This window comes from Methylobacterium sp. D54C (assembly GCF_053345595.1).
The window spans coordinates 1-54,902 of sequence record NZ_JBKFAK010000021.1; the positions used below are offsets into that span (position 1 = coordinate 1).

Genomic DNA, 54,902 nt, shown 5'->3' on the forward strand with positions numbered 1-54,902 from the left:
TGCGCCGGGCCGCGACCGCCGTCTTCCGGCACGCGCTCAGGACGCGCAGCGACTCGACCATGCCGTCGCGGGTGCGCGGCGTGACGGTACGGGTGCCGGCGAAGGCCGCGTGCGCCGCGCTCTGTGCATCGAAGTCGTCGTTCTTGCCCCGCCGGCGACGGTCCTGGGTGTCGGGGGCGGTCACCTCCAGCACCTCGATCCCGGCCCGCTGGAGGAAGCGGAGCAAGCCGGCACCATAGCTGCCGGTCGATTCGACCCCGACGCGGCGCAGCGGGCCGAACGAACGCATCCAGGTCAGCATCTGCCGATAGCCCTGGCGGGTCGCGGCAGCTGGCGGTCGCCAGAACCCAATCCCGGTCATCGACGACCGCAGCGACATGCAGATCTTTGTGGGTGTCGACACCGCCGATGACGTGACGTTCGTGAGCTTCCTCGGCACTCATCCCATCCTCCTGTCGATCGAGCCTGATGGCTTCACCACGACCGGATGCGCGGACAGGACAGTCACGAGACCAGACGGTCAGGCCCTTCTCGGGTCACAAGCATCGGCGAGGCAAAACCTCACCGCAGGGTGTTCCCGGGCGGCCGACAGGTTTGGGGAAAGACACGGCCGGTCGATCAGAGTGCGGGTCAGGCCACACCGGGACACCCTGCGGCGCCAGCTTAACTGACGGTCCATCGCTGTGCGGATCAGGCCGCCAGGAATCTGGCAACGATCTTCTGACTGTCGGAATGATGGAGCAGATCTGGTCCGGGCTGCCGGACGACGAGGGCTCGTCGCAGCGCGGTCAGCGCGAGTTCCTTGTGAAGACGGTCGCTCGCCGCCCAGCCCACCACCCGTCGGGAGTACAGATCGAGGACCACCGCCAGGTACAGCCAACCCTCCCGCGTCCAGATGTAGGAGATGTCGCTTCCCCACTTGCGATCCGGCCCGGCCGCCGCGAAGTCCTGGTCGAGGTGGTTGGGCGCCATCGGGAAGGCGTGGCCGCTGTCCGTGGTGCGCCGGAAGCGCCGCGGCTGGCGGGCTTTGAGCCCGTTCTCCCGCATCAGCCGGGCCACGCGTCTTCGGCCTGCCGCCAAACCCTGCTCACGCAACTCGTGGGTCATGCGTGGGCTACTGTGCGTCTCGTGCGAGAGCGTGAAGGCGGATCGGACGTGGGCGAGTAGCACGAGGTCCTCGCGCTGCCGCGTCGAGGCCGGACGGCTTTTCCAGGCAAAGTAGCCGCTCGGACTGACATCGAGGACCTTGCACAGGCGCGCGACCGGGAAGTCCTTCTTCGCCGCGTCGATGAGGCGGAACCTCATCGACTTCCCTCCTTGGCGAAAAAAGCCGTGGCCCGCTTCAGGATTTCCCGCTCCTGGCGCAGCACCTCGTTCTCACGCCGCAGGCGCTTGAGCTCGGCGGCCATGTCCTCCTGCCGATCGGCCGGCGGATGGTCCATCTCCCGCTCACGCCGGCCGTCGATCCAGTTGCACAGCGTCGAGAGCCCGACGCCGAGATCGGCGGCGACCTCGCGGCGGGACCGCCCGCTCGTCTGCGCTAATCGCACCGCCTCTGCGCGAAACTCAGGGGTAAAGGTTTGCTTCCGGTCTGCCATCGGAACCCTCCTCCTTCAGGAAAAGAGCTCTCCACTTTTGCGGAGCAAGTCCAGTTTGCACCTCGATCTGGCGCAGCTTCAGCACCACCTGCTCCGCGCTCCTCTTCCGACCTCGCCGCATGGCCGACTCCTTCGATCCTGACTGATCCTCTCATTCAGCCCGGTCCAAAGCCAGCCGGTCAGGTCATGGGAGGCTCACCGCCTCCAGCTGCATCGGCTGCGCACGTTCAATCGCTCGCGCGCCCCCGCCTTCGCCGCCAAGGTCGAAGATGTCGTCGGCCTCTACATGGCCCCACCCACCCACGCGGTGGCGCTGTCCATCGACGAGAACAGCCAGATCCTCATCGCTGCCGAGGCGGAGCCATGCCAACGCACTCGCGTAGAGCTCAAATGCATAACCCCGTAAGGCATCGGCGGCTTGCCGGCTCGCGTCTCTCCGCGGTTCTGCCAGTCTCAGCCCGGTGGTGAGGTGATCAGACACGATAGATCCCCGGGGCACGACCGGCGTGCGCTTTGTTGCCGGATCGGTCGAAGACCTAGCCTGGGCATCCGGTAGCGCAGCGCTGCCGCGTGGAATCCTCAATGGAACGTGATCGATTCGCCACACTCGGGACCGCGGAAGATCGGGTCTGTCGAAAGTTTTTGTCGTCTGCCCGGGCCCTTTAAGACCCGATCTGATGGGTCTACCTGGGTCTAAAACGTGGGGACACGTTTTGTAAACCATTGCCACCGCTCACTTTTCCAGGCCGAAAAATGAGTGGTGGAGCTGAGGGGATTCGAACCCCTGACCTCCGCAGTGCGATTGCGGCGCTCTCCCATCTGAGCTACAGCCCCGTCGAGGCGCCGGCCTTGTAGGCGCGGGCGGCTCAGCCTGTCAATTCCCTGTTTCAACGTCGCCCGCCGCGCGCCGCTCCGGCGCTGGGGTGCGGGCGGCCCGAAGGATACGCGCGGACCCGCATGAACGCCCTGATCTGGCTCTTCGACACGGTCGTCCAGCTTTTCATCTACGTCCTCATCGCAAGCGCGGTTCTCAGCTGGCTCGTCGCGTTCAACGTGGTGAACGTGCGCAACCCGATCGTCGCGCAGATCGGCGAGGTGCTCTACCGGCTGACCGAGCCGGTGCTGCGGCCGATCCGCAACCTGCTGCCCAATCTCGGGGGCGTCGACATCTCGCCGATCATCCTCATCTTGCTGCTGCTGTTCATCAGCCGTCTGCTGCATGAATACGCGGTGCCCGCAGCTTACGTTTACACGCAGTAGGGTCGAACGCCCGTGAAGACGAATCCCGGCCGCTTCTTCGAGGATTTCCGCCTCGGCGAGACCATCCGCCACGCCACCCCGCGCACCGTGACGGTGGGCGACGTGGCGCTGTACACGGGCCTCTACGGGCCGCGCTTCGCCGTGCAGTCGTCGGACGCCTTCGCCCGGGCCATCGGCTACCCGAAGAGCCCGCTCGACGACCTGCTCACCTTCCACATGGTGTTCGGCAAGACCGTCCCGGACGTCTCCCTCAACGCGCTGGCCAATCTCGGCTACGCCGAGGGCGGGTTCCGGCGGCCGGTCTACCCGGGCGAGACGCTCTCCACCGTGTCGGAGGTGATCGGCCTCAAGGAGAGCTCGAACCGGCAGACCGGCGTGGTCTACGTCCGCTCGGTGGGCTCCGACGAGCGCGGCGAGACCGTGCTGAGCTATTGCCGCTGGGTGCTCGTGCGCAAGCGCGACCCCGAGGCGGCGATCGCCGAGGAGCACGTGCCGAGCCTCGCCAAGGTGGTCGACCCGCAGGACCTCGCGGGCGCGCTGCCGAAGCTCTCGGCCGCCGCCTACGACACCGACCTCGCCGGCAGCCCGCACCGCTTCGCGGATTACGCGGTGGGTGAGAAGATCGACCACGTCGACGGCATGACCGTCGAGGAGGCCGAGCACCAGATCGCCACGCGCCTGTTCCAGAACACCGCCAAGGTGCATTTCGACGGGCTGGCCGCCAAGGACACCCGCTTCGGCCGGCGCCTGATCTACGGCGGCCACGTGATCTCGCTGGCGCGGGCGCTGAGCTTCAACGGGCTCGGCAACGCCTTCGCCCTCGCGGGCATCAACGCCGGCCGCCACGTGGCGCCGCTCTTCGCCGGCGACACGGTCTATGCCTGGAGCGAGGTGCTGGCGACCGCCGATGTCGGCCGCGACGATGTCGGGCTCCTGCGCCTGCGGACGGTCGCCACCAAGAACCAGCCCTGCGGCGCCTTCCCGGACCGCGCCGGCGACGGCTATGACCCGGCGGTGATCCTCGACCTCGACTACTGGGCGTTCGTGCCGAAATAGGCGGCCACGCCCCGGACGGCACCGCTCGGCGAGGCCGGCGGGGGCCGCGCCTCAGCGGATCCCGCCGCCGACCACGCCGGCCTCGACCGCGAGCGACAGGCGGTCCGTGACCGCCCACTCGACGCCCACGCCGGCCACCGGCCGGACCGCGATGTCCTGGCGCGCGAACGGCAGCGACCCCGGGGTCGGCCCGACGCGCAGCGTCTGGTGCAGGGCCAGGGCGCCGGTCTTGGCGTAGACCAGCACGTCCGGCGCGACGAGGGTGCCGACCTTCACCTCCAGGGATCCGGCGAAGTCGTTGGAATAGGCGAGCCGCCCGTAGCCCGGCGTGAGGTTGCCGCCGAGGCCGGCGAGATAGTCGAACCCGCCGCTGATGCCGTAGAGGATCGGGCCCTCCTGCCACATCCGGCCGCCCTCGAACCCGATGGTCGGTCCCGAATAGCTGCCGAGATGCCGGGACGTGCTGACCGCGTAGCCGGTCGACAGGCGGGCGTAGGAGCCGGTCCAGCGGCCATACGCGTCCTCGGGCATCTGCGGCCACGCGAAGGAGGGCAGCGGCGCGAAGCCGATGGACGGCCAGAACAGCGCCTGGGCGGCGGCGGGACCGGCCGGGAGCCAGCAGGCCCCGAGCACGAGGCCGGCCGCGAGGCGGCGGAACGGACGGGAATCGGCGCGTCTGCTCATGCCGCCATCCTACCCGAAGGCACCGGATCGCGACAGGCTCGGCCGTGGCCGCCCGCGGGATCGTGCGCGCCCCGCCCGCCGCTGACCGGGCGACGCGGCAGGGCGGTCGACCGCCGCGGCGCCGGGCGCTCAGATTTTTCCGTCGAGGCCCATCTGGTAGTACTTGTGGGTGATCTTGTCCTGGTTCTCGAGGAGCCAGTCGATCGAGGGCTCGTTGGTCATGGCCTTGCGGATCGCCTCGGTCATGCCCCGGCGCTGGATGTCGAACAGCGCCTTGTGGTCGACGTGCTGGGCCTCGATGACGCCGGGGCTGAGCCAGACCGAGCAGATGATGCCGAGGTCGTTGGCCTTGTGCTTGGGGATGTAGCCGGCGCGCACGGCGTCCAGCACGCCGTTGGCGATGGCGAACTGGACGGTGCCCATCAGGATCGAGGTGTACTTGCTCTCGGTGACGCTGACCTTGGACACGCACAGGGTGACCGGGCGGACCATGATGTCGGTGTTGAGCAGGGCGAAGACGCGGCTGTGGCCGACGACCTGATCGCCGGTCAGCGTGGCCAGGGCGGTGCCGACCGGCCCGTCGAGCTCGCCGATGATGACCTCGGGCTCGGAGGCGGTGTTGGGCGGCCCGCCCGCGACCAGGGCCTCGCCGGCCCGCAGGATGATGCGCTCGTTCATGCTGTCCCTCGTGGCGGTCGGGCGATCCGGCTCTGCCCGACGGCGCGGCTCCTAACACCGGCCCGCCGCGCCTGTCGACGCGGGCGGGCGCACGCCACCGGCTGCGGCTCCGCGGCGCGGGAGGAGGGGGCGGCCGGAGGGGGGCGGCCGTCGCGGCCGCCCGCCCGGTCAGTCGCGCACGATGACCTTGGTGCCGACGCGGACCCGGTCGTAGAGGTCGGTCACGTCCTTGTTGGTCATGCGGATGCAGCCGGACGAGACCGCCGCGCCCATCGTCTCGGGCTCGTTCGAGCCGTGGATGCGGTAGAGCGACGAGCCGAGATAGAGGGCGCGGGCGCCCAGCGGGTTGTCCTGGCCGCCGGCCATGTACCGCGGCAGGTCGGGGCGGCGGGCCAGCATCTGCTGCGGCGGGCGCCAGTCCGGCCATTCCTTCTTCATGGTGACGGTCTTGGTGCCGGACCACGAGAAGCCCTGCCGCCCGACGCCCACGCCGTAGCGGACCGCCGCGCCGCCGCCGAGCACGTAGTAGAGCCGGCGCTGGCGGGTCGAGACCACGATGGTGCCGGGCTTCTCCTTGCCGGTCCACGCCACCGTCTCGCGCGGGATCGCCTGGCTGCGGAAGATGTTGAGGAAGTCCGCGATCGGACCCCTGTCCAGCGGGTTGGCGGCCGCCGCCGGGGCGCTCCCGAGCAGCAGGCCCGCGAGCCCGAGTAGCGCGATCCGTCTCGCCATAGTCTTCCGTCCTCCGTTCGTCGCGGCGCGGGGACTCGCGGATCTCGGCGGGTCTTCGCAGATCTCGGCGAGTCTTCGCAGATCTCGGCCAAGCCCGCGCGGAACCCCTGCGCGCATGGGGCGAGCCGGCCCGGACTTCACGGCAAGGTTGAGGCCGGGCCGCCGGTATGGCCACTTCCGGGCGCAGCTGTGTGCTGCGCGCAACACTGGGCGGGTGGCGCGACGCCGTGGGTGATTGCGCGCGGCGACAGCCGTGCTTATCTCAGACTCGTGATCCGATCCGCCGCTCTCCTGACCCGCCGCGCCGCGGGCCTGCCGGACCGCCTCGCCCGGGGCCTCGCCGCGCTGGCGCTGCTCATGCTCGCGACGGCCGCGCTGGTGGCCGCGCCCGCGCGGGCCGAGGCCGCGCACCCGGAGGGCCCGGCCTGCGCCATCGCGAGCCCGCGCCTGACGATCCTGTCCGGCACGCCGGACGCGCAGCCCGAGGCCAAGCGGTCCGAGGCGAAGCGTTCGGTCTTCGGCCGCACCGATCTCTGCGCCGCCGACAGCGAGATCCTCACCGAACTGGGGCTGCCGCGCCCGCCGGTCGACGCGCCGCGCCCCCGTCACACTGTCAACGCATCGTTCGACTACAGGTCCGACAGCGTACCGGCCTCCGCGCCGGACGGTTCGCCGCACCGGCCTCCACGCCGGGCCTGACGCGCGCGCCGGTCTCGCGGCCGGCATGATGGCGCGCCCGTCCTGATCTTCGTCCGACCGGCCTCGTGACCGGTCCCGGGATCTGACTCGACGATGCGCGGGCCCACGCTCCGCGCCAGCCTCAGCAGACGCATGCTTTCAGGAGCGTCGGTAATCGTGACCCGCACTTTGTCCGCCAGAATCCCGTCGTCGTTCCGCGCCTCGGCCCGCGCGACCGCCCTCCTGCCCGCGGCCCTGCTCCTGCTGGGTGTCGCCGCCTGCAACCCGAAGCAGGTCGCCGCGCCGACCCCGCCGGTGCCGGAGGTCGGGTTCGTCAAGGTCGAGCCCCAGGCGATCCCCTACCTGCGCGACCTGCCGGGCCGCGTCGCGCCGATGCGCATCGCCGAGGTCCGCTCCCGGGTCTCCGGGCTCGTGGTCAAGCGGCTCTTCGAGCAGGGCAGCCAGGTCAAGGAGGGCGACATCCTCTACAAGATCGACCCGGCACCCTACGAGGTCGAGCTCGCCAGCGCCGAGGCGGCCCTCGCCCGCCAGGAGGCCGCCCTGGTGCTCGCCCGCCAGCAGGCCGACCGGCTCGAGCAGCTGCTCTCCCGCGCCACCGCGAGCCAGGCGCAGTACGACGCCGCCTTCGCGGCCAAGAAGCAGGCGGAGGCCGAGGTGGCCGGCGCCAAGGCAACCCGCGACCGCGCGCAGCTCAACCTCGGCTGGACCGACGTGCGCGCGCCGATCACCGGCCGCATCGGCCGGGCGCTGCTCACCGAGGGCACGCTGATCGAGCCGGGCTCCACGGGGGCGCTCGCCACGATCCAGCAGCTCGACCCGATCTACGTCGACATCACCCAGTCGGTCGGCGAGCTGAACCGCCTGCGCCGGGACCTCGCGAGCGGCGAGCTGGCGCGGCTGGAGGACAACACCGCCAACGTCCACCTGATCATGGATGACGGCTCCCTCTACCCGCTGGCGGGCCGGCTGCTGTTCTCGGACGTCACCGCCGACCCGAGCACCGGCCAGGTGACGCTGCGGGTGCAGTTCCCGAACCCGCACGACGAGCTGTTCCCAGGCATGTACGTGCGGGCGCGGATCAAGCAGGGCATCGATTCCGACGCGATCGCGGTGCCGCAGCAGGCGATCCAGCGCACCGACGACGGCCGCGCCGAGGTCTGGATCGTGCGCGCCGACGAGACCGTGATGCGCCAGCCCGTCGAGGTCGGGCCGGTGGTCGGGCAGAACTGGCTGATCCGCTCGGGCCTCAAGGCCGGCGAGCGCGTCATCATCGACGGCTTCCAGAAGATCACCGTCGGCGCCAAGGTGAAGCCCCTCGACCAGACCCCGGTCCACGGCGAGACCGGACCGAAGCACGACACCGACGAGGCGCCCGACGTGCCGGGCGACAAGGCGGAGGTCACCCCGCGGGCCGCCGCCGTCCAGCAGCGCCACTGAGTCCGGGAGAGCCCGATCATGGCACGCTTCTTCATCGACCGCCCGGTCTTCGCCTGGGTGGTGGCGCTGTTCATCTGCCTCGGCGGCGCGCTCGCCATCCCGAACCTGCCGGTGGCGCAGTACCCGGTGATCGCCCCGCCCTCCATCGCCCTGTCGACCGCCTATCCGGGCGCCTCCGTGGAGAGCCTCTACATCGGCACGACCCGGCTCATCGAGGATGAGCTGAACGGCGCCGCCAACATCATGAGCTTCGAGTCGACCACCGACTCGTTCGGCTCGGTCAACATCACCGCCACCTTCCAGCCCGGCACCGACCCGTCGCTCGCCTCGGTCGAGGTGCAGAACCGGCTGAAGCGCGTGGAGGCGCGTCTCCCGGCCGAGGTGCGCCAGCAGGGCATCCTCGTGGAGGAGGCCTCGGCCGCGACCCTCAACATCATCACCCTGGTCTCCAAGGACGGGTCGATGGACGAGGTCGGCCTCGGCGACTTCCTGATCCGCAACGTCATCAACGAGATCCGCCGCATCCCCGGCGTCGGCCGCGCGACGCTCTACTCGACGGAGCGGTCGCTGCGCGTCTGGGTGGATCCCGACAAGCTGCGCGGCCTCTCGCTCAGCGCCTCGGACGTCACCGACGCGATCCGCAACCAGAACGTCCAGGTCGCCTCCGGCTCGGTCGGCGCGCAGCCGAGCCCGACCCGGCAGGCGCTCACCGTGCCGATCATCGTGAAGGGCCAGCTCGGCACGATCGAGGAGTTCGGCGCCATCGTGCTGCGGGCCAATCCCGACGGCTCGAACGTGCGCCTGCGCGACGTCGCCCGGATCGAGCTCGGCGGCGACGCCTACCAGTTCTCCACGCGCCTCAACGGCGGCCCCGCCGCCGGCATCTCGGTGACGCTCGCCCCGGACGGCAACGCGCTCGAGACCGCCAAGGCGATCCGCGCCAAGATGGTGGAGCTGTCCCAGTTCTTCCCGCCGGACCTGAAGTGGGACATCCCCTACGACATCACCCCGGCGGTGGAGGCCTCCATCGAGAAGGTGCTGCACACGCTGGTCGAGGCGGTGGTGCTGGTCTTCCTCGTGATGTTCCTGTTCCTGCAGAACATCCGCTACACCCTGATCCCCACCATCGTGGTGCCGATCGCTCTCATGGGCACGGTCACGGTGATGTGGATCTCGGGCTTCTCGGTGAACGTGCTCACCATGTTCGGCATGGTGCTGGCCATCGGCATCCTGGTCGACGACGCCATCGTGGTGGTGGAGAACGTCGAGCGGATCATGAACGAGGAGGGGCTGCCCCCCAAGGAGGCCACCAAGAAGGCCATGGGGCAGATCACCGGCGCGATCATCGGCATCACCCTGGTGCTGATCGCCGTGTTCATCCCGATGGCGTTCTTCCCCGGCTCGGTGGGCATCATCTACCGGCAGTTCTCGATCGCGATGGTGACCTCCATCGCGTTCTCGGCGCTGCTCGCCCTGTCGCTGACGCCGGCGCTCTGCGCGACCTTCCTGAAGCCGATCGAGAAGGGCCACGGCCACGCCAAGGGCGGCGTGTTCGGGATGTTCAACCGTTTCGTCGATCGCGAGACCGCCCGCTACGGCCGCGGCACCGCGGCGTTCATCCGGAAGTCCGGCCGGGTGATGCTGGTCTACGTCGCGCTGGTGGCGGGCACGGCCTACGCCTTCGTCAACCTGCCGGAGGGCTTCCTGCCGGTGGAGGACCAGGGCTTCTTCACGGTCGACATCCAGACGCCCCCGGGCGCCTCCTACAACCGTACCCAGGAGGCGGTGCGCAAGGTCGAGGAGCACCTGCTGGCGCAGCCCGGCGTCGCCACCGTGACGATGCTCAACGGCTTCTCGTTCTCGGGGCAGGCCCCGAGCACCAGCCAGGCCTTCGTCACCCTCAAGCCGTGGAGCCAGCGCGACGCCAAGAACTCGGCCGCCGCGCTCGTGGCCGGCACCAACGCGGCGCTCGCCACGTACCGCGACGCCACGGTGGACGCGCAGGAGCCGCCGCCGGTCGACAACCTCGGCAACGCGGCGGGCTTCTCGTTCCGCCTGCAGGACCGGGCCAACCGCGGCTACGCGGCCCTGCTGTCGGCCCAGGAACAGCTCCTGAAGCTGGCCTCGCAGAGCCCGGTTCTCCAGAAGGTGAAGATCGAGGGCCTGCCGCCGACCCCGCAGGCGGAGCTGGTGATCGACCGCGAGAAGGCGGCCGCGCTCGGCGTGAAGTTCGAGGACATCAACAACACGATCCAGCTCAACCTCGGCTCGGTCTACCCGAACGACTTCCCCAACCGGGGCAAGATGCAGCGGGTCTACGTGCAGGCCGAGCAGCTCCAGCGCATGAACGCGTCGGACATCCTCAACTACGCGGTGAAGAACGCCACCAACACGATGGTGCCGATGTCGTCCTTCGCGGAGCTGAAATGGAGCATGGGGCCGAGCCAGATCGTCGGCTTCAACGGCTACCAGTCGGTGCGCTTCACCGGCGAGCCGAACCCCGGCTACACGTCGGGCGACGCCATCGCCGAGATGGAGCGGCTGATGCTGCAGCTGCCGAAGGGCTTCGGCTACGCCTGGACGGGTCAGTCCTACCAGGAGAAGCAGGCGGGCAGCCAGGCGAGCCTGCTGCTCGCCCTGTCGGTGCTGATCGTGTTCCTGTGCCTCGCCGCGCTCTACGAGAGCTGGGCGATCCCGGTCTCGGTGATGCTGGTGATCCCGCTCGGCGTCATCGGCGCGGTGGCGGCCGTGTACCTGCGCGGCATGCCCAACGACGTGTACTTCAAGATCGGGCTGATCACGATCATCGGCCTCTCGGCCAAGAACGCGATCCTGATCGTGGAGTTCGCCAAGGACCTCTGGAAGCCCGGCACCTCCGTGGTGCGGGCCGCGGTCGAGGCGGCGACGCTCCGGTTCCGGCCGATCGTGATGACCTCGCTCGCCTTCATCTTCGGCGTGGTGCCGCTGGCCATCGCCACCGGCGCCGCCTCGAAGAGCCAGCAGGCGATCGGCACCGGCGTGATGGGCGGCATGATCACCGCGACCGTGCTGGCGGTGTTCTTCGTGCCGGTCTTCTTCGTCGTCGTCATGCGCCTGTTCCGGCGCAAGGCGGTGGCGGAGGGCGAGGCGGCGGAGGCCGAGGCGCGGCACGAGCCGGCGCGGGTGGCGGCCGAGTAGGCCGGCGCCGGCCGCGCGCTCCGTCATCGCGAGCGGAGCGACGTGACCCGGGGCAGCGCGCCGTCGCGCGGCGCCGCCCTGGATGGCTTCGCTGCGCTCGCCAAGACGGGGCGCGTCGAAGCCGCGATTCTGTAACGGGGATGAAGCGGGGAAAACGCGCTTCGGAACGCGCTTCGAAAGACACGAGATGTCGCGCCCCCGCGACAGGCTCGGCCCTCGTCTTGTATACAGATGGTCCGATGCTTGCTGACGCCGCGGTGGACACCGCCGGGGCAGCCGGCCGGTGGCGCATTCACGGTCTCGGAGATCCGCTTGTCCCGCTCAGCCCTGAAGACCCTCGCCCGCGGCGTGGCCGCGAGCACGGTCGCGACGTTCGCGCTCGCCGCGCTGCCCGCGCAGGCCGCCAACGTCTTCCGCTTCGCCTTCCAGGGTGACCTGAAATCCCTCGACCCGTACTCCCTCAAGGAGAGCTTCACGGAAGGGATGCAGCAGGCGGCCTACGAGTCCCTCGTCACCCTCGACAAGAACCTGAAATTCGCCCCCGGCCTCGCGGAATCCTGGGAGACGCCCGAGCCGACCCGCTGGCGCTTCCACCTGCGCAAGAACGTGAAGTTCCACGACGGCTCGCCGTTCACCGCCGACGACGTGATCTTCTCCGCCCAGCGCGTCCGCGCCCCGGGCTCGAACTTCACCACCAACGTGCCCGCCGACGCCGAGTTCGTGAAGGTCGACGACTTCACCGTCGACATGGTGCTGAAGAAGCCGAACCCGATCGCCATCGCCCAGTTCCCGACCTGGGTGATCATGTCGAAGGCGTGGTCCGAGAAGAACGGCGTCGTGCAGCCGACGCCGCCCAGCGCCACCAGCCCGAGCTACGCCACGCTGCACGAGAACGGGACCGGCCCGTTCGTGATCACCGAGCACCAGCCCGGCGTGAAGACCGTCTTCAAGAAATTCGACGGCTACTGGGGCAAGGTCGAGTCGAACCTCGACGAGGCGGTGCTGACCACCATCGCCAACCCGGCGACCCGCGTCGCCGCGCTCCTCTCCGGCGAGGTCGACTGGATCGACCCGGTGCCGCTGCAGGACCAGCAGCGGGTCAACGCCAGCGGCACCGCCACCGTGATGGCGGGACCTGAGCTGCGCACGATCTTCCTCGGCATGGACCAGGACCGGGACGAGCTGAAGGATTCCAGCGTCAAGGGCAAGAACCCGTTCAAGGACATCAAGGTGCGCGAGGCCTTCTACCTCGCCATCGACGAGGACACGATCGCCAAGCGCGTCATGCGCGGGCAGGCGGTGCCCTCCGCGCTGATGATCGCCCCGGCCCTCTACGACCGCGGCGCCGAGTTCAAGCGCCCGGCCACCGACCTGAAGAAGGCCAAGGAGCTGATGGCCCAGGCCGGCTACCCGGACGGGTTCTCGCTGACCATGGATTGCCCGAACGACCGCTACGTCAACGACGAGGCGATCTGCCAGGCGGTGGTCTCGATGCTGGCTCGCATCAACGTCAAGGTGAACCTGAACGCCCAGCCGAAGGCCAAGTACTTCGCCAAGGTGCTGGCGCCGGCCTACGACACCTCGTTCTACCTGCTGGGCTGGACCCCGTCCTCGCTGGACAGCCACAACATCCTCTACGAGATCGTCGGCTGCCGGAAGCCCGGCGACAAGTCGGGCCGGGGCAGCTGGAACCTCGCCGGCTACTGCGACCCGAAGATCGACGCGATCGCCGACAAGGTCGAATCCGAGACCGACAAGACCAAGCGCGACGCCCTGATCAAGGAGGGCTTCGACGTCCTCAACGCCGACTGGGGCTACATCCCGCTGCACCAGCAGGCGCTGGCCTGGGGCGTCTCCAAGAAGGTCCACCTGACGCAGCGCGCCGACAACCTGCTGCTGCTCTACTGGGTGTCGAAGGACCCGCAGTAGGGGCCGGGGCGTGCTCGCCTTCCTGCTGCGCCGGGTGATCCAGGCGGCCGCGGTCCTCGCGGTCGTCGGGCTCATCGCCTTCGCGATGTTCCGGTTCGCGGGCGACCCCGTGAACCAGATCGTCGGGCCCGACACCACCGTGGCCGAGCGGGCCCAGATCCGGACGGATCTCGGCCTCGACGACCCGGTCCTGGTCCAGTTCGTCCGCTACGCCGGCAACGTGGTGCGGGGCCAGTTCGGCATCTCGTACCAGTTCCGGCAGCCGGTCTCGCAGCTGCTCGCCGAGCGCATGCCGGCGACGCTGGAGCTCGCCTTCTGCGCCACGATCTTCGCCCTGGTGGTCGGGATCCTCATGGGCGTGTACTGCGCGCTCCGCCGCGAATCCTGGCTCGCCGGGCTGTTCCAGGCGGTCTCGCTGATCGGGATCAGCCTGCCGACCTTCCTGATCGGCATCCTGCTGATCTACCTGTTCTCGGTGACGCTCGGCTGGCTGCCCTCCTACGGGCGCGGCGACACGGTGCGGCTCGGCTGGTGGACCACCGGCTTCCTGACCGCCTCCGGGCTCAAGGCGCTGATCCTGCCCTCGGTGACGCTCGGCCTGTTCCAGATGACGCTGATCATGCGGCTGGTCCGCGCCGAGATGCTGGAGGTGCTGCGCACCGACTACGTCCGCTTCGCCCGGGCGCGGGGGCTCACCACCCGGGCCGTCCACCTGCGGCACGCGCTGAAGAACACGCTGGTGCCGGTGATCACCATCGCGGGGCTGCAGCTCGGCTCGGTCATCGCCTTCTCGATCATCACCGAGACGGTGTTCCAGTGGCCCGGCATGGGCCTGCTCTTCGTCCAGGCCGTGCAGAACGTCGATATCCCGATCATGTCCGCGTACCTGCTGCTCGTCGCGCTGATCTTCGTGACCATCAACCTCGTGGTCGACATCCTCTACACGGTGGTGGACCCGCGCCTGCGGCTGCCCGCCGGGCGGACGGCGTGAGGTCGGACATGACGGACTCCTCCGCCTGGCCACCCCGTCATCGCGAGCGCAGCGAAGCGACCCAGGGCAGCGCGCGGCCGGTCGGCGTGGCGCTGCTGGATTGCTTCGCTCCGCTCGCAAAGACGACAGGTGCCTCCCTGAGCTTCCCAATCGGACACGGCGTGAGGGGCGGCCGATGAGCGGATACGACCTCGACGCGGGCGACGCCCCGCCGGTCCCGCTGCCGGAGGCGAAGCCCTCCCGGTTCGCCCGCTGGCGCGACTCCGACCTGCTGGCGAATTTCCTGCGCTCCAAGGTGGCGGTGGTGGCGCTGATCGCCACCGTGCTGATGGTCGGCCTCGCCTTTGCGTCGCCGTGGATCGCCCCCCAAAACCCCTACGATCCGGCCCAGCTCGACCTGATCAACTCCAACCTGCCGCCGATCTGGCAGGCGGACGGGCAGGCGCCCTATTATCTCGGCACCGACGACCAGGGCCGGGACGTGCTCTCGGCGGTGCTGTACGGCCTGCGCCTGTCGCTGATCGTCGGCGTGCTCGGGGTGGTGACCTCCGGGATCCTCGGCATCGCGCTCGGCCTGATCGCCGGCTACGCGGGCGGCTTCCTCGACACGCTGATCATGCGGGTCGCCGACGTGCAACTCACCTTCCCGGCGATCCTGATCGCCCTGGTGGTGGACGGCGTCGCCAAGGCGAGCTTCGGCAGCGCGCTCGATGTCGGGCCGCTGATCGGGCTGATCGTGGTCTCGATCGGCCTGTCCTTCTGGGTGCAGTACGCCCGGACCGTGCGTTCCTCCGTGATGGTCGAGAAGGGCAAGGACTATGTCCAGGCGGCGCGGCTGATCGGCCTGTCGCCGCCGGTGATCATGGTCCGGCACGTCCTGCCGAACGTCACCGGCCCGGTCTTCGTCATAGCGACCATCAACCTCGCGCTCGCCATCATCACCGAGGCGACGCTGTCGTTCCTCGGCACCGGCCTGCCCGAAACCATGCCGTCGCTGGGCACCCTGATCCGCACCGGCAACCGGTTCCTGTTCTCCGGCGAGTGGTGGATCGTCGCCTTCCCGGGGCTGGCGCTGGCCGGGCTGGTCATCGCCATCAACCTCCTGGGGGATTGGCTGCGCGACGCGCTCAATCCGAAGCTGCAATGATCGGACATCGTCATCGCGAGCGCAGCGAAGCGACCCAGGGCCACGCGACCTGGATGAACGGGGCGCCGCTGGATTGCTTCGCTCCGCTCGCAAGGACGGGGGCGCCCGTCCGACACCCGGTTGCCACCGGAGCCGCCACGCCATGACCGAGACCATCCTCTCCGTGCGCGACCTGACGGTCGCCTTCGACACCCGCCGCGGGCCGCTCACCGCCATCGACCGGGTCTCGTTCGACATCGGCCGCGGCGAGATCCTGGGCGTGGTCGGCGAGTCCGGCGCCGGCAAGTCGGTGACCGGCTCGGCGGTGATCGGGCTGATCGACCGCCCCGGCCGGATCGCCGGCGGCGAGATCCGCCTGCGGGGCGAGCGCATCGACAACCTCTCCCCCGAGGCGATGCGGCGCGTGCGCGGCAAGCGCATCGGCATGATCTTCCAGGATCCGCTGACCTCGCTCGATCCGCTGTTCCGGGTCGGCGACCAGATCGTCGAGACCCTGCGCACCCACACCGACCTATCCGCCAAGGCGGCCCGGACCCGCGCCATCGATCTGCTGGCCGAGGTCGGCATCCCGGCGCCGGAGCGGCGCATCGACGGCTACCCGCACGAGTTCTCCGGCGGCATGCGCCAGCGGGTGGTGATCGCGCTCGCGCTCGCGGCCGAGCCGGAGCTGATCATCGCCGACGAGCCGACCACGGCGCTGGACGTCTCGGTCCAGGCCCAGATCATCACGCTGCTGAAGCGCCTGTGCCGCGAGCACGGCACCGCGGTGATGCTGGTCACCCACGACATGGGCGTGATCGCCGAGGCCGCCGACCGGGTGGCGGTGATGTATGCCGGGCGGGTGGCCGAGATCGGCCCGGTCGCCTCGGTGATCGCCAAGCCGCACCACCCCTACGCGGTCGGCCTGATGGGGGCGATCCCGACCCTGTCGCAGGAGGCCGACCGGCTCAGCCAGATCCCGGGCTCGATGCCGCGGCTCACCGCCATCCCGAAGGGCTGCGCCTTCAACCCGCGCTGCCCGAAGGTCTTCGCCCGCTGCCGGGTCGAGCGGCCCGAGCCGATCCCGGTCGACGCGAGCCGGGTCGCCTGTCACCTGTACGATGCAGCGGAGCGCGCAGCGTGAGCGCCTACGTCGAAGTCACCGACCTGCGCCGCCAGTTCGACGTCTCGAAGCCCTGGCTCAACCGGGTGATCGAGCGCGAGCCGCGGAAATTCCTCACGGCGGTCGACCGCGTCGGCTTCGAGATCCGGAAGGGCGAGACCTTCGCGATCGTCGGCGAATCCGGCTCCGGCAAGTCGACGGTGGCCCGGATGGTGGTCGGCCTGCTGCCGCCCACGGCCGGCGAGGTGCGGATCACCGGCGTCTCGATGACCGACCCGCGCCAGGCCGCGGCGCGGCAGCGCCTGCGCGCCCGGATCCAGATGATCTTCCAGGACCCCTACGCGTCCATGAACCCGCGCTGGCGGGTGGGGAAGATCATCGCCGAGCCGATCCGGGCCTTCGACCTGATCCAGGGGGAGGGGGCGATCCGCGCCCGGGTCGGCGAGCTTCTGGGCCTCGTCGGCCTCCACGCGGATGATTCCAAAAAATACCCGCACGAATTCTCAGGCGGGCAGCGCCAGCGGGTGGCAATCGCCCGGGCGCTGGCGAGTCAGGCCGAGTTCCTGGTGGGCGACGAGCCGACCTCGGCGCTCGACGTCTCGGTGCAGGCGCAGATCCTCAACCTGATGCGCGACCTGCAGGACCGGCTGGGGCTGACCTACCTGTTCATCTCCCACAACCTCGCCGTGGTCCGCCACATGGCGACCCGCGTGGGCGTGATGTATCTCGGCCGCCTCGTGGAGGTCGCGTCCGCCAGGGACCTGTTCGCGACGCCGCGCCACCCCTACACGCGGATGCTCCTCGACGCGGTACCCGACCTCGCCCATGTCGGCCGCGCCCGGGTGCCGGTCTCCGGCGAGATCCCGAACCCGATCGACCCGCCGCCCGGCTGCACCTTCAACCCGCGCTGCCCGCTCGCCAACGACCGCTGCCGGACCGAGGTGCCGGCGCTCCTCGACGGCGTCGCCTGCCACGCCGTGCAGGAAGGGCGGGCCTGACAAGCGGGCCCGGGGGGCGGCCCCGGCCGGCCGTTGCGCTCGGCCCGCGCAGACGCTATGGGCCGTCCCCGATGGGGATGGAGTTCCCCGAAACCGCCCGTCAGGGCTGATGACTCCTACCGCGAAACCGGCGGTGGGGGTGCGTCTTGCAAGCACCCGCCGCGACGGCGGGTTTCTCATGCCCGCCCGACGCACTGGAGCGCGCATGTCCTTCACCACCTGCATCCTGGTCATGATCGGCGGTGCCCTCGGCACCCTGGCCCGCTACGTCGTCTCGGTGCTGGCGCTGCCCATCAGCCGCGACCTGCCCTGGGGCACGATCCTCATCAACGTGACGGGCTCGTTCATCATCGGCCTGTTCGGCACGCTGACCCTGGCGCATGGGCGCTTCCCGGTCTCCGAGAACGTCCGCCTGTTCGTGATGATCGGGCTGTGCGGCGGCTACACGACCTTCTCGTCGTTCAGCCTCCAGACCCTCGACCTCATGCGGAACGGCGCGGTGGTCCGGGCCATGGTCAACGTGTTCGCCTCGGTGGTGCTCTGCGTCCTCGCGGTCGCGCTGGGCCACGTCGTGGCGGCCCACTGGAACGGCGGCGCCGTCCAGATCGCCCAGGTCAGCATCGAGGAGGACGGCTGACCGGGCGGCGGCCGCGCGCATCGGCGCGGCCCGGCCCTCACGCGTCGCGCCACTGGGCGAAGGTCGCGGCCTGCCCCACCGTCGCGCCGTCGCGGTCGAGCTGCCAGACCACCGCCTCGTCGATCCAGAAGCGCCGGCCGTCCTTGGCGATCCGCAGGCCGCGATAGCCGCGGCTGAAGCCGTCCCGGGTGACCGCGTCGAGGAGCCGCTGCCGCTCGGCCCGCTCGGGGGCCTCGGCCGAGAGCCGCGAGGGCAGGCCGACGAGCTCGTCCCACGCGTAGCCGAAGCAGGCCTGCGCGGTCCGGTTGGCGTAGACGAAGCGCGGATCCGCGCCCCCGTCATGGGCGAGCACCGCGAACGGGGCCGCCGCGTAGAGCCAGTCCGCGTCCGCATCCGCCGGCACCAGAGGCTCGCCGAGGCGCCGCGCGTAGCTGCCGGTGAGCAGGGCGAAGAAGTCCGGGTCGTGCGAGAGGTCCGTCATGATCCGCTACAGGACTGGGTCGGCGTCGATGCGCATGCGCAGGATCGCGTAGGGCGGCTGCTGCAGGTCCCGGCCGCGGTTGAATTCCGGCCGCCGGTTGACCTGGGCCGCCGAGATATAGAGCCACCGGTCCGGGGTGATCCAGAACGTGTCGGCCCAGACCAGCCGGTCGTCGGCGGCCAGCACCTCGACGGTGCCGTCCGGCAGGCGCCGGCCGACCGCGTTGTGCTCCTGCAGGCTGAGATAGACCCGGTCCTGGGAATCGGTGGTCAGTCCCCCGGTCATGCCCTTCTCGCCGAGATCCTCGACGGCGGCGGCCACGGCCGCGTCCGCGACGCCCGGATCGCGCAGGGCCGCGGTCTCGACCGCGTAGAGCCGCCGGCTCATCAGCGGCGCGTAGTAGAGGCGGCGGCCGTCCGGGCTGATCGCGATGCCGTTGGCGCCGCCCTTCGGGCTCTTCTCGGGCGCGTCGCCCTTCCGCTCCATCACGGGGCGGCGCTCCACGAACTTGACCAGGCCCTCCTCGGACCGCGTGCTGACGTGGTCCGCGAGGCGCCGCACCACCCGCCCGCTGTCGAGGTCGACCGCCAGGATCGCGCCCGCGCCAGACTGGCCCTGGTCGGTGACGTAGGCCAGAGCCCGCCCGTCGCGCACGTCGACCCGCAGGTCGTTCAGGGAGGAATCCGGGCCGATGCCCGCTTCGAGGGGGATCGTCCGGCGGACGCTGTTCCGGCCGATATCGATTGCCAGGATCTTCGCGCCGCCCGGCACCGGCCGCCCCTTGCCCGCGGGCAGGCCGGCATCGAGGATCCAGAGGGTGTCGTCGCGGTCGAAGACGCCGTTGGGGACGTGGAACAGCGACGCCTGCGGCGCCCCCGGATCCGGGCGGTTGGTCGCCGCGTCCGGGTAGGGCTTCACCGACCCGTCGGGCAGCACCTCGCCGAGGGTGATCGGCTCCGCGCCGGTGAAGCGCGGCATCATCACGAAGATCCGGCCGCCCCGGGCGATGGCGAGCCCCGTGGGGGTCGAGGGCGCGTCCGCCGCGATGGCGAGCTCCAGCGTCCCCACGGGCCGGCTCGTCGGGGGCGACGGCGTCGCGGCGCGCGCCGCGGGGGCGGCGAGGGCCAGGAGACCGGTTCCGAGCAGGCGGCGGCGGTCGAGGCGCATGGGAATCCTGTCGCGGAGCTTGTCGGGGCGAGGGTCTTGGCGCGCCGCTCAACCTGTGGGGATGCCGGCCCAACGCGCGGGCCCGGCGCGCGATCCCGCGATGCGGTAGCGCGGCGGCCTCACGGCGGAATTCCGGGACCGGTCCCCGGGCCCGGTGATCGGGAGCCGCCTCGGGGCGGTCCACAGGTGCCGGGGCGCGACGCTGGCTCCGGCCCACGCCGTCACGCTAAGCACGGTCGTGCCGGGCGTTCGATTCGGCGCCGCACGGGCCGCGGCCCGGCTGGCAGATGTGGAGAGGTGGGACACGCATGGATCCCGAAGGATCCGAACCGGCGCCGGAGACCGCGCCCCGGCCCGCCGCCGGGCCGCTGCGGGTCCTCGCCCTGGCGGTGCAGAAGGGCGGGACGGGCAAGACCACCCTGGCGGCCTCCCTGGCGGTCGCCGCCGCGGAAGCGGGCGAGCAGGTGACCGCCCTCGATCTCGACCCGCAGAGCTCGCTGGCCGGCTGGGGGGCCCTGCGCAAGGCCGACGGCAGGAGCGACCGCGCGCGCGACGCCGTCGCGGTCGACCGGGTCCAGCCCTGGGAGATGGGCCAGCTCTCGGAGATCCTCGGCATCCTCGCCGAGCAGGGCACGACCCTCGCCGTCCTCGACACCGCCGGCAGCGCGTCCGGCCTCGCCCCGGCCCTGAAGGACGCCGATTTCGTCCTGATGCCGGTCCGCCCCTCCCGGCTCGACATCGTGGCCGCCCGGCCGACGCTCCAGGCGCTGGTCGGCCTCGGCCTGCGGGAGCGGCTGGCCCTGGTGCTGAACCAGTGCCCGCCGCCGCCCTCGCCGCGCACCAGCGCCTACGCGGCGCAGCTGCGCGCCCTGGGCGTGCTGGCCGAGCCCGGCATCATCCACCGGGTCGACCACCAGGACGCCCTGGCGACCGGGCTCGGCGTCACGGAATTCGCCCCCGGCAGCCAGGCCGCCGAAGAGGTCCGGGCGCTCTGGACCTGGGTCGACGGGAAGATGCGGGCGGCACCCGCCCGCTGAGATCGGCCTTCCGGGCTCAGCCCTGGCCGAGGGCCGCGAGGATCCGCGCCCAGGAGCGCGTGCCCTTGTGGAAGCTCGTCAGGTCGTACTTCTCGTTCGGCGAGTGGATCCGGTCGTCGTCGAGGCCGAAGCCGATCAGCAGGGTGTCGCGCCCCAGGATCCGCTTGAAGTCGCCGACGATCGGGATCGAGCCGCCCGCGCCCACGGTCACCGCCGGCACGCCCCACTCGTCCTGCAGCGCCGCCTTGGCGGCCCCCAGCTGCGGCATGTCGAAGGGCAGGCTGATCGCCCGCGAGCCCTTGTAGGTGATGACCTCGACCTGGCAGTCGGCCGGCACCCGCGCGCGCACGAAGGCCTCGAAGCTCTCGGCGAGCCGCTTCGGGTCCTGGTCGTCCACGAGGCGGAACGAGACCTTGGCGGAGGCGGTGGAGGCGATCACCGTCTTGGTGCCCTCGCCCGTATAGCCGCCGATGATGCCGTTGGCGTCGCAGGAGGGGCGGGACTGCACCAGCTCGATCGGCATCCGCCCGCGCTCGCCCGCGGGCTCCTTGAGGCCGATCGGCCCGAGCAGCGTCTCCGGCGTCAGGCCGAGGCCGCGCCACTGTTCCAGCACCTCCGGCGGGCGCTCGTGCACGCCCTCGTAGAAGCCCGGGATCGTCACCCGCCCGTCCGCGTCGTGCAGGTCGGCGATGATCTTCGACAGAACGTGGATCGGGTTGCGCGCCGCGCCGCCGAAGAAGCCGGAATGCAGGTCGCGGTCGGCGCAGGTGACCTTCACCTCGAAATAGGCGAGCCCGCGCAGCGACGACGTGATGGCCGGGGTCTTCCGGTCCCACATGCCGGTGTCGCAGACCAGCACCACGTCGCAGCCGAGTCTCTCGCGATTGGCCGCGACCCATTCGGGCAGGCCTTGTGATCCACTCTCCTCGGCGCCCTCGATCAGGATCGTGACGCCGCAGGGCAACTCGCCGTGCATGGCGATATAGGCCCGGCATGCCTCCACGAAGGTCATCACCTGACCCTTGTCGTCGGAGGCGCCGCGCCCGACGATCGTCTTGCCGCCCTGGCCGTCGTCAGCGATGTGCGGCTCGAAGGGCGGCGTCTTCCACAGGTCGAGGGGATCGACCGGCTGCACGTCGTAATGGCCGTAGAACAGGACGTGCGGCGCGCCCGGCTTCGGCCGGTGGGCCAGGACCACCGGGTGGAGCGAGGTCTCCTCCACCGAGGTCTCGAAGCCCAGCGCGGTCAGGTCCTGGGCGAGCCAGGCGGCGGCCTCGCGGCAATGCCCGGCATAGGCGGGATCGGTGGAGATCGACGGGATCCGCAGGAAGGCGAACAGCCGCTCCAGGGCGTTCTCCAGGTCCGTGTCGATGTCGTTGAGGATCGCGTCGAGCGCGGCCATCGGTGGCTCCGGGGTGCGGCGTGGACTCTGCGGGAAGGAGGGTTAGCCGAGGCGGGGTGGGGCCGGCAATGTCGGACGGTGCGGCGGCCGATATGCGCGCCGCAGGCGCGCCACCCTCGCTCACGGGTTGAGACGGCGCGCTCCGGAACAGGCGCAGATTGGAATGGTTATCGACCGGAAGCCCAGGCTGCGGCCCGCGCGTCGCTGCCGGTCGCTGCCCCGGACCGATCCGCTCCCGCCCGGCCCCGGCCGGCCCAGACCGTGGACGACATCATGCGCCTCGAGACCCAGCCGCCGGTGTCGGCGGACACGCCGATCGGCATCACGCTGACGATCAACGGGCAGCGGCGCGAACTGCAGGTCGCGCCGTGGACCACGCTCCTCGACCTCCTGCGCGAGCGGCTCGACCTCACCGGCACCAAGAAGGGCTGCGACCACGGCCAGTGCGGGGCCTGCACGGTGCTGGTCAACGGCACCCGGGTGAATTCCTGCCTGACGCTGGCGGTGATGAAGGACGGGGCCGAGATCACCACGGTCGAGGGGCTGGCCGCCCTCGGCGACCGGGCGGGCAGCAACGCCCTCCACCCGATCCAGGAGGCGTTCATCGAGCACGACGCCTTCCAGTGCGGCTACTGCACGCCGGGCCAGCTCTGCTCGTCGGTCGGCCTGATGAACGAGGGCCACGCCCACACCCGGGACGAGATCCGCGAGGCGATGAGCGGCAATATCTGCCGCTGCGGCGCCTACACCAACATCGTCGACGCCATCGAGGACGTCATGCAGGGAGGCGCCCGATGAACCGCTTCGACTACGTCCGCGCCGGCACGGTGGCGGAGGCGGTGCAGGCCTTCGGGGCCGGGGCCCGCTTCATCGCCGGCGGCACCAACCTGATCGACCTGATGAAGTACGAGGTCGAGAAGCCGGGCCGGCTGATCGACATCACCCGCCTGCCCCTCGACCGGATCGAGGACAGCGGGGATGGCCTGCGGATCGGGGCGCTCGTGACCAACGCCAAGGCGGCCTACGACGATCGGGTCGCGGCCCGGTACCCGCTCCTGCGCAACGCCATCCTGGCCGGCGCCTCGGCGCAGCTGCGCAACGCCGCCTCCACGGGCGGCAACCTGCTCCAGCGGACCCGCTGCTACTATTTCTACGACGTGGCCACGCCCTGCAACAAGCGCGCGCCCGGCTCCGGCTGCCCGGCGATCGGCGGGATGAACCGCATCCACGCGATCTTCGGGACGAGCGCGCACTGCATCGCCACCCACCCCTCCGACATGTGCATCGCGCTGGCCGCCCTGGAGGCCACCGTGCGGGTGAGCGGGCCGCAGGGCGACCGGTCGATCCCGTTCTCCGAGTTCCACCGCCTGCCGGGGGACTCGCCCGAGCGGGACACCAACCTCGCCCCCGGCGAGATCATCGTGTCGGTCGACCTGCCGGAGAGCCGCTTCCCGCAGCACTACACCTACCTGAAGCTGCGCGACCGCCTGTCCTACGCCTTCGCGCTGGTCTCGGTGGCGGCGGCCCTGGAACTCGACGGCGACCGGGTGAAGACCGCGCGGCTGGCGCTCGGCGGCGTCGCCCACAAGCCCTGGCGCAACCGCGAGGCCGAGGCCCTGCTGGAGGGCCGGCCCGCGACCCGCGAGAGCTTCCAGGCGGCGGCCGACCTGATCGTCGCGGAGGCCAAGCCCCAGTCGGAGAACGGCTTCAAGATCGATCTCGCCCGGCGCGCCATCGTGCGCGGCCTCGAGCAGGCCGCCGCCGGCACGCCCCAGTCGCTCAGCGACAAGCGCATCCAGTAGGTTCTGCCATGACACAGACCTTCAGCTCCACCGGCCGCGACACCTTCGTCGGCAGCCCGCGCAGCCGCATCGACGGGCCCGCCAAGGTGACCGGGCTCGCCAAGTACGCGGGCGAGTTCGCCGCGCCCGACCTCGCCTACGGCGTGGTCGTGTCGAGCTCGATCGCCAAGGGCCGGATCACCGCCATCGACTCCGCCGAGGCCGAGGCGGTGCCGGGCGTGCTCAAGGTGCTCACCCACGAGAACCGGCCGCGCACCGCGTGGCGGGACAAGAACTTCCAGGACCAGGTGGCGCCCCCCGGCTCGCCGTTCCGCGCCCTCTACGACAACCTGATCGTGTTCAGCGGCCAGCCGGTCGCCCTGGTGGTGGCGGAGGATTTCGAGACGGCGCGCTACGCCGCGTCCCTCGTCCGCGTGAGCTACGCGATGGAGGAGCCCGGGACCGACCTGGAGGCCCTGCGCGGCACCGCCTACGACCCGCCCTACAAGCGCACGGGCATCAAGCCGCCGCCGGAGCCCTGGGGCGACGCCGACAAGGCGTTCGGCAGCGCACCGGTCCGCGTGCAGGGTGCCTACAGCCTCGCCGACGAGCACCACAACCCGATGGAGCCGCACGCCTCCACGGTGGTGGTCGAGCAGGACGGCACCTACACGGTCTACGACAAGATCCAGGGCGTCTCGAACAGCCACCAGTATCTCACCAACGTCTTCGGCTTGAAGCCCGATCAGGTCCGGGTGCTGAACCCCTATCTCGGCGGCGGCTTCGGCTCGGGCCTGCGCCCGCAGTACCAGCTGTTCCTGGCGATGCTGGCCGCCCAGGAGCTGAAGCGCTCCGTGCGCGTGACCCTGACCCGCGACCAGCTGTGGAGTTTCACCTACCGGTCGGAGGCGCTGCAGACGATCGCGCTCGGCGCCGAGCCGGACGGGAGGCTGATGGCCCTGCGCCACGACGCCGTCCAGGGCACCTCGCAGTACGAGGATTACCAGGAGGTCGTCGTCAACTGGTCGGGCGTCCTCTACCGGTGCGACAACGTCGCCCTCGGCTACCGGCTGGTGAAGCTCGACACGCCGACGCCCGGCGACATGCGCGCCCCCGGCGCGGTGACCGGCGTCTTCGCCATCGAGACCGCGATGGACGAACTCGCCTACGCGACCGGGCTCGACCCGATCGAGCTGCGGCTGAGGAACTACGCCGAGTCCGACGCCACCGCCGAGGGCAAGCCGTTCGGCTCGAAGGAGCTGAAGAGCTGCTTCCGGCAGGGCGCCGAGCGGTTCGGCTGGGCGAGGCGCAGCCCTGAGCCCCGCTCCATGCGCGAGGGCCGGGAGCTGGTCGGCTGGGGCGTGGCCACCGGCATCTGGGAATCGATGATGATGCAGTCGAGCGCCATCGCGACCCTGACGCCGGACGGTCGCCTGACGGTCGGCAACTCCACCGGCGACATCGGCACCGGCACCTACACGATCCTGACGCAGATCGCGGCCGACACGCTGGGCCTGCCGATGGACGCGGTCACCACCAAGCTCGGCGACACCCGCCTGCCGGAGGCCCCGGTCGCCGGCGGCTCGTGGACGGCCGCCTCCTCGGGCACCGCCGTGATGAAGGCCTGCCGCAACGTCGGCGCGCAGGTGTTCAAGCTCGCCCGCGCCATGGAGAACTCGCCGCTGGCCAACGTCGACTTCGACCGGGCGGTGTTCGCGGACGGCCGCATCGCGGTCGCGGGCGATCCGGGCCGCAGCGTGTCGCTCGTCGAGGTGCTCCAGGCGGCGGGCGTCGACAAGGTCGAGGCCGTCGAGGAGGCCGGGCCCGACAAGGACTTCAATCAGAAATACGAGGCCTACACCCACTCAGCGATCTTCGCCGAGGTGAAGGTCGACGAGGAGCTGGGTCAGGTCCGGGTCACCCGCATCGTCTCGGCGATCGCGGCCGGCAAGGTGCTGAACCCGAAGACGGCGCGCAGCCAGATCCTCGGCGGCGTGGTGATGGGGATCGGCTCGGCGCTCGAGGAGGAGTCGATGCTCGACCACCGCATCGGCCGGTTCATGAATCACAACCTCGGCGAGTACCACGTGCCGGTCCACGCCGACATCTACGACATCGACGTGATCTTCGTGGAGGAGGAGGACAAGGCGAACCCGCTAGGCGTGAAGGGGCTCGGCGAGATCGGCATTGTCGGCACCGCGGCCGCGATCGCCAACGCGGTCTTCCACGCCACCGGCAGGCGGGTGCGCGACCTGCCGATCACCGTCGACAAGCTCCTGTGAACAGCGGATGTTTCACGGGAAACATTGACGGTTCGGCAAGGAGTCGCGCGGGTCACGCTGGGCCGCGTCGTCAGCGCGCGCGCAGCGAAGCGACCCAGGGCGGCGCGACATCGTCGAGCGTGGCGCTGCCTGGGTTGCTTCGCTGCGCTCGCAAGGACGAGGATGCGTCCGGGCCCTGCGAATAGGGACGGCGTGGAAATTTCCGTGAGCCCCCTGCTGGAATCCTGGCGCTTCTGGGCGCTCGCCGCCGCCGGCTTCGCGGCGCTGACCGCGATCCTCGCCAAGGTCGGGGTCGCGGGCGTGCCGTCGGACGTCGCGACCTTCGTGCGCACCGCGGTGATCCTGGTCTTCGCCGGCGCGATCGTGGTCGCCTCCGGGCAGGCCGGCGGCCTCGCTCAGATCTCCGGTCGGAGCCTCGTCTTCCTCGTCCTGTTGGGGCTCGCCACCGGGGCGTCGTGGCTCTGCTACTTCCGCGCGCTGTCGCTGGGCGACGCTGCCCGGGTCGCGCCGATCGACAAGCTCAGCGTCGTGCTGGTGGCGATCCTCGGCGCCACCCTGCTCGGCGAGACCCTCAGCCTCGCCGCCTGGGCCGGCGTCGCGCTGATCGCGGCGGGCGCGGCCCTCGTCGCCTCCGGACTGTGAGATCGTGCGCGCTGGCGCACCGATCCCTTAACGCGATGCGCGCATCCTGCGGTTGCCTCGCGAAAGGGGACCGTCATGGAATGGGTTTATCGCGGCTTCGAGACCTCGATGCTCGGTCTCGCTCTCTGTCTCGGACTCGGCGCCTGCCTCACGCTCGGCACCGCGCGCGTGCCGGCCGGAACGCTCTCCGTCACCCTGCCGATGCTCACGGTGACCGCCCCCGCGCCCTGAGGCGCGGGACCGGTCCGGCGGGGCGTCAGGCGGCGCCCTTCACGGCGCGGAACATGAAGCCCCGCGCCTCGGCGTCCATCTCCGCCTTGAAGGCGTGGCGGCCCTTCAGCGCCTCGGCGGCCTGGGCGGCCGGCCGCGCGTTGAGCGCGTCGAGGTGGCGCTTGACGTTGGGCAGGTCCCCGAAGGCACCCTCGCCGAGGACGAAGGGCACCATCCGGGCCCAGCCCCAGACCGCCATGTCGACGATCGTGTAGGTGTCGCCCAGGACGTAGGGGCGGTCGGCGAGGCGCTGGTCGAGGATGCCCCAGTGCCGGCGCGCCTCGAAGGCATAGCGCTCGGTGGCGTAGGCGCCCCCATCCTGCGCGAAGTGGCGGAAATGCACGCACTGGCCGGAGAACGGCCCGATGCCGGTCGCCACGAACATCAGCCAGGACAGCATCTCGCCGCGGACCGGCTCGCCCTCCGGCAGGAACCGGCCGGTCTTGCCCGCCAGGTACATCAGGATCGCGTTCGAATCGAACACGGTGACGTCGCCGTCGACGATCGCCGGCACCTTCCCGTTCGGATTGACGGCCGTGTAGGCGGGATCGAACTGCTCGCCCCTGCGGGTGTCGACCGGCACCGGCTCGTAGGGCAGCCCCATCTCCTCGAGGCAGAGGGCGACCTTCATGGGGTTGGGGCTGAGATTGTAGAAGAATCGAATCACGGCGCTCTCCCTGAACGACCCGGGCAGGATGTCCGGGCCCCGCGCCCGCACAAGGCGCGGCCGCGCAGGGCGGCTATTCCGCGACGATCTTGTAGCCGCGTCCCGGCACCAGCGCGGCGCCCCGGTCCAGCCCGTTGAGGACGAGGAACCGGTCGAGCGCCCGGTCGGGCACCGCCATGCGGCGGGCGAGGTCCTCGGCGCTGGCCGAGGTCGCCTGCACCACCTGCAGCCGCAGGGGGCGCAGGACCGCCTCGTCGGGCGACACGGCGACGAGGGTCGCGGTCCAGCGGCGGAAGGCCGGGTCGGGATCGGTGGCGCCCTTGGCGGCCATGATCATCCGGTAGGTCGAGTCGCCGATCCGGATGGCCGCGAGGCGGAAGGTCCACTCCTTCCCCCGCGACAGCGCGAAGGCCGCGGGGTGGCCCGCGACGTCCCGGGTCTCGAAGCCGGCCGGGTCGAGGGCATCGTTCCAGCTCGCCTTGAGCACCGCCTCGAGGGGCTGGCCGTCCTTGGCCTCGATCTGGTCGAACAGCAGGCGCCGGGCGCCGTCCGGGGTGGTCCCGAGCACCGCCGAGCGGGTGTTCTCCAGGGTGAAGCCCTCCGGCACCTCGAAGGCGATGCCGAGGCCGGGATGGATGAAGCGGTGCCCGCGCACCGCGCCGTCGCGCGGGTTGTCGCCGTAGGCGAGCCCGTCCACCGCCGCGAGGTAGGCGGCGCGGTCGTCGGTGCCGATGCCCGGCGCGCCGATGCGGCGGGCCGCGCGGGTGACCTGGGTAATGCGCTCGGCCGTGCCCGGATGGGTCGCCAGCATGTCGGGCGCGGCGGCGCTGCCGGCCTTCAGCCCCGTGGAGCGGTTGAGCGCGGCGAGGAAGCGCCCGGCCGCGAACGGGTCGTAGCCGGCCTTGGCCAGGGTGCGCACGCCGGTGGCGTCCGCCTCCAGCTCCTGCTCGCGGGAGAACCGGGCGAGGGCGAAGCGCGACTGGCTCTGCAGCTGCGCGCCGGTATCGGGGTCGTTCAGCACGTCGGCCACGACGCGGCTGACGAGCGCCGAGCGCAGCTCGAGCTCGCTGCGGGCCGTGGCGTGGTTGAGGGTCACGTGGGCCATCTCGTGCGCCAGCACGGCGGCCACCTCGGAGGTGTCGCTCGCCAGGGCCACGAGGCCGCGGGTGACGTAGAGCCGCCCGTTCGGCAGCGCGAAGGCGTTGACCACCGGCGAGTCGAGGAGCGTCACCGTGTAGGCCTGGTCGGGCCGGTCGCTGGCCTTCACGAGGCGGTCGGTCACCTCCGTCAGCATCCGCGTGACGTTGGGGGCCCGGGCCTCGCCCCCGAAGGAGGCCACGAGCTTGAGGTGGTCGGCATCGGCGGCGCGCTCGCGGCCGGTGGTGCGCGGCGCCTCCGCGGGCACCCGCACCACGGCCGGCCGCACGGTCGCCTCGGTCTGGTCGGCCACGCAGGCGCCGAGCAGCAGGGCGAGGCCGCCCAACGCCGCCGCGCCGAGGGTGCGCCGCCCCGCCGCGCGGGTCCGCCCCGCGCTGATGTGCCCCGTGATCCCGCCCATCGCGATCAGCGCCGCAATCCCCGTTCCCCCTCCGGATCGGCCTCCGGCCGGTCCGTCTCCTCGAGCGTCTCGAGCCCGTCGAGGGCGACCTCCAGGGTCGGGCCGCGCCGGACCTCCAGGAGGCCGCGCACCCGCACGCGCCGGCCCTCGAGCGAGGCCGCACTCAAACCACGGGCGCGCATCATTCGCCAAGTGCGTTTCGATACCGTCACCGTGAGGCCGTCCGTGCCGCGGGCCGCGAAATCGAGATAGGTGCGCGCGCCGCGCTCGCCGACATGGCGGATTCGGCCCTCAGCGACGACGAAATGTCCGACCTTCTCCCGGAGCGCCGGGCCGTCCCCCGCCGCAGGGCGCGCCGCGCCCCAGAGGCCGAGCCCGCGCGCGCGGGCGGCCGCCTCCACGAGGCGCAGGCCGGGCCGGCAGAGCGAATCGGCCTCGTTCGCGTCCGCGTATGCCAGCCCGGCCCCGATGAGGCCGCCCGCCAGATCCGCGCGCTCCGCGATGTCGCCCTCCGCGACCAGGAGGTCGGCCCGCGCGCGGTCCCACCGGTCGGGCTGCCCGCGGGGAACCACCGTGACCCGGGCGCCCCGCCGGGCCTCGAGCCAGGTCCGCGCGGCGGACGCGGCCTCCGGCGTGTCCGGCCAGCGCAGCGAGTCCAGCACCGCCCGGAGGCCCGAGGCCATACGGATCTCCCCGCGGGGCCCGATTTCCGCCACCACCTCGTCGCGCGCCGGCCCGGTCGCGCACGCCGACGGCCCGGCGCGCGACGCGGCGCGTGCCGGACAGGGCGCCGCCGCGGCGAGCGCCGCCGCCAACAAGGTCGCCATCGAGGTCGCCAGCGGGCGTCCCCGCACGACCGCCGCGCGCACGCGCATCGGTTCCCCCCGCGATCGCGGGCTCCGGCACCGCGCCGCCCCACCGGTCGCGGTTGGCCTCGGCCGGCGAGAATGCTATGGAGCGCCGGTCGTCTCCGTAGCTCAGCTGGACAGAGCACAGGTTTCCTAGAAGGTTCAATTGGGCGTCGCGCCGGGAAACCGCGCGACGGATCCGCTCAAAGTCGGGGAAAGCTTCCGGCATCGACGCGCCGCCGTCCGATGCTCTGCCGATCCCGAGCCAAGCCCGCGCGGCGCCCCGGCGTTCTGCGGGAAGGTGTAGAGACTAGACGGGCGGCACCTACCGGTTGGATGCAGTCCAGCCCACGGTGAAGGGATAGTCCAGGCCACGAACGCGGACCTTCGGGGCGCGGCGGCGAAAGCCGAAGTGGTATGAAACCTGGGGTCGCAGGTTCGAGCCCTGCCGGGGACACCAAGTTGTCTATTCTTGCAGATCTCCCGGCCGCAGAGCCGTGAGCAAATCGTCCACCACGTCGAACGCCTGCCGGTGACAAGTACCGAGGGGCGCGCTAAGCTTTGCCGCCAGGATTCATGGCAGGGGGTGGACGAGCACTTCATGGCGGGCCAGAAGACCGATCAGCGCGACGTCTATGTCGGGCAACGCATCGCCGAGCAGCGCCGCAAGGCATCGCTCACACAGCGCCGCGTCGCGCAGAGCTTCGGTATGTCTGCAGCTCAGCTCCAGAAGTACGAGAAGGGAACCAACCGGATCAGCGCCGTCCATCTCGACATCTTCTCGCGCATGACCGGCGTGCCGATGGATTACTTCTTCAAAGGGATGCCCCGGAACGATGACTTCATCGCGCCGGGCTTCAGCGAGCGCGAGCAGTCGACTCTGTCGGAAGCCGGGCTGAAGGGGCTGGCGGAAGTTGTCGGCCGCCACATCACCGAGAACTTCTCCGAGGAGGCGCGCCGCGACGTGGCCGACGCCATCCGGGCCCTCGAGAGCAAGCTCGGCGGCTGAGGGCAGGGGCGGGCCCCGGGGCGTCGCGCGATCGTTTTTCCGGTCGCTTCGTCCGGTATAGCGGATCCGTTCGTTCCTCCATCTTGACCGGCCCCCGGCCGGGTGCGAGAACCCCGGCCCCATGAAGGGTCAAACGCCGCGATCGCGACGGCGTACCTCTGCAGCCGAGGCCGTCCGATGCCGCGTTCCAACTACCTGTTCACCAGCGAGTCCGTGTCCGAGGGACACCCCGACAAGGTCTGCGACAGGATCTCGGACACCGTGGTCGACGCCTACCTCGCGGCGATGCCGGAGGCGCGGCTCGGCGTCGAGACACTCGCCACGACCAACCGCATCGTCATCGCCGGCGAGGTGCGCGGACCCGATTCGGTGACCTTCAAGGACCTCGAGGCCCTGACCCGCGAGGCCGTGAAGGACATCGGCTACGAGCAGTCGGGCTTCCACTGGAAGAACAACGACGTCGCGATCCACCTGCACGCCCAGTCGGCCGACATCGCCCAGGGCGTGGACGCGGCCGGCAACAAGGACGAGGGCGCGGGCGACCAGGGCATCATGTTCGGCTACGCCGCCGACGAGACGCCCGAGCTGATGCCGGCGCCGATCTTCTACGCCCACAAGATCCTCAAGGACCTCGCCGACGCCCGCAAGGCGAAGCAGGGCGACGCCGCCAAGCTCGGCCCCGACGCCAAGAGCCAGGTCACGGTCCGCTACGAGAACGGCCGCCCGGTCGAGGTGACCCAGATCGTGCTGTCGACCCAGCACCTCGACGAGTCCCTCGATTCCGCGGACGTCCGCGCCATCGTCGAGCCCTACATCCTGAAGGCGCTGCCGCAGGGCTGGGTCAACGAGGGCACGGTCTGGCACGTGAACCCGACCGGCAAGTTCGTGATCGGCGGCCCGGACGGCGACGCCGGCCTCACCGGCCGCAAGATCATCGTCGACACCTACGGCGGCGCGGCCCCGCACGGCGGCGGCGCGTTCTCCGGCAAGGACCCGACGAAGGTCGACCGCTCGGCGGCCTACGCGGCGCGCTACCTCGCCAAGAACGTGGTGGCCGCGGGCCTCGCCAGCCGCGCCACGATCCAGCTCGCCTACGCGATCGGCGTCTCGAAGCCGCTCTCGATCTACGTGGACCTGCACGGCACCGGCACGGTCGACGAGGCCAAGCTCGAGGCCGTGCTGATGGACGCCATGGACCTGTCGCCCCGCGGCATCCGCACGGCGCTCAGCCTGAACAAGCCGATCTACGCGCGCACCTCGGCCTACGGCCATTTCGGCCGCGCCCCCGAGGCCGACGGCGGCTTCTCGTGGGAGCGCACCGACCTCGCCGGCAAGCTGAAGTCGGCGCTGGCCTGAGGGCGGCCGCCGCTCGGCCCCGGGCCGACGCGCGGGCCGGAGATCGGCGGCGCGCCGGGGTGACCTGAAGGCGGTGCGGGCGGTGCTTTGAGCGCCGCCCGGTCCCGGACGCTCCGCGGCCCGTGTTCCCGATCGGGCGCTGGCGGCGCGGTGCGTTCGGCGCCGCGGCGTCCGCGCGGGTGCCGCGCCACCCGATCGTGCCGCGTCGCGGCGTGCCGGGCGTGCTGTCCCGGACGGCGTCCCACCGACGCGCCCCGTTTCCGGTCGTGACCCGGGACGCGTCCCATCTCCGAGGTAGACTGAGCCGGTGGACACCGACGCCCCTGGACGCTCCGACCACCCGGTCGAGGAGCCGGAGCGCGCCTTCTTCGGGCGCCGCAAGGGCAAGCGCCTGCGCGGGCAGCAGGAGCGCCGGCTCGCCGAGCTGCTGCCGAGCCTGCGGGTCGACCTGCCGCCGGGCGACGCGATCCTCGATCCGCGCGCGCTGTTCCCCGCCATGCCGGCGCCGCCGGAGGCGCTGTGGCTGGAGATCGGCTTCGGCGGCGGCGAGCACCTCGCCGCCCAGGCGGCCGCGCATCCGGCCGTCGGCATCATCGGCGCCGAGCCCTTCGTCAACGGCGTGGTCAAGCTGCTGGCGGCGATCGAGGCCCGGGCGCTGCGCAACGTCCGCATCCGCGACGAGGACGTGACCGCCCTGCTGGCGCGCCTGCCGGACGCCTGCCTCGACCGGGTCTACCTGCTCTATCCCGATCCCTGGCCCAAGCGGCGGCAGCGCAAGCGCCGGTTCGTCTCCGACGCGGCGCTCGCCGAGATCGGCCGGGTCCTGAAGGACGGCGGCCTGTTCCGCTTCGCCAGCGACATCGACGACTATGCCGGCTGGACGCTCGTCCGGGCCGCGCGGTGCCCGGTCCTCGCCTGGACGGCGCGGGACGCGCGGGACTGGACGCGGCCGTTCCCGGGCTGGCCCGGCACGCGCTACGAGGCCAAGGCGCTGGCAGCGGGCCGCCGGCCCACCTATCTGGAATTCGCCCGCCGCCCCCGCTGAGAGCCCCCGCGGTCGGGTCGCGCGGGTGCCCGGTCGCCGCAGGCGGAGCGGAACGCCTTGCCACAGTCACGCTCGGGCGCCATCCTCAGGGCCCGCCGCGGTCCGGGATCGTGGCGGGAGGGGGCTCATCTCCGGCGGGAGCGCGCCACGGCGCGTTCGAGGATTCTTCCGAGTGAATGAGAGGGTGGGTCAGGACCCGGCGGCGGAGGACCCGTTGCGCGCCGGCTTCGACGAGGCCGCGATCGGCCTCGCCGTGCTGTCGGCGGACGAGGCGGGGATCGTCGCCGCCAACCGGGCCCTGCACGATCTCGCCGGCTGGCCGCCCGGCACCCTGCCCGGGCGTGCGGCCGCCGAACTCCTGGGCGAGGGGCCGGAGGGGCTCCGGGACGGTCTCCAGGTCTGGCGCCGGGCGGACGGCACGCCCCTCGACGTGCGGGTCCGGCGCGCGGGCCGGACCCTGGCGGTCGAGACGGTCGACGTGGACGCGGCGGCCCATTCCGAGGCGAACCGCGAGGCCCTCGCGGCCGCCGGGCTCGGGGAGTGGCGCTGGGACCGCGCGACCGGCCTCCTCACCCTGTCGCGCCGCGCCGCCCGCATCCTCGGGCGCCCGCCGGGCCGCTCCGTCTCGTGGGAGGAGCTGAAGACCGGCCTGTCGCCGGCGGAGCTCGCGCGCCTGAGCGCGCTGATCGCCGAGGCGGACGGGACCGACGAGCCCTACCAGTTCGACACGGCCACGACGGTGGCCGGGCGGACCGTGATCCTGCGGGTGCGGGGGCAGGCCGTGCCGGGCCCCGACGGCGCGCCGATCGGCATGGTCGGCGTCCTCCAGGACATCACAACGCGGGTCGAGGCCCGGGACGAGATCCTGTCCCGCGACCAGCGCCTGCGGGTCGCCACCACGGTCGCCCGGCTCGGCATCTTCGAGTGGCACATGCTCGAGGACCAGGCGATCTGGGAGAACGAGCACATGTACGAGATCTTCGGGCACGCGCCCGAGGACGGGACGATCGGCAAGACCGAGTTTCTCAACGACATCCTCCACCCGGACGACCGCCCCGCGGTCCGCCGGGCGATCTCCCAGGCGCTGCGGGAGGACGGGGACCTGCACATCAGCGGCCGCATCCGCCGGAAGTCCGACGGCGTGTGGCGCACGATCGACATGGCCGGCCGGTTCGAGCGCGACGCCCCCGGCCGCCTGCCGCGCCGCCTGATCGGCGTCGTCGCGGACGTGACCGACCGCCGGGTCGCGGAGGAGCGCCAGAGCCTGCTGATCCGCGAGCTGCACCACCGGGTGAAGAACACGCTGGCGACCGTCCAGGCCATCGTGGGCTCCACCGCGCGGACGGCGTCCAGCATCGAGAGCTTCTACGAGGCCTTCGTCGGGCGGATCAAATCCCTGGCGCACACGCACTCGGTCCTCACCGAGGACACGTGGCAGACGGCGTCGATCGCCAATCTCCTGCGCAACGAGCTGAAGCCCTACGCGGAGGTGGCCCCGGACGGCGCCGCCGAGGGGCGCATCAGCCTCGACGGGCCGGCGATCGACCTGCCCTCCGAGATCGCGGTGCCGATCGGCATGGCGATCCACGAGCTCACCACCAACGCGGCGAAGTACGGGGCCCTGTCGAACCGCACCGGCCGGGTGGCGGTGGAATGGTCCCTGGAGCCCGGCGGCCCGGCCGGGATCCTGCGGTTCTCCTGGCGCGAGACCGGCGGGCCGCCGGTCGCGCCGCCGAGCCGCCAGGGCTTCGGCTCGCGCCTGCTGCAGCGGGTCCTGATCACCCAGGTCCAGGCCGAGGTGACCACCGACTACGCCCCCGGGGGCTTCTCCCTGACCATGCGGGCCCCGATCCCGCCGCGCAACGACAGCCTCAACCCGCTGGTGTGACGCCGCGGCCGTCCCCGGGGCGGGTTCAGGCCGCGCCGCGGGTCCCGGACTCGCCGCCGCCGTCCACGAAGGCCTTCAGCTCGTCGAGGGACGCGAAGGTGAAGCGGCCCTGCGGCGTCTCCGCCTCGATCGAGCCGTCCTCGAACATCACGTAGGTGTTGCCGCCGGAGGCGTAGCGCCCCACGACGGTGCGCGGGGCGGCCGGTGGGGCCGGCTCCGGCTCGGGGGGCGTGTCGAGGCTCGGGCGCAGGGCCGGCGCCTCGTCCGCGGCCGTCGTCCCGGGCTCCCCGCGGGGCTCCTCCCGCGGCTCCTCCCGGAGGGACGGCTCGGGGGCGGCGAACAGGTCGTCCTCGGGCGCGATCGCGCGCTCGCTCGGCGCGTCCGGCTCGGGTCGGCGGTCCGCCTCCGGGACGCGGACGGGCGGGACCACGGGCACCGGCTCGGCCGGAACCGGCTTCGGGGTCTCGACCGCGCCGGGTTCCGGGAAGGGGGCGCGGGCCTCGTCGGCCCGGAGCTCCAGGCTCGGCTCGATCCGGGGCCGCTCGGGATCGAAGGACGGCTCGACCACCGACGGCACGATGAAGGCGGGCGCCGCCGGCAGGACCGGCGGCAGCCGGGTCCGGGCCTCGTCGACGGGGGCCGATGCCGGTGCCGGCGCCGCGGCGGGGGCCGGCCGCGCGCCGGTCACCGGGGCGCGCCCGAGCGCGCGCTCCACCCGCCGGAAGCCGAGCGCCACGACGCCGAGGCCGAGGAGCACCGCGCCCGACGAGGCCGCGACCGACCCCGCGATCACCATCGCGAGCCCGCTCTCCAGACGCACGTACGGGAAGCCCTGGATCACGGCGGCGCAGCCCCCGATGATCATGGCGGCGGCGAGCGCGAACAGCGCAGCGATCATGTTACTCTCTGACACGGGCCGGCTGACGGCCGGCGCTCAAGGCGTGCCGCACAGTAAGGCCTAGCCGTCATATTGCAAAACTCGGGACCGAGATGCCGGGGAAACCGGAATAGTCCGGATCTGCGCCGGCTATCTCCGGGCCGGCCGAGCCGCCGCGTGCCGGCGATCTGCGGAACTTCCCGCGCCGCCGTGGCGGAACGGCGTTGCCGTCCCGCGGCCACCGACTTACCTAGCGGGCTCTCGACTCGGGAGCCCCCGCCGGGGACGAGGCCGCCCCCTGCTAAGCGGAGATAGACGCGATGACCTTCACCCTGCCGGAACTGCCCTACGCCTACGACGCGCTGGGGCCGTACATGTCGAAGGAGACCCTCGAGTTCCACCACGACAAGCACCACAAGGCCTACGTCGACACGGGCAACAAGCTGCTTGAGGGCACGGATCTCCAGGGCAAGAGCGTCGAGGAGATCGTCAAGGCCGCCTACAACACGAATCAGCCGCTCTTCAACAACGCCGGCCAGCACTACAACCACATCCACTTCTGGCAGTGGATGAAGCCGAACGGCGGCGGCGCGATCCCGGGCGCGCTGGCCAAGAAGATCGACGAGGATCTCGGCGGCGCCGAGAAGTTCAAGGCGGATTTCATCCAGGCGGGCGTCGGCCAGTTCGGCTCGGGCTGGGCGTGGCTCGCCGTCAAGGACGGCAAGCTCGCGATCATGAAGACCCCGAACGGCGAGAACCCGCTGGTCCACGGCGCCAAGCCGATCCTCGGCGTCGACGTGTGGGAGCACTCCTACTACATCGACTACCGCAACCGCCGTCCCGACTACCTGAAGGCGTTCATCGAGAACCTCGTGAACTGGGAGCACGTGGAGAAGATGTACGCCGAGGCGACCCGCTGAGGCGTATCGCCGGTGCCGCGGATCCTGTGTCCGCGGCACCCTTGAGGTGGCGCACGAAACCGGCTCTTGATGCGCGCGACGCCGGCTGACCCGGTGCAGATGGGGCCGGCCATTTCCTCTCGATCGACACGCGCGACGCTTCGACCGTGCTCCCGCCCGCCCCCGCTGAGGCGGGACGGGCTCGGCGAGCGCCCCGCCCGATGATCCGCTCCATCCTGTCCGTCGGCGGCTGGACCCTGGTCTCGCGCGTCACCGGCTTCGCCCGCGACGTGGTGATGGCCGCCGTGATGGGCGCCGGGCCCGTGGCCGACGCCTTCGTGGTCGCCTTCCGGCTCCCGAACCATTTCCGCGCGATCTTCGGCGAGGGCGCGTTCAACACCGCCTTCGTGCCGGCCTATGCCGGGCTCGCGGAGGCCGGCGAGCCCGGGGCGGCGCACCGCTTCGCCGACCGCGTCTTCACCCTGATGCTGATCGTGCAGCTCGTGCTGCTCAATCTCGCCCTGCCGGCCATGCCCTGGGTGGTCCACGCCCTGGCGCCGGGCTTCGCGGAGGACGGCGAGCGCTTCCAGCTCGCCGTGGCGCTGACCCGCATCACCTTCCCGTACCTGCTGTTCATGACGCTGGTGACGCTGCTGTCGGGCATCCTGAACGCCCACCGGCACTTCGCCGTGGCGGCGGGCGCCCCGGTCCTGCTCAACCTCGCCATGCTGGCGGCCCTGGGGTTGAGCTTCCTGTTCCCGAACGCGGCCTACGCCGCCGCCTGGGGCGTCGCCGTCTCGGGGGTGCTCCAGTTCGGGCTGCTTTGGTGGGGCTGCCGCCGCGTCCGCGTGATGCCGGACCTCGCGGTGCCGCGCCTCGATCCCGCGCTCAAGCGCTTCTTCGTCGTGCTCGGGCCCGCGGTGATCGGCTCGGCCGGCTTCCAGATCGCGGCCTTCGCCGACACGATCATCGCGAGCTGGCTGCCCACCGGGGCGGTCTCGGCGCTCTACTACGCCGACCGGCTCTACCAGCTGCCCTTCGGCGTCATCGCCATCGCGGCCGGCACCGTGCTGCTGCCCGAGATGAGCCGCCGGATCGCGGCCGGCGACGTCGCCGGCGCCCACGCGGCCCAGAACCGGGCCGCGGGCTTCTCCCTGGCCCTCTCGGCGCCGTTCACCGTGGCGTTCCTGACCATCCCGGGCCTGATCATGGCGGCCCTGTTCCAGCGCGGCGCCTTCAGCGCCGAGGACGCGGCGCGGGCGGCCTCGGTGCTGGCGGCCTACGGCCTCGCCCTGCCGGCCGTCGTGCTGGTGCGCAGCGCCGTGGCGAGCTTCTACGCCCGCCAGGACACGAAGACGCCGCTCTGGGCCTCCCTGACCGCGATCGGCGTCAACGTCGTCCTGAAGCTGTGGCTCACCGGCCCCTACGGCGTCACCGGCCTCGCGCTCGCCACGGCCGTCGCCCAGTGGGTGAACCTGCTGCTGCTGCTCGTCCTGGCCAGGCGCCGGGGCTGGACGGCGCCGGGGCGGACGCTCGGGCTCACCGTCGCCGGGGTGGCGCTGGCCTGCCTCGGGCTGGCGGCGGTCGCCGTCTACGGGCAGGGGCTCGTCCAGGCGCTGGTGCCCGCCCTGCCGCACGGGCGCGACCTCGTCGTCCTGGCGGTGCTGGGGCTCGTCGGGGCCCTGGTCTACGGCGGCCTGCTGGCGGGCCTGCTGCACCTGTTCGGCCTGCGCCTGCGCCGGGCCTGAGTGACCCGGCCGGGCTCGCCGCCGCGCGGGTCCGGCCCCAGATCGGGCGAGAGCACCCAGTGAGGACCGCCATGACCGACGCACCGAATCCCCTCGCGGGCGTGAAGGCCGCGGTGTTCGACGCCTACGGAACGCTGTTCGACGTGAACGCCGCGGTCCAGCGCTACGCCGAGGCGGTGGGTCCGGACGCCGCCCACCTCTCCGAGGTCTGGCGCAACAAGCAGCTCGAGTACAGCTGGACCCTGTCGCTCATGGGCCAGTACGCCGCCTTCTGGGACCTCACCGTGCGGGCCCTCGACTACGCCCTGGCGGTCCACCCGAACGTCGATCCCAGCCTGCGCGAGCGCCTCCTCGACGCCTATCGCGACCTCGAGGCCTACCCGGAGGTCCCGGGCGTGCTGGCGGCCCTGCGCAAGCGCGGCATCCGCACCGCCGTCCTCACCAACGGCAACGCCGCCATGGTCGACCGGGCGGTCGCCTCCGCGGGGCTGGCCGACCACCTCGACGCGGTCCTCTCGGTGGACGACGCGCAGGTGTTCAAGACCCATCCCGACGCCTACCGGATCGCCCTGACCCGGCTGGCGGTGGGGCAGGGCGACGTGCTGTTCTGCTCGTCGAACCGTTGGGACGTGGCGGGGGCGGGGGCCTTCGGGTTCCGGACCGCCTGGGTCAACCGCAGGGGCCTGCCCGACGAGTACGCGGATCTGGCGCCCACGACGGTGGTGGGATCTCTCGACGGGCTGCTCTGAAGGGGAATCTGCGGCCGCCGCGTCCGGCGCGGGAAGTGCCCATTCCGTCCTTGCGAGCGCAGCGAAGCGATCCAGGGACACGGCTGCATCCGGGCAAAGCGCGCTGCCCCGGGGTTGCTTCGCTGCGCTCGCAAGGACGGCAGCGCCTCGCCTCAGGCCGGAGCGACCGCGGGCCGCCTTATCCGGCACACAATTCAATTGGCCCACTTCGCGGATTCTTAATCCTCCCGGTGTTGGATCATCCTCAACACGAACGGGAGATGTTTCGCGTGTCCTTGAACGGTTCCTTCACGACGATCCGCGCTGGGGCCGCAGCCCTCGCGGTCACCCTGGTGCTCGGGGCGGTCGCCCCGGCCACCGCCCGCGACCAGACCGGCGCCATCGTCGGCGGCCTCGCGGCCGGCGTCGTCGGCGGCATGGTCGGCAGCGCCCTCGTCAACGGCGCGAACCCGCCGCCCCCGCCGCCGCCGGAGTACCGCCCGCGCCGGGTCGTGGTCGAGGAGCCCGAGACCATCGTGGTGCGCGAGCGCCGCGGCCCGATCTGCCACTACGAGCGCCGCAAGGAGTGGCTCGGCGACGGCGAGTTCACCTACCGCCGCGTCGAGGTCTGCGAGTAAATCGCGTCCGCGGTTATCGAACTGGCGCCGCGTTCCCCTGGGGCGCGGCGCGTCTCATTTCACGACCAGCCAGTCCTCGACCACGAGGGCGTCGAGGCCGGTGGTGTAGAACATCAGGATCGCGTCCTCCGCGCCGTGGAGGATCGGCTTGCCCATCACGTTGAAGCTCGTGTTGAGCAGGATCGGCACGCCGGTGATCGCCGCGAAGGCGCCGATCAGGGCCGCGTAGGCCGGGTTGCGCGCCGCCGTGACGCTCTGGAGCCGGCCGGTGCCGTCCGCGTGGACCACCGCCGGGACGCGGGCGCGGACCGCCTCGCGCCAGACCAGGGTGCGCTCCATGTAGGGGCTGTCGGCGTAATCCTCGAACCAGTCCGGCCCGGCCTCCGCCAGGATCGACGGCGCGAACGGCCGGAACGCCTCCCGGTACTTCACCTTGGCGTTGAGCGCGTCCTTGGCGCCCTCCGGCCGCGGATCGGCCAGGATCGACCGGTTGCCGAGCGCCCGGGGCCCGAACTCCGCCCGGCCCTGCACCCAGCCGACGAGGCCGCCCTCGGCCAGGATCCGCGCCGCCGCGCGGGTCGCCTCCGCGTGGCCGACGCGCCGGGCCCGGGGCTCCTGCTCGGCGAGCCGCTCCATCGCGCCGGTCGGGACCCGCGAGCCCAGATAGGGCGAGAGCGGGCGCTGCGCCGGCGGCGGCCCGGCCCAGTCCGGATGGTCCTCCGCGTAGGCGAGCCACGCCGCGCCGACCGCGTTGCCGTCGTCCGCCGGGGCCGAGGGCACGTGCAGCCGGGTGAAGCCGGACCGGCCGAGCACCCGGCCGTTGTAGGAGGAGTTCAGCCCGCAGCCGCCGGCGATCACGAGGTTCTCGGACGGCGCCAGCGCGTGGGCCTCCGCCACCAGCGCGTCCATGAGCGTCCCGAACAGGTCCTGGCCGCAGCGGGCGAGGTCGGGCCAGCCGTTCTCCAGGGCGTCGGCGGGGCGGCGGGCGCGGATCTCCGCGGCGACCGCCCGGATCGTCTCCGCGTCGGCGTAGCGCAGGCGGTGACCCTCGACCGTGCAGAGCCGGCCGAGCAGGGCGGCGAGGTCCGGGTCGGGCCGGCCGTAGGGGGCGAGCCCCATGATCTTCCACTCCTCGCCCTTCACCTGATCGAAGCCGGCGAGGTCGGTGATCAGCCCGTACAGGAAGCCCAGCGAGCCGCGCCCGCGGTGGCGGCGCAGCTCCGTGATCCGGCCGCCCTCCAGGCGGTAGATCGCCGCCGCACCGGTCTCGCCCATGCCGTCGACCACCAGGGCGGTGGCCGTCTCGAAGGGGCTGCCCCAGAGGCCGTAGGCGGCGTGGCACAGGTGGTGCGGGTAGCGCCGCTGCCCGGCGATCGTCGCCCGGGGCGCCGCGCCGCTGATCCGCGCCTCCTGGTTCAGGGCCAGCAGGGTGCCGTGGCCGGCCCGCTCCTGGGCGCCGTGGAGGTCGGCGATGAACACCCGCTCGGCCTGCTCGGGCACGAAGGAGCGGTTGAGCGCCGTGGTGTGGGTGGCGAGCGCCATCAGGTCGAAGGCCCCGGCACCGGCCTGGCCGCGCAGGAAGTCGGTGAATTGCGGGCCCCAGGTCGAGGCGACGACGAGTTCCGAGCCCGGCGGGACGTGCGCCTTCAGCAGCGCGGCCATCTGCGACGGGGCGTCCGGCTCGCAGTTCGGCGCGCGCTTGTACTGCAGGGCGCGCTCCGCCGCCTCGGCGAAGAGCAGGGTGCCGTCGGGCCCGACCAGGGCGAGGGCCGGGTCGTGGAAGGTGGTGGCGAGGCCGAGATAGAAGCGCATGCCCACGGGGGGTAGCGCATTTTCGCGCCGGACGGAGCCCGGCACGTGGAAGAGGTGCCGTCCTTGCGCCGCCGTCATTGCGAGCGGAGCGAAGCAATCTAGACGGCGCCACGCTTCCCGATGTTCCGCTGCACTGGGTTGCTTCGCTGCGCTCGCAATGACGAAGCGCGCCGCCCCCTAGTGTGGGGCGACGCGGCGCTTCGCGACGAGGAGGATCGCCGCGCCGGCGAGTCCCGACAGGGCCGAGCCCGCGAGCACGCCGAGCTTCACGGCGGTCTCGTGCTGCGGGTCCGGGAAGGCGAGGCCGCCGATGAACAGGCTCATGGTGAAGCCGATGCCGCACAGGACCGCGACCCCGTAGACCTGCCCCCAGCCGGCCCCGGCCGGGCGCTTGGCCCATCCCAGCGCCACGGCCAGCCGCAGGCTCGCGAACACGCCGGCCTGCTTGCCGAGGAACAGGCCCGCCGCGATGCCGAGCGTCACCGGCTGGAGCAGGGCCTCGGGGGTGAGGCCGGAGAGGTCGACGCCGGCATTGGCGAAGCCGAAGACCGGGACCACCCCGTAGGTGATCCAGGGGGCGAGGGCGTGCTCCAGCCGGTGCAGGGGCGAGTGCGCGTCCTCCGGCCGGCCCGGGCTGACCCGGATCGGGATCGTGAGCGCGAGCAGCACGCCCGCGATCGTCGCGTGGATCCCGGAGCGCAGCACGAGGACCCACAGCACGAGGCCGAGGAGCCCGTAGGCCGGGAGCCACCCGATCCCCGCCCGGTTGAGGCCGTAGAGGGCGGCCAGCACCGCGGCGGCGAGCGCCAGCATGGTGAGGTCGAGGCCGGAGCTGTAGAACAGCGCGATCACCACCACGGCGCCGAGGTCGTCGACGATGGCGACCGCGCTGAGGAAGATCTTGAGGGAGACCGGCACCCGCGACCCGAGGAGCGCGAGGACGCCCAGCGCGAAGGCGATGTCGGTGGCGGCCGGGATCGCCCAGCCCCGCAGGGTGCCGGCCCCGAGATTGGTGAGCGCGTAGAATGCGGCCGGGACCGCCATGCCGCCGAGCGCCGCGACGCCGGGCAGGACCCGGTCGGGCCAGGTCCGCAGCCGCCCGTCGAGGGCCTCGCGCTTGATCTCCAGGCCGACCAGCAGGAAGAACCCGGCCATCAGGCCGTCGTTGATCCAGTGCTGCACGCTCATCGGGCCGAGTTCGGCGTGGAGGGCGTGCGCGTAGGTGTCCGCGAGCGGCCCGTTGGCGACGACCAGCGCCAGGGCCGCCGCCGCCATCAGGATCAGCCCGCCCGCCGCCTCGCCGGCGAGCAGCGTGCGGATGATCGAGAGGGGGCGGGGCCTCCGCCTCGGAGGGGCGCGGTCAGGTGCGGGCGAGGTCATCGCGACACGCCTTGCCGCGCATCGGAGACGCGCGCAACCGCGCGGCCGCGACCGTTACGACGTCCGCCCCAGCGCCGCGCGGATCAGCGCCAGCCCGTCCGCGCTCGACCACGCGGCCGGCCCCTTCATCACCCCAATCGTGCAGCCCTGCGCGTCGACCAGCATCGTGGTCGGCAGGCCGGGCGACTGCGTGTCGCGCTGGAGGATCGGCAGCACGCGGCCGCCGGGATCGGCGTAGAAGGCGAGGTCGTGGATGCCCGCCTGCTTCAGCCATTCCGACGGCTTCTCGAGGTTGCGCGTGTCGACGTTGATCGCGACGACTTGGAAGTCGGGCCCGCCGAGCTGCGCCTGGAGCCGGTCGAGGGCCGGCATCTCGGCCTTGCAGGGCGCGCACCACGTCGCCCAGAGATTCACGAGGAGCAGCCGGCCCCTGAGGTCGGCGAGGCCGGTCTCGGCGCCGTCCGGCCCCTTGAACCGGATGTCCGGCGCGGGCCGGGCCTGCGGCGGGGCCTGCATGGCGGCGACCTCGCCCTTCGCGGCCGCATCGACCCGGGCCAGCGCCGGCTTGGCGGCGGCGCAGGGCTGAAGGGCGCCGCCCGTGTTGCCGGGCAGGAGACCGCTCCCGTATAGGGCGAGGCCGAGGACGGCGAGCGCGGCGACGCCCGCGCCGGCCAGGATGGGCGTGCGGCCGGGCATCAGGCTCGGGCCTCGGGACGGTCAGGGCGCGGAAGGATCGACATGAGCAACCGGATGTGGGGCGGCCGCTTCGCGAGCGGCCCGGCGGAGATCATGGAGGAGATCAACGCCTCCATCGGATTCGACAAGCGCCTCGCGCCCCAGGATATCCGCGGCTCGCTGGCGCATGTGGCGATGCTGGGCCAAGCCGGCATCCTGCCGGCGGAGGATGTGGCCGCGATCGAGGCCGGGCTCAAGTCCGTGCGCGACGAGATCGAGGGCGGAAGCTTCGTGTACAAGCGCGAGCTCGAGGACATCCACATGTCGGTGGAGAGCCGGCTCACCGAGATCGTCGGCCCGGCCGCCGGGCGGCTGCACACGGCGCGCTCGCGCAACGACCAGGTCGCCACCGACATGAAGCTGTGGGTGCGCGACACCCTCGATTCCCTCGACCAGCAGGCCGCCGACCTGCAGCGCGCCCTCAGCCAGGCGGCGCTGAAGCACGCCGGCACCGTGATGCCGGGCTTCACCCATCTCCAGTCGGCCCAGCCGGTGACCTTCGGCCACCACTGCCTCGCCTATGTCGAGATGCTGGCCCGCGACCGGGGCCGGTTCCGCGACGCCCGGGCGCGGCTCAACGAGTGCCCGCTGGGCGCCGCCGCGCTCGCCGGAACGTCCTTCCCGATCGACCGGCACGCCACCGCGGCGGCCCTCGGCTTCGACCGGCCGACCGCCAACTCCCTCGACTCGGTCGCCGACCGCGACTTCGCCCTGGAGGCGCTGGCGGCGGCCTCGATCTGCGCCGTGCACCTGTCGCGCTTCGCCGAGGAGCTGGTGGTCTGGACCTCGGCCCAGTTCAACTTCGTGCGGCTGTCGGACGGGTTCACGACCGGCTCGTCGATCATGCCGCAGAAGCGCAACCCCGACGCCGCCGAGCTGGTGCGCGCGAAGAGCGGCCGGATCATCGGCGCGCTGACCGGCCTGCTCATCGTCATGAAGGGCCTGCCGCTCGCCTACTCGAAGGACATGCAGGAGGACAAGGAGGGCACCTTCGACGCCCTCCAGGCGCTGTCCCTGTGCCTCGCCGCCATGACCGGCATGGTGAAGGACCTGGAGCCCAACGCCGAAGTGCTCGGCCGCGCCGCCGGCTCCGGCTACGCCACCGCCACCGACCTCGCCGACTGGCTGGTGCGCGAGCTCGGCCTGCCGTTCCGGCAGGCGCACCACGTCACCGGCCGCCTCGTCGGCGCGGCCTCCGCCAAGGGCGTCGGGCTCGAAGAGCTGTCGCTACCCGAGATGCAGGAGGCGGAGCCGCGGATCACCGAGGCGGTCTACGCGGTGCTGGGCGTCGAGAACTCGGTGGCGAGCCGCACCAGCTACGGCGGCACCGCGCCCGACAACGTCCGGCGCCAGGCGCAGGCCTGGATCGAGCGGCTGGGCTGAGCCGCCGCGGCCGACGGCGACCGGCGCCGGCTGGCGCTTCGCGCCGCTAGCCCCCGAGGGTTGCCGGGGGCCTGCGGCCCGCCGCTCCGCCCGCGCGGCGGCCCCCCGGTCGCCTCGGACCGGGGATCGGGCCCCGCTCATCCACAGGACCGTTCAAAATTGTGCATTGCAACCCTCGGCCCGCCCGCGCGTTCACCGTCTGGCTAAGTCCGCTCAGCTACAAGCTTCGCCGTCTGGATCGGAGTTCGCAGGATGCCTGTCGAGAGTTGGCTGAACACGGAGGAGGTGCCGGATTTCGCGGCGCACGCCACGGCGATGATCGACGCCGCCCTGACCGGTTCGGGCCTGACGCGCGAGTCCTACTGGGCCGCCGTCCGCAAGGGCTACAACACCCCCTACAACGATCCGCCCCGCCAGCGCGCCGCGCCGGCCCGGCCGAACGCCATCGCGGTGCCCGCCGGCCCGGCGGTCGAGCCGCTGCCGGTCCCGGCCGGCGTCATCGCGGCCCGGGCGACGGAAGCCCGCGCCGTCTGATTGTCGACGGATCCCGCCCCGCCATCTTGCCGACGTTTTACGCAAGCTTCACTAATCCCGAACCCCGGTCCGGCTCCTGACGGAGCCGCCCGTCGTCAGGAAGTGAAGATGGTCCGCGTCCCCCGCTCGCTCCCGGTCGGAGCTCTCGCCCTGCTCGCCTCCGGGCTGGTTACCGGCCTCGTCGGAGGTGTGCTCGGCGGGACTTGCCTGGTCGCGACGGCGGCCCACGCCCAGGACGCGGCGGTGGCCCCGGACGCCGGCGGTGGCGACGCGGCCCCGTCGCGGCGCGGGCGGCGGCACGGCCGCGAGCGGAGCAAGCGCGCCGAGAAGAAGACCGCGACCCCGCCGGGGATGCAGCAGGCCACCCCGGTGGCGATCTTCGGCGACTGGAACGTGTTCGTGAACGGCGACGGCCGCAACAAGCTCTGCTACGCGATCGCGCAGCCGCAGACGCGCTCGCCCAAGACCCTGAAGCGCGACACCGCCTACCTGTTCGTGAGCGTGCGCAAGGGCGAGAACATCCAGAACGAGGTGGCGGTGATGCTGGGCTTCCCGTCGAAGCCCGCGGCCTCCCAGGTCAAGCCCGGCTCCGCGGCCGCGCCGACCGACCCGAGCCTCAACCTCGGCGCCAGCCGCTACGGCCTCGTGGTCAAGGACGGCAATGCCTGGCTGCAGAACCCCGCCGAGGAGGCGCGGGTCGTCTCCGAGATGAGCGCCCGCAACCCGAAGATCATCATCAAGGCCACGTCGATGCGCGGGAACCCGACGAGCGACGAGTACGCGCTCGGCGGATTCGCGGAGGCCATGAAGCGCACCCGGGACGAGTGCAGCAAGTAGCGGGCGGGTCAGGCTCGCCGCAGCGCGGGCCGGTGCGACCGGTCGGGGGACCGGGCGCTCATGCGCGCGCGGGCCGCGCGGGCGGCCTGCTCGGCCGTACGGAACACGGCGCCGTCGAGCCCGTCGAAATCGCGCGCGGACGAGAAGAACCGGACGCCGCGCCCCTCGGGGACGGCGATCCCGGCGGTGACCTCACCGATCTCGATCACCCGGGCGGGTTCGCTCGGGCCGAGGGCCGGGTCCGCGAGGTCGGGACGGTCTTCGGGTTTGTACTCTGCGAGGCTGTGCATCGGATCGGGAACTCCCTGGGCCGGCCGGTCGCCGTGCCGGATCGCGTTGGTTGCTGCGGAGGATCGACGGGGCTCAGCGTCGACAGCGCCGGCGGGCGGCGGGGCAGCAGGGGGCGATCGGGAGCGGGTATCGAAGGGACGATGTGCGAGTGACCATCGGACGTCCTCCAGACTGAAGGACCGCGCGGCACGGGGCCAGCGCAGTGCTTTAGCGTTTGATCACGCGGCGCAAGCTACGCTTCTCAAAGGACCGCGGCCCGCCCTGTCGCGCACCCGAGGTGCGCGGCCGGGCCGGCACCCCTGAAGATGGGCGCGGCACGGCGCACCGTCAACGGAACGGACTTCCGATTTCGAGGGCCGGCCTGGCAGGAAGCCGGTCCCGGGCACGCGTCCGGGAGGCGGATCGTTCAGGCCGCGGCGATCACCGCGGCGAGGTCGGAGAAGTCCGAGAAGATCCGGGCCGCGCCGGCCTCCGCGAGCCCGGCGCCCGCCGGGTCGTGACCCCAGTGGCCGCCGCCAGTGAAGCCCGCGACCCGCATGCCGGCGCTCCGGGCCGCCGTGACCCCGGGAACGCTGTCCTCGATCACGAGGCATGCCGCCGGAGCGACGCCCATCCGCTCGGCGGCGAACAGGAACAGGTCGGGGAAGGGCTTGCCCCGCGCCACCTGCGCCGAGGAGAAGACGCGGTCGCCGAACAGGGGGAGCAGCCCGGTCAGCGTCAGGGAGTGGCGCAGCCGCACCGGGTCGCTGCTCGACGCGACGCAGACCGGCAGGCCCACGGCGGCGACCGCCTCGGCGACGCCGCGCATCGCCCGCAGCTCCGCGTCGAACAGCGCCAGGGTCTCGGCCTTCACCGCCTCGACGAAGCCGTCCGGGGCGGTGACGCCGTAGTCGCGGGCGATATGCGCCATGATCGAGGGCATCGCGGTGCCGGTGAAGCGCGCCCGCACGGTGGCGAAGTCGATGTCCACGCCGATCCGGTTGAGCCCGGCCGTCAGGCAGGCGAGGCTCAGGGGCTCGCTGTCCACGAGGACGCCGTCGCAATCGAAGATCACGAGGCCGAGATTCGTCGCGCGCGCGTCCAAGGTCGACCGTTCCCTGCACGGCCCGCCGCCGCCGGGCGACCCTGTGGCACGGGCCCGAGGGCCCCGCAACCGCGCGGATCGACGCTCGCCCCAGGCGCTTGCACCTTGCGGCGCGGCCCCATACTCCCGGGGCGGGCGCGCCGATCCGGCACCCACGGCCCGTAAGGCAAGGCTCAGAAGGCCCCGCGATGTTCCGCTTCCTGGCCCGCGTCCTGGGCTTCCTGCTGATGGCCGGCGGCTTCGTCGCGCTGGTCTACGACGGCGCCCGCTCCATCGCCAACAACGGGCTGCGGGTGACGCCGCTCTCCGACGTGATCGCCACCCTGTTCAAGGACAAGGCCAGCGCCCTGCAGGGCAGCGTGGAGGGGGCGGCGCCCTGGCTCTGGCACATCCTGGGCCTGCCGCTCACCCTGGCGCCGGCCTCCCTGATCGGCCTCGGCCTCGGCGCGGTCCTGCTCTGGCTCGGCCAGCCGGGCCGCGAGCCGATCGGGTTCCTGACGAAGCCCTGATCCGACGAAGCCCTGATCCTCCGGACGGGCTAGCGGGCCGCGAGCTTGGCCTCGGCCTCGGCCAGGGCGGCCTTCAGCCGCTCGATCTCGGCGGTCAGCGCGTAGTGCTCGCTGACGTCGAGCTGCGAGGCGAAGAAGTAGACCACCCGTCCCGCCTCGTCCCGCACCGGGCCGACGTAGAGGGCGTTCTGGAAGGTCGAGCCGTCCCTGCGGTAGTTGAGGAGGTCGACCCGGATGTCCTCCTCCCGCCGGATGGCCGCGCGGAGGCGGTCGACGGCCGCCGCCTCGGTGTCGGGCCCCTGCAGGAAGCGGCAATTGCGGCCGACCACCTCCATCCGGGTGTAGCCGGTCAGCTTCAGGAAGGCGTCGTTCACGAAGACGATCGGGTTATCGTGCTGGGCCGGATCGGTGATGATCATCGGCATCCGGGTCGCCCGCACGGCGGCCGCGAAGGGATCGCCCCGGTGCGCCTCCGCCTTGAGGTCGTCCGGCACGTGGCTCGTGGCGGTCCCGCCCGTCTCCATCCGGATCAGCCCCTCACAGCGCCGCGCAGGGCGGACGTCCGACCCGCGTCGTCGGGGCACCAAGCCGGAATTTGCCCGCGCGGTCCAGTCTCTCGCGGCGCGGTTCGCGGAGGGCGGGCGCCGAACGTCGTCCGGCGGTCCCCGCCTTCCCGTATCGGGCGGCGCCCGAGACCGGGAGGCGGGCCGCTGGCGCACCGCTTCGCGGGGGCCTGCCACCAGCAGGCCCCGGCCAAGAAGCTGGCCAAGAAGCTGGCCAAGAACCCGGTCGAGAACCCGGCCGGCTGTTGCGACCCGGCGGGAACCGGCGGCGCCGCCCGAGCCTCACGGGCTCCGGCTGTCGGGCCGCGTCTGCGGGCCCGGCGCCGGGGCGCCGGCGGCGCCGCCCCGCAGGGGCGGCGTGCTGTTCGGGCTGCGCAGCACGATCAGGACGCTGCCGAGGACCGAGAGGGCGAGGGCGGTCGCGAGGAGGATGAAGAGCCAGCGGGGCATCCGGGGCGGTTAGCACATCGGAGCCGGCGCGCCGAGCGGCCCGGCCGGTGACGGGCCGAACCAGCGGCCCACCGCCTCCCGCAGGCCGTCGAGGGCGGTTGCCGCGCCCGTCCAGGCGACGCAGCCGTCGGGGCGGACCAGCGTCGAGGGCCCGTCCGGGACCGCCACGCAGGTCACCCGGCCCGTCGCCGCGGCGACCATCCGGGAGGCCGCGCCGTCGGCGCTGCCGTCGACGAGGAGGCCCCGGCCGTCCTGCATCGCGCCGTAGAGCGTCGCGCCGCCGGCGCCGAGCGGCCCGTCGCCGGCCATCCGGCCGACCGCGTCCTCGGGCGAGCCGAGATCGTACCGGGCGCTCAGGCCGCGCATCAGGCCGCCGAGGATCCGGCTGACCTCGTCGCTCTCCAGGAGCCGCGCCATCAGGTCGCGCAGCGCGCCCGATTGCGGATCGGGCCGCAGGATCGCCGCCTGGGCGCGGGTGTTGGCCGTGACGGCCTCGGCCACCGGGCGCCGCTCGGCCGTGTAGGTGTCGAGCAGGGTCTCGGGCATCTCCCCGCGCAGCACGGCGGCGAGCTTCCAGCCGAGATTGGCGGCGTCGCCCAGGCCGAGGCTCAGGCCCTGGCCGCCGAAGGGCGCGTGGACATGCGCCGCGTCGCCGGCGAGCAGCACGCGGCCCCGGCGGTAGGTGTCGACGAGGCGCGTGTTGTCGGCCCACCGGTTCGCGACCGCGACCCGGGCGACGCGGACGTCCGTGCCGCTGACCCGGCGCAGCGCGGTCTCGATCTCGTCGCGCGTGACGGGCGCCTGCCGGTCGGCCGGCGGGCCGCTGAAATCCAGCATGAACAGGCGGCGCGGGAACGGCCCGTGGCCGTAGACGCCCCCCGGCCCGCGGTGCCAGCCGACCGGCAGCGCGCCGGCGGGATCGTCGAGATCGGCGATCGCTTGGTACATGGTGAGCGTCGGCGGCGTGCCGGGGAAGGCGAAGCCGGCCATCTTGCGGACCGCGCTGCGGCCGCCGTCGCAGCCGACGAGATAGGCGCAGCGGACGCGCGCGTCGCCCGTCGGCGCGGTCCAGGCCACCTCGACCCCGTCGGCCGCCTCCGTGAAGCCCGTGAGCGTGCAGCCGCGGCGCAGGTCGATCCCGAGCGCCGCGGCGCGGTCGAGCAGCATGGCTTCGAGGCTCTGCTGATCGACCGCGCGCATGCGCCGGTCCGGCTCCGCCTGCGGGCCGCGGCGGATGAACAGGAAGCCGAAATGGCCGCTGAACTGCGCCCCGCGCGGGCCGCCGCCGACCTGACCCGGCAAGCGGCCCATCGCCGCGAGGCTCCGCGCCTCGGCGGCCTCGATCGCCGCGCCCATCCCCCGCCGCTGCAGCGCCTCGACGCCCAGGGGGCCGAGCCCCAGCGCCTTGATGGTGGTGCTCGGCTCGGTGAGGCGCTCCAGCACCCGGACGCGCGCGCCCCCGAGGGTCAGCTCGATGGCGGTCAGGAGCCCGACCGGCCCGGCTCCAACCACGATGACGTCGACAGGCTCATCCATGGACTTAATCCATTTCTATACTCAGTCCATGGATGGATGTGGTATGAGGCGGCGCATGTCAACGCCTCCCGACCGCCGGTCCCGCAAGCGCCTCGCCACCCGGCAGGCCATCTCCGACGCCGCCACGCGGCTGTTCCTGGAGCGCGGCTTCGACGCCGTGACGGTGGATGAGATCGCGGCGGCTGCGGATGTCGGCCGGATGACCGTGTTCAACCATTTCCCCCGCAAGGAGGACATGTTCTACGACCGCGATGAGGAGGGGCGCGCACTCCTGCGCGAGACCCTGCGGCAGCGCGATCCCCGGGTCGCGCCGGTCGAGACGCTCCGCCAGCTGGCGCACCGGCTGGTGACGGGCCGCAACCCGGTCGTGGAATTCTCGGCGCGCAGCGGCGCCTTCGTCGCGACGGCGGCCGGGAGCGAGACGCTCAAGGCCCGGGCCCGGGCGATCCGGGACGAACTCGCGGGCGTGGTGCGGGTCGCGCTCGCCGAATCCGTCGGGCGCGGGCCTGAGGATCCCGACGCCGACCTGGCGGCCGGCCTGCTGCTGGCGACCTGGAGCGTGGCCTTCCTCCGGGCGCACCGGACCTTCCGGGCGACGCGGCGGACGGAGGCGGCGAATGCCGCCTTCCTGGCGGTCATCGACCGGGGGACGGCCGGCCTCGCGGCGGCGCTGGCCGGCACGCCCTACGCGGAGGCGGCCGCGCCCTGAGCGGCGACCATCCCCGGGGGCCCGGCCTACGGCGCCTTCAGCACCGCCCGGCAGGCGGCGGGCAGCGCCGCCATGGTCATGGCGGGCTTGGCCTTCGGCGGCGTCTTCGGGGGCTTCGGGTGGAGCACCGCGTCCGAGAACCAGTAGCTGAGGTCGTCGCAGCCATCGCCTGGCGGCGGCGCGCCCTGGGGCTGGCAATCCTCCTGGCCGGCCGGGCAGGAAAGCCGGATATGGTAGTGGTAATTGTGCCCGTACATCGGGCGGACCTTGGACATCCAGCGGCTGCCCGCGGCGTCGCGGCAGAGGGCCTTCTTGATCGCCGCGTTGACGAAGATGCGCTCCACCTCCGGCTGCTCGGCGGTGATCTTGATCAGCTGCAGGTGCGTGGGCGTCCAGACCTGGGGATCGATGTCGAGGCGATCGCGGCGGACCATGTCGGTGGCCGAGGTCTCCTCGCGCTCCGCCCGGCTCATGCGGTGGTCGGGCATCGGCGTCAGCCAGACGTCGGCGTCGATGCCGATCTGGTGCGAGGCGTGGCCGGTGATCATCGGGCCGCCGCGGGGCTGGGCCATGTCGCCCACGAGGAGGCCGGGCCAGCCGACCCGGGCGGCCTTCTGCGACAGCCGCTCGATGAAGTCGACGAGGTAGGGCGTGCCCCACATCCGGTTGCGGGACGGGCGCATGACCTGCCAGTTCGGCCCGTCGAGCGGCAGCGCCTCGCCGCCGGCGAAGCAGCCCTTGGCGTAGAAGCCGTAGATGTGGGCCGGACCGGAGGACGCCTTGGTGACCCGCCCGAACAGGGCCTTGGCGGGCGTCGAGGGCGCGTCCGGATGCTCCAGGGGCGGCAGCGGCTTCGGATTGACGCTGCCGCGATCCTGGGCCTGCGCGGCGGCGGGCAGGAGCAGGGCGGCGAGCGCGAGGCTCTGGGCGAAACGCGGCATCGGCATGCGGGGGCTGTTCGTCCGGCTGGAGAGGGCGGGCGCGGGCGCCCGCCGGAACGTGGCCCAGGGGCGGGGCGTTTTTCGGGCAGACGGCGCGCGTCGCGCGGAAACGGTCGGGAGGCGGCGATGACGGCCACGGGAACGGGAACGGACACCGGTCAGCCCGGCACGGCGAACCCGGCCGGCCGGGAGCCCCGCCGCCTGATCGCCAGCGATCGGGTCATCGGGACGGATGTCCGCCGGCCCGACGGGACACGGGTCGGACGGATCGAGCGGCTGATGCTCGACAAGGTCTCGGGTCGGGTCGCCTACGCGGTGATGAGCTTCGGCGGGTTCCTGGGCCTCGGCGAGGACTTCTACACGCTGCCCTGGTCGGTGCTGCGGTTCGAGCCGCAGCAGGACGCCTACGTGGTCGACATCACCGAGGCGCAGCTGCGCGCCGCCCCGGCCCGCACCCCCGAGGGCACCGATCCGGCCGCGGACGGCGCCTGGGAGGAGCAGATCCACCGCTACTACGACGCGGCGCCCTACTGGGGCATCTAGAGCCGTGCCCGATCGCGTTGCGACCGTGCGCGGCTCCAAGCCTCTGCCGTGACGCGCTCTCCGGCGCCGAACCGGCGTCCGCTTCGGCGGAAGAGCGCTCGAGGCGCCGCCGCGACCGTCTGCGGGTCTCAGCGGACGTGGCGGGTCACCGGCCCGCACCAGCCGGGCAGGTAGTCGGCGTCCTTGGACTTGGCCAGCGACATCGCCCGCTCCAGGGCCGAGGAGAAGTCGTTCTCGATCCGCTTCTCCTTGATGTTCCGCCGCAGGAAGTCGGCCCAGAGAAACTCGCTGAACGGCGTTGTGTCCTTCGCGAAGCCGCCGGCCCGGCGCAGCTCGCCGGCGAGGCTGCGATAGGGGTCGTCCACCAGGGCGTCGACGGATTTCGGGATGTCGTCGAAGTGCTGGCGCACGCCGTCGGCGTCGTAGGGGTGGGTCCAGGATTTGTGGTCGCAGACCGTCCAGAACGCGTCCTTGTCGAGGTAGTGCAGGTCGGCCACCACGGTGACGAGCACGTTCTCGACGCCCTCCTCGTGCAGGGCGCGGGAGAGGTGGTGGTGATCGATGATGTAGTGGCGCTTCTTCGGCCCGAGCAGCGTCGGGATCATGTGGGCGCCGAGGAATTCCTTCTTCTTCTCGCCGTCGTACTCCCGCCAGCGCCGCCGCTTCTCCGCCACTTCCCGGTAGCCCACGGTCATCTGCGTCGGGCGCAGCTCCGCGATCGGGATGGTCTTGAGCAGCGGCTCTCTACTGGCCATGGGGTCTCCTTCGTGCGTGGATTTGTCACGCGATCGTCAGACACCTATTCAGGATCGGGAGAGCGGCCAGGGCGCGCGGCGCTCACGTTTCCGGCATCGCGCGGACGGCCTCCAGCACGAACACGCGGATCGCCGAGGACAGGTTCTGGCCGTCGCGGCCGGCGTCGATGTGCCCGATAAGGGCCTGGACCGACTGGCCCCGCGCCTCCGCGATCGCCCGCAGGGCCGCCCAGAACGGGTCCTCCAGGGACACGCTGGTCCGGTGGCCGGCGATCATCACGGAGCGCTTGGTGATGCCCGGGCTCATGGCGAGGCGGCTGCGCGTCCCGTCCTCGCGAGCGGAGCGAAGCGATCCAGGGCAGCGCGACCCTGGTCGGCGTGGCGCGACTGGA

52 protein-coding genes, 1 tRNA gene, 3 pseudogenes and 1 riboswitch are annotated in these 54,902 nt (G+C 72.1%); of the genes and pseudogenes, 32 read left to right on the top strand and 24 right to left on the bottom strand.

Translation table 11 applies throughout. From position 1 onward, the window contains the following. Nucleotides 1-443 (bottom strand): annotated as a pseudogene (locus ACLBYB_RS26025) (IS110 family transposase); the annotation flags it as partial. A 283-nt stretch (nt 444-726) separates the two neighbouring features. Next, nucleotides 727-1,598 (bottom strand): annotated as a pseudogene (locus tag ACLBYB_RS26030) (IS3 family transposase); the annotation flags it as partial. Nucleotides 1,599-1,779: 181 nt separating this feature from the next. Between ACLBYB_RS26030 and ACLBYB_RS26035 the strand changes: the two are divergent. After that, nucleotides 1,780-1,962, top strand: a pseudogene (locus tag ACLBYB_RS26035) (IS630 family transposase); the annotation flags it as partial. 394 nt (nt 1,963-2,356) lie between these two features. Here the strand turns inward: ACLBYB_RS26035 and ACLBYB_RS26040 are convergent. Then, a tRNA-Ala gene (locus ACLBYB_RS26040) sits at nt 2,357-2,432 on the bottom strand. 123 nt (nt 2,433-2,555) lie between these two features. On the opposite strand from ACLBYB_RS26040, the gene ACLBYB_RS26045 reads away from it, so the two are divergent. Continuing rightward, nucleotides 2,556-2,858, top strand: coding sequence for a YggT family protein (locus ACLBYB_RS26045; protein ID WP_020091350.1), 303 nt, complete (start codon nt 2,556-2,558; stop codon nt 2,856-2,858). 12 nt (nt 2,859-2,870) lie between these two features. Further along, nucleotides 2,871-3,914 (top strand): MaoC family dehydratase, encoded by a 1,044-nt coding sequence (locus tag ACLBYB_RS26050; protein WP_043353002.1) that lies wholly within the window; start codon nt 2,871-2,873, stop codon nt 3,912-3,914. A 51-nt stretch (nt 3,915-3,965) separates the two neighbouring features. On the opposite strand, the gene ACLBYB_RS26055 is transcribed toward ACLBYB_RS26050, so the two are convergent. The 3 genes from ACLBYB_RS26055 to ACLBYB_RS26065 form a co-directional block, all read right to left on the bottom strand. Further along, a complete protein-coding gene (locus ACLBYB_RS26055; protein ID WP_020091348.1) occupies nt 3,966-4,598 on the bottom strand; it encodes an outer membrane protein in 633 nt (210 codons plus the stop codon). A 129-nt stretch (nt 4,599-4,727) separates the two neighbouring features. Continuing rightward, complete coding sequence (locus tag ACLBYB_RS26060; protein WP_012321386.1) at nt 4,728-5,276, bottom strand: formaldehyde-activating enzyme; 549 nt, start codon at nt 5,274-5,276, stop codon at nt 4,728-4,730. 168 nt (nt 5,277-5,444) lie between these two features. Next, nucleotides 5,445-6,008 carry a L,D-transpeptidase gene (locus tag ACLBYB_RS26065; protein ID WP_020091347.1) on the bottom strand — a complete coding sequence of 188 codons (564 nt, stop codon included), beginning with the start codon at nt 6,006-6,008 and terminating at the stop codon, nt 5,445-5,447. A 270-nt stretch (nt 6,009-6,278) separates the two neighbouring features. On the opposite strand from ACLBYB_RS26065, the gene ACLBYB_RS26070 reads away from it, so the two are divergent. The 9 genes from ACLBYB_RS26070 to crcB all read left to right on the top strand — a co-directional run bounded on the left by ACLBYB_RS26070 (nt 6,279) and on the right by crcB (nt 18,125). Further along, nucleotides 6,279-6,707, top strand: coding sequence for a hypothetical protein (locus ACLBYB_RS26070; RefSeq protein WP_447700531.1), 429 nt, complete (start codon nt 6,279-6,281; stop codon nt 6,705-6,707). A gap of 156 nt (nt 6,708-6,863) precedes the next feature. Further along, the gene (locus tag ACLBYB_RS26075) at nt 6,864-8,144 is read left to right on the top strand and encodes an efflux RND transporter periplasmic adaptor subunit (protein WP_103985950.1); all 1,281 of its coding nucleotides are present in this window, start codon (nt 6,864-6,866) and stop codon (nt 8,142-8,144) included. An 18-nt stretch (nt 8,145-8,162) separates the two neighbouring features. After that, nucleotides 8,163-11,321, top strand: a complete 3,159-nt coding sequence (locus ACLBYB_RS26080) for a multidrug efflux RND transporter permease subunit (protein WP_042672012.1) — start codon at nt 8,163-8,165, stop codon at nt 11,319-11,321. Between the two features lie 312 nt (nt 11,322-11,633). After that, the gene (locus ACLBYB_RS26085; protein WP_447700532.1) at nt 11,634-13,250 is read left to right on the top strand and encodes an ABC transporter substrate-binding protein; all 1,617 of its coding nucleotides are present in this window, start codon (nt 11,634-11,636) and stop codon (nt 13,248-13,250) included. 10 nt (nt 13,251-13,260) lie between these two features. Continuing rightward, the gene (locus ACLBYB_RS26090; protein ID WP_020091342.1) at nt 13,261-14,241 is read left to right on the top strand and encodes an ABC transporter permease; all 981 of its coding nucleotides are present in this window, start codon (nt 13,261-13,263) and stop codon (nt 14,239-14,241) included. Between the two features lie 175 nt (nt 14,242-14,416). Further along, nucleotides 14,417-15,388: an ABC transporter permease gene (locus ACLBYB_RS26095; RefSeq protein ID WP_447700533.1), complete on the top strand. Its 972-nt coding sequence runs from the start codon at nt 14,417-14,419 to the stop codon at nt 15,386-15,388. Between the two features lie 142 nt (nt 15,389-15,530). Beyond that, on the top strand, nt 15,531-16,511 hold the full coding sequence (locus ACLBYB_RS26100; RefSeq protein ID WP_447700534.1) for an ABC transporter ATP-binding protein: 981 nt from the start codon (nt 15,531-15,533) through the stop codon (nt 16,509-16,511). Beyond that, nucleotides 16,508-17,488, top strand: coding sequence for an ABC transporter ATP-binding protein (locus tag ACLBYB_RS26105; RefSeq protein ID WP_447700535.1), 981 nt, complete (start codon nt 16,508-16,510; stop codon nt 17,486-17,488). The genes ACLBYB_RS26100 and ACLBYB_RS26105 overlap by 4 nt, the downstream gene beginning before the upstream one ends. A 64-nt stretch (nt 17,489-17,552) precedes the next feature. Further along, nucleotides 17,553-17,614: riboswitch (Fluoride riboswitch) on the top strand. A gap of 79 nt (nt 17,615-17,693) precedes the next feature. Continuing rightward, entirely contained in the window at nt 17,694-18,125 is a 432-nt protein-coding gene (crcB, locus tag ACLBYB_RS26110; protein WP_020091338.1) for a fluoride efflux transporter CrcB, read from the top strand. A 37-nt stretch (nt 18,126-18,162) separates the two neighbouring features. Here the strand turns inward: crcB and ACLBYB_RS26115 are convergent, their stop codons facing one another. Continuing rightward, nucleotides 18,163-18,606 (bottom strand): MEKHLA domain-containing protein, encoded by a 444-nt coding sequence (locus ACLBYB_RS26115; protein ID WP_020091337.1) that lies wholly within the window; start codon nt 18,604-18,606, stop codon nt 18,163-18,165. Between the two features lie 6 nt (nt 18,607-18,612). Beyond that, nucleotides 18,613-19,773 (bottom strand): SMP-30/gluconolactonase/LRE family protein, encoded by a 1,161-nt coding sequence (locus ACLBYB_RS26120; RefSeq protein WP_447700536.1) that lies wholly within the window; start codon nt 19,771-19,773, stop codon nt 18,613-18,615. A 308-nt stretch (nt 19,774-20,081) separates the two neighbouring features. On the opposite strand from ACLBYB_RS26120, the gene ACLBYB_RS26125 reads away from it, so the two are divergent. Next, complete coding sequence (locus tag ACLBYB_RS26125) at nt 20,082-20,810, top strand: nucleotide-binding protein (RefSeq protein ID WP_447700537.1); 729 nt, start codon at nt 20,082-20,084, stop codon at nt 20,808-20,810. Nucleotides 20,811-20,826: 16 nt separating this feature from the next. Here the strand turns inward: ACLBYB_RS26125 and ACLBYB_RS26130 are convergent, their stop codons facing one another. Further along, nucleotides 20,827-22,212 carry a M20/M25/M40 family metallo-hydrolase gene (locus ACLBYB_RS26130; protein WP_042672005.1) on the bottom strand — a complete coding sequence of 462 codons (1,386 nt, stop codon included), beginning with the start codon at nt 22,210-22,212 and terminating at the stop codon, nt 20,827-20,829. A 273-nt stretch (nt 22,213-22,485) separates the two neighbouring features. Here ACLBYB_RS26130 and ACLBYB_RS26135 point away from each other — a divergent pair, with 273 nt between their 5' ends. From ACLBYB_RS26135 to ACLBYB_RS26155, 5 genes are all read left to right on the top strand, one after another. After that, on the top strand, nt 22,486-23,010 hold the full coding sequence (locus ACLBYB_RS26135; protein ID WP_026604649.1) for a (2Fe-2S)-binding protein: 525 nt from the start codon (nt 22,486-22,488) through the stop codon (nt 23,008-23,010). Continuing rightward, nucleotides 23,007-24,014 (top strand): FAD binding domain-containing protein, encoded by a 1,008-nt coding sequence (locus ACLBYB_RS26140; RefSeq protein WP_091927861.1) that lies wholly within the window; start codon nt 23,007-23,009, stop codon nt 24,012-24,014. The genes ACLBYB_RS26135 and ACLBYB_RS26140 overlap by 4 nt, the downstream gene beginning before the upstream one ends. An 8-nt stretch (nt 24,015-24,022) precedes the next feature. Then, nucleotides 24,023-26,275 (top strand): xanthine dehydrogenase family protein molybdopterin-binding subunit, encoded by a 2,253-nt coding sequence (locus ACLBYB_RS26145; RefSeq protein WP_447700538.1) that lies wholly within the window; start codon nt 24,023-24,025, stop codon nt 26,273-26,275. Nucleotides 26,276-26,479: 204 nt separating this feature from the next. After that, nucleotides 26,480-26,917 carry an EamA family transporter gene (locus ACLBYB_RS26150; RefSeq protein WP_447700539.1) on the top strand — a complete coding sequence of 146 codons (438 nt, stop codon included), beginning with the start codon at nt 26,480-26,482 and terminating at the stop codon, nt 26,915-26,917. Between the two features lie 75 nt (nt 26,918-26,992). Then, the gene (locus ACLBYB_RS26155; RefSeq protein WP_020091329.1) at nt 26,993-27,148 is read left to right on the top strand and encodes a hypothetical protein; all 156 of its coding nucleotides are present in this window, start codon (nt 26,993-26,995) and stop codon (nt 27,146-27,148) included. Between the two features lie 25 nt (nt 27,149-27,173). Here ACLBYB_RS26155 and ACLBYB_RS26160 read toward each other — a convergent pair whose 3' ends face one another. The 3 genes from ACLBYB_RS26160 to ACLBYB_RS26170 all read right to left on the bottom strand — a co-directional run bounded on the left by ACLBYB_RS26160 (nt 27,174) and on the right by ACLBYB_RS26170 (nt 30,287). After that, nucleotides 27,174-27,854 carry a glutathione S-transferase family protein gene (locus ACLBYB_RS26160; protein WP_447700540.1) on the bottom strand — a complete coding sequence of 227 codons (681 nt, stop codon included), beginning with the start codon at nt 27,852-27,854 and terminating at the stop codon, nt 27,174-27,176. A 73-nt stretch (nt 27,855-27,927) separates the two neighbouring features. Continuing rightward, nucleotides 27,928-29,412, bottom strand: a complete 1,485-nt coding sequence (locus ACLBYB_RS26165) for a M48 family metalloprotease (protein ID WP_447700541.1) — start codon at nt 29,410-29,412, stop codon at nt 27,928-27,930. A 5-nt stretch (nt 29,413-29,417) separates the two neighbouring features. Next, on the bottom strand, nt 29,418-30,287 hold the full coding sequence (locus tag ACLBYB_RS26170; protein ID WP_447700542.1) for a thermonuclease family protein: 870 nt from the start codon (nt 30,285-30,287) through the stop codon (nt 29,418-29,420). 574 nt (nt 30,288-30,861) lie between these two features. On the opposite strand from ACLBYB_RS26170, the gene ACLBYB_RS26175 reads away from it, so the two are divergent. The 4 genes from ACLBYB_RS26175 (at nt 30,862) to ACLBYB_RS26190 (ending at nt 35,558) form a co-directional block, all read left to right on the top strand. Continuing rightward, nucleotides 30,862-31,269, top strand: a complete 408-nt coding sequence (locus ACLBYB_RS26175; RefSeq protein WP_012321411.1) for a helix-turn-helix domain-containing protein — start codon at nt 30,862-30,864, stop codon at nt 31,267-31,269. 177 nt (nt 31,270-31,446) lie between these two features. Continuing rightward, nucleotides 31,447-32,625 carry a methionine adenosyltransferase gene (gene metK / locus ACLBYB_RS26180; RefSeq protein WP_020091324.1) on the top strand — a complete coding sequence of 393 codons (1,179 nt, stop codon included), beginning with the start codon at nt 31,447-31,449 and terminating at the stop codon, nt 32,623-32,625. A 307-nt stretch (nt 32,626-32,932) separates the two neighbouring features. Then, entirely contained in the window at nt 32,933-33,670 is a 738-nt protein-coding gene (gene trmB, locus ACLBYB_RS26185) for a tRNA (guanine(46)-N(7))-methyltransferase TrmB (RefSeq protein ID WP_447700543.1), read from the top strand. A gap of 172 nt (nt 33,671-33,842) precedes the next feature. Beyond that, nucleotides 33,843-35,558 (top strand): sensor histidine kinase, encoded by a 1,716-nt coding sequence (locus tag ACLBYB_RS26190; protein ID WP_051123710.1) that lies wholly within the window; start codon nt 33,843-33,845, stop codon nt 35,556-35,558. Nucleotides 35,559-35,583: 25 nt separating this feature from the next. Here ACLBYB_RS26190 and ACLBYB_RS26195 read toward each other — a convergent pair whose 3' ends face one another. Beyond that, nucleotides 35,584-36,456 (bottom strand): hypothetical protein, encoded by an 873-nt coding sequence (locus tag ACLBYB_RS26195; protein WP_447700544.1) that lies wholly within the window; start codon nt 36,454-36,456, stop codon nt 35,584-35,586. A gap of 299 nt (nt 36,457-36,755) precedes the next feature. On the opposite strand from ACLBYB_RS26195, the gene ACLBYB_RS26200 reads away from it, so the two are divergent. The 4 genes from ACLBYB_RS26200 (at nt 36,756) to ACLBYB_RS26215 (ending at nt 40,448) form a co-directional block, all read left to right on the top strand. Continuing rightward, nucleotides 36,756-37,355 carry a superoxide dismutase gene (locus ACLBYB_RS26200; protein ID WP_020091320.1) on the top strand — a complete coding sequence of 200 codons (600 nt, stop codon included), beginning with the start codon at nt 36,756-36,758 and terminating at the stop codon, nt 37,353-37,355. Nucleotides 37,356-37,555: 200 nt separating this feature from the next. Further along, the gene (gene murJ, locus ACLBYB_RS26205) at nt 37,556-39,082 is read left to right on the top strand and encodes a murein biosynthesis integral membrane protein MurJ (RefSeq protein ID WP_447700545.1); all 1,527 of its coding nucleotides are present in this window, start codon (nt 37,556-37,558) and stop codon (nt 39,080-39,082) included. 71 nt (nt 39,083-39,153) lie between these two features. Further along, the gene (locus ACLBYB_RS26210) at nt 39,154-39,831 is read left to right on the top strand and encodes a haloacid dehalogenase type II (protein ID WP_447700546.1); all 678 of its coding nucleotides are present in this window, start codon (nt 39,154-39,156) and stop codon (nt 39,829-39,831) included. Nucleotides 39,832-40,091: 260 nt separating this feature from the next. Then, complete coding sequence (locus tag ACLBYB_RS26215; RefSeq protein ID WP_042673343.1) at nt 40,092-40,448, top strand: hypothetical protein; 357 nt, start codon at nt 40,092-40,094, stop codon at nt 40,446-40,448. A gap of 54 nt (nt 40,449-40,502) precedes the next feature. Here the strand turns inward: ACLBYB_RS26215 and ACLBYB_RS26220 are convergent, their stop codons facing one another. From ACLBYB_RS26220 to tlpA, 3 genes are all read right to left on the bottom strand, one after another. After that, complete coding sequence (locus tag ACLBYB_RS26220) at nt 40,503-42,260, bottom strand: carbamoyltransferase family protein (RefSeq protein ID WP_447700572.1); 1,758 nt, start codon at nt 42,258-42,260, stop codon at nt 40,503-40,505. Nucleotides 42,261-42,437: 177 nt separating this feature from the next. Then, nucleotides 42,438-43,640 carry a Na+/H+ antiporter NhaA gene (gene nhaA / locus ACLBYB_RS26225; protein WP_091675543.1) on the bottom strand — a complete coding sequence of 401 codons (1,203 nt, stop codon included), beginning with the start codon at nt 43,638-43,640 and terminating at the stop codon, nt 42,438-42,440. A 54-nt stretch (nt 43,641-43,694) separates the two neighbouring features. Then, nucleotides 43,695-44,336, bottom strand: a complete 642-nt coding sequence (gene tlpA / locus ACLBYB_RS26230) for a thiol:disulfide interchange protein TlpA (protein WP_020091314.1) — start codon at nt 44,334-44,336, stop codon at nt 43,695-43,697. Between the two features lie 42 nt (nt 44,337-44,378). Between tlpA and argH the strand changes: the two genes are divergently transcribed. From argH to ACLBYB_RS26245, 3 genes are all read left to right on the top strand, one after another. Then, on the top strand, nt 44,379-45,758 hold the full coding sequence (gene argH / locus ACLBYB_RS26235; protein ID WP_042673336.1) for an argininosuccinate lyase: 1,380 nt from the start codon (nt 44,379-44,381) through the stop codon (nt 45,756-45,758). Between the two features lie 252 nt (nt 45,759-46,010). Continuing rightward, on the top strand, nt 46,011-46,292 hold the full coding sequence (locus tag ACLBYB_RS26240) for a hypothetical protein (protein ID WP_020091312.1): 282 nt from the start codon (nt 46,011-46,013) through the stop codon (nt 46,290-46,292). Nucleotides 46,293-46,400: 108 nt separating this feature from the next. Next, nucleotides 46,401-47,129 carry an invasion associated locus b family protein gene (locus ACLBYB_RS26245; protein ID WP_447700547.1) on the top strand — a complete coding sequence of 243 codons (729 nt, stop codon included), beginning with the start codon at nt 46,401-46,403 and terminating at the stop codon, nt 47,127-47,129. An 8-nt stretch (nt 47,130-47,137) separates the two neighbouring features. Here the strand turns inward: ACLBYB_RS26245 and ACLBYB_RS26250 are convergent, their stop codons facing one another. After that, nucleotides 47,138-47,419: a hypothetical protein gene (locus ACLBYB_RS26250; RefSeq protein ID WP_042673333.1), complete on the bottom strand. Its 282-nt coding sequence runs from the start codon at nt 47,417-47,419 to the stop codon at nt 47,138-47,140. A 407-nt stretch (nt 47,420-47,826) separates the two neighbouring features. After that, complete coding sequence (locus ACLBYB_RS26255) at nt 47,827-48,504, bottom strand: HAD family hydrolase (protein WP_020091309.1); 678 nt, start codon at nt 48,502-48,504, stop codon at nt 47,827-47,829. Nucleotides 48,505-48,692: 188 nt separating this feature from the next. Between ACLBYB_RS26255 and ACLBYB_RS26260 the strand changes: the two genes are divergently transcribed. After that, on the top strand, nt 48,693-49,013 hold the full coding sequence (locus ACLBYB_RS26260; protein ID WP_020091308.1) for a hypothetical protein: 321 nt from the start codon (nt 48,693-48,695) through the stop codon (nt 49,011-49,013). Nucleotides 49,014-49,042: 29 nt separating this feature from the next. Here the strand turns inward: ACLBYB_RS26260 and ACLBYB_RS26265 are convergent, their stop codons facing one another. The 3 genes from ACLBYB_RS26265 to ACLBYB_RS26275 form a co-directional block, all read right to left on the bottom strand. Next, on the bottom strand, nt 49,043-49,537 hold the full coding sequence (locus ACLBYB_RS26265; RefSeq protein ID WP_447700548.1) for a PAS domain-containing protein: 495 nt from the start codon (nt 49,535-49,537) through the stop codon (nt 49,043-49,045). A gap of 321 nt (nt 49,538-49,858) precedes the next feature. After that, a complete protein-coding gene (locus ACLBYB_RS26270; RefSeq protein ID WP_165923204.1) occupies nt 49,859-50,026 on the bottom strand; it encodes a hypothetical protein in 168 nt (55 codons plus the stop codon). Between the two features lie 9 nt (nt 50,027-50,035). After that, a complete protein-coding gene (locus ACLBYB_RS26275; RefSeq protein WP_447700549.1) occupies nt 50,036-51,562 on the bottom strand; it encodes an FAD-dependent monooxygenase in 1,527 nt (508 codons plus the stop codon). 55 nt (nt 51,563-51,617) lie between these two features. Here ACLBYB_RS26275 and ACLBYB_RS26280 point away from each other — a divergent pair, with 55 nt between their 5' ends. After that, on the top strand, nt 51,618-52,271 hold the full coding sequence (locus ACLBYB_RS26280) for a TetR/AcrR family transcriptional regulator (RefSeq protein WP_042672642.1): 654 nt from the start codon (nt 51,618-51,620) through the stop codon (nt 52,269-52,271). A gap of 26 nt (nt 52,272-52,297) precedes the next feature. Here ACLBYB_RS26280 and mepA read toward each other — a convergent pair whose 3' ends face one another. Continuing rightward, entirely contained in the window at nt 52,298-53,218 is a 921-nt protein-coding gene (gene mepA / locus ACLBYB_RS26285; protein ID WP_020091303.1) for a penicillin-insensitive murein endopeptidase, read from the bottom strand. Between the two features lie 120 nt (nt 53,219-53,338). Between mepA and ACLBYB_RS26290 the strand changes: the two genes are divergently transcribed. Continuing rightward, complete coding sequence (locus ACLBYB_RS26290) at nt 53,339-53,755, top strand: PRC-barrel domain-containing protein (protein WP_020091302.1); 417 nt, start codon at nt 53,339-53,341, stop codon at nt 53,753-53,755. 128 nt (nt 53,756-53,883) lie between these two features. Here the strand turns inward: ACLBYB_RS26290 and ACLBYB_RS26295 are convergent, their stop codons facing one another. Together ACLBYB_RS26295 and ACLBYB_RS26300 are read right to left on the bottom strand one after the other, a co-directional pair. Continuing rightward, the gene (locus tag ACLBYB_RS26295) at nt 53,884-54,510 is read right to left on the bottom strand and encodes a ParB-like protein (protein ID WP_020091301.1); all 627 of its coding nucleotides are present in this window, start codon (nt 54,508-54,510) and stop codon (nt 53,884-53,886) included. A gap of 82 nt (nt 54,511-54,592) precedes the next feature. Continuing rightward, nucleotides 54,593-54,817 (bottom strand): ribbon-helix-helix domain-containing protein, encoded by a 225-nt coding sequence (locus tag ACLBYB_RS26300; protein ID WP_020091300.1) that lies wholly within the window; start codon nt 54,815-54,817, stop codon nt 54,593-54,595. Nucleotides 54,818-54,902 lie beyond the last annotated feature (85 nt).

What these genes read in the sequence shown, in the direction of transcription:
- ACLBYB_RS26240 (WP_020091312.1), top strand. Translation starts at nt 46,011, where the DNA reads ATGCCTGTCGAGAGTTGGCTGAACACGGAGGAGGTGCCGGATTTCGCG.
- ACLBYB_RS26290 (WP_020091302.1), top strand. Translation starts at nt 53,339, where the DNA reads ATGACGGCCACGGGAACGGGAACGGACACCGGTCAGCCCGGCACGGCG.
- ACLBYB_RS26125 (WP_447700537.1), top strand. Translation starts at nt 20,082, where the DNA reads ATGGATCCCGAAGGATCCGAACCGGCGCCGGAGACCGCGCCCCGGCCC.
- ACLBYB_RS26260 (WP_020091308.1), top strand. Translation starts at nt 48,693, where the DNA reads ATGTTCCGCTTCCTGGCCCGCGTCCTGGGCTTCCTGCTGATGGCCGGC.
- ACLBYB_RS26175 (WP_012321411.1), top strand. Translation starts at nt 30,862, where the DNA reads ATGGCGGGCCAGAAGACCGATCAGCGCGACGTCTATGTCGGGCAACGC.
- ACLBYB_RS26115 (WP_020091337.1), bottom strand. Translation starts at nt 18,606, where the DNA reads ATGACGGACCTCTCGCACGACCCGGACTTCTTCGCCCTGCTCACCGGC.
- metK (WP_020091324.1), top strand. Translation starts at nt 31,447, where the DNA reads ATGCCGCGTTCCAACTACCTGTTCACCAGCGAGTCCGTGTCCGAGGGA.
- ACLBYB_RS26055 (WP_020091348.1), bottom strand. Translation starts at nt 4,598, where the DNA reads ATGAGCAGACGCGCCGATTCCCGTCCGTTCCGCCGCCTCGCGGCCGGC.
- ACLBYB_RS26080 (WP_042672012.1), top strand. Translation starts at nt 8,163, where the DNA reads ATGGCACGCTTCTTCATCGACCGCCCGGTCTTCGCCTGGGTGGTGGCG.
- ACLBYB_RS26095 (WP_447700533.1), top strand. Translation starts at nt 14,417, where the DNA reads ATGAGCGGATACGACCTCGACGCGGGCGACGCCCCGCCGGTCCCGCTG.
- ACLBYB_RS26140 (WP_091927861.1), top strand. Translation starts at nt 23,007, where the DNA reads ATGAACCGCTTCGACTACGTCCGCGCCGGCACGGTGGCGGAGGCGGTG.
- ACLBYB_RS26120 (WP_447700536.1), bottom strand. Translation starts at nt 19,773, where the DNA reads ATGCGCCTCGACCGCCGCCGCCTGCTCGGAACCGGTCTCCTGGCCCTC.
- ACLBYB_RS26065 (WP_020091347.1), bottom strand. Translation starts at nt 6,008, where the DNA reads ATGGCGAGACGGATCGCGCTACTCGGGCTCGCGGGCCTGCTGCTCGGG.
- ACLBYB_RS26155 (WP_020091329.1), top strand. Translation starts at nt 26,993, where the DNA reads ATGGAATGGGTTTATCGCGGCTTCGAGACCTCGATGCTCGGTCTCGCT.
- ACLBYB_RS26200 (WP_020091320.1), top strand. Translation starts at nt 36,756, where the DNA reads ATGACCTTCACCCTGCCGGAACTGCCCTACGCCTACGACGCGCTGGGG.
- murJ (WP_447700545.1), top strand. Translation starts at nt 37,556, where the DNA reads ATGATCCGCTCCATCCTGTCCGTCGGCGGCTGGACCCTGGTCTCGCGC.
- ACLBYB_RS26060 (WP_012321386.1), bottom strand. Translation starts at nt 5,276, where the DNA reads ATGAACGAGCGCATCATCCTGCGGGCCGGCGAGGCCCTGGTCGCGGGC.
- crcB (WP_020091338.1), top strand. Translation starts at nt 17,694, where the DNA reads ATGTCCTTCACCACCTGCATCCTGGTCATGATCGGCGGTGCCCTCGGC.
- ACLBYB_RS26135 (WP_026604649.1), top strand. Translation starts at nt 22,486, where the DNA reads ATGCGCCTCGAGACCCAGCCGCCGGTGTCGGCGGACACGCCGATCGGC.
- ACLBYB_RS26045 (WP_020091350.1), top strand. Translation starts at nt 2,556, where the DNA reads ATGAACGCCCTGATCTGGCTCTTCGACACGGTCGTCCAGCTTTTCATC.
- nhaA (WP_091675543.1), bottom strand. Translation starts at nt 43,640, where the DNA reads ATGACCTCGCCCGCACCTGACCGCGCCCCTCCGAGGCGGAGGCCCCGC.
- ACLBYB_RS26210 (WP_447700546.1), top strand. Translation starts at nt 39,154, where the DNA reads ATGACCGACGCACCGAATCCCCTCGCGGGCGTGAAGGCCGCGGTGTTC.
- tlpA (WP_020091314.1), bottom strand. Translation starts at nt 44,336, where the DNA reads ATGCCCGGCCGCACGCCCATCCTGGCCGGCGCGGGCGTCGCCGCGCTC.
- ACLBYB_RS26170 (WP_447700542.1), bottom strand. Translation starts at nt 30,287, where the DNA reads ATGCGCGTGCGCGCGGCGGTCGTGCGGGGACGCCCGCTGGCGACCTCG.
- ACLBYB_RS26300 (WP_020091300.1), bottom strand. Translation starts at nt 54,817, where the DNA reads ATGAGCCCGGGCATCACCAAGCGCTCCGTGATGATCGCCGGCCACCGG.
- ACLBYB_RS26130 (WP_042672005.1), bottom strand. Translation starts at nt 22,212, where the DNA reads ATGGCCGCGCTCGACGCGATCCTCAACGACATCGACACGGACCTGGAG.
- ACLBYB_RS26265 (WP_447700548.1), bottom strand. Translation starts at nt 49,537, where the DNA reads ATGGAGACGGGCGGGACCGCCACGAGCCACGTGCCGGACGACCTCAAG.
- ACLBYB_RS26250 (WP_042673333.1), bottom strand. Translation starts at nt 47,419, where the DNA reads ATGCACAGCCTCGCAGAGTACAAACCCGAAGACCGTCCCGACCTCGCG.
- ACLBYB_RS26270 (WP_165923204.1), bottom strand. Translation starts at nt 50,026, where the DNA reads ATGCCCCGCTGGCTCTTCATCCTCCTCGCGACCGCCCTCGCCCTCTCG.
- ACLBYB_RS26195 (WP_447700544.1), bottom strand. Translation starts at nt 36,456, where the DNA reads ATGATCGCTGCGCTGTTCGCGCTCGCCGCCGCCATGATCATCGGGGGC.
- ACLBYB_RS26145 (WP_447700538.1), top strand. Translation starts at nt 24,023, where the DNA reads ATGACACAGACCTTCAGCTCCACCGGCCGCGACACCTTCGTCGGCAGC.
- ACLBYB_RS26295 (WP_020091301.1), bottom strand. Translation starts at nt 54,510, where the DNA reads ATGGCCAGTAGAGAGCCGCTGCTCAAGACCATCCCGATCGCGGAGCTG.
- ACLBYB_RS26215 (WP_042673343.1), top strand. Translation starts at nt 40,092, where the DNA reads ATGTTTCGCGTGTCCTTGAACGGTTCCTTCACGACGATCCGCGCTGGG.
- ACLBYB_RS26245 (WP_447700547.1), top strand. Translation starts at nt 46,401, where the DNA reads ATGGTCCGCGTCCCCCGCTCGCTCCCGGTCGGAGCTCTCGCCCTGCTC.
- ACLBYB_RS26275 (WP_447700549.1), bottom strand. Translation starts at nt 51,562, where the DNA reads ATGGATGAGCCTGTCGACGTCATCGTGGTTGGAGCCGGGCCGGTCGGG.
- ACLBYB_RS26100 (WP_447700534.1), top strand. Translation starts at nt 15,531, where the DNA reads ATGACCGAGACCATCCTCTCCGTGCGCGACCTGACGGTCGCCTTCGAC.
- ACLBYB_RS26220 (WP_447700572.1), bottom strand. Translation starts at nt 42,260, where the DNA reads ATGCGCTTCTATCTCGGCCTCGCCACCACCTTCCACGACCCGGCCCTC.
- mepA (WP_020091303.1), bottom strand. Translation starts at nt 53,218, where the DNA reads ATGCCGATGCCGCGTTTCGCCCAGAGCCTCGCGCTCGCCGCCCTGCTC.
- ACLBYB_RS26165 (WP_447700541.1), bottom strand. Translation starts at nt 29,412, where the DNA reads ATGGGCGGGATCACGGGGCACATCAGCGCGGGGCGGACCCGCGCGGCG.
- argH (WP_042673336.1), top strand. Translation starts at nt 44,379, where the DNA reads ATGAGCAACCGGATGTGGGGCGGCCGCTTCGCGAGCGGCCCGGCGGAG.
- ACLBYB_RS26280 (WP_042672642.1), top strand. Translation starts at nt 51,618, where the DNA reads ATGTCAACGCCTCCCGACCGCCGGTCCCGCAAGCGCCTCGCCACCCGG.